42 protein-coding genes and 1 pseudogene (1 of these 43 running past the window's edge) are annotated in these 57,671 nt (G+C 57.0%); 19 read left to right on the forward strand and 24 right to left on the reverse strand.

Annotated elements, in window-relative coordinates; genetic code table 11:
- Positions 1-132 precede the first annotated feature (132 nt).
- On the forward strand, positions 133-723 hold the full coding sequence (locus tag EXE44_RS10760) for a hypothetical protein (RefSeq protein ID WP_137694984.1): 591 nt from the start codon (positions 133-135) through the stop codon (positions 721-723).
- The gene (locus EXE44_RS10765) at positions 720-1,217 is read left to right on the forward strand and encodes a hypothetical protein (RefSeq protein ID WP_137694983.1); all 498 of its coding nucleotides are present in this window, start codon (positions 720-722) and stop codon (positions 1,215-1,217) included. Before EXE44_RS10760 ends, EXE44_RS10765 begins: the two co-directional genes overlap by 4 nt.
- Here the strand turns inward: EXE44_RS10765 and EXE44_RS10770 are convergent.
- From EXE44_RS10770 to EXE44_RS10780, 3 genes are all read right to left on the reverse strand, one after another.
- Positions 1,191-1,829, reverse strand: a complete 639-nt coding sequence (locus EXE44_RS10770; protein ID WP_137706951.1) for a hypothetical protein — start codon at positions 1,827-1,829, stop codon at positions 1,191-1,193. The genes EXE44_RS10765 and EXE44_RS10770 overlap by 27 nt on opposite strands.
- 81 nt (positions 1,830-1,910) lie before the next feature.
- On the reverse strand, positions 1,911-2,246 hold the full coding sequence (locus EXE44_RS10775) for a repressor phrH2 (protein ID WP_137717144.1): 336 nt from the start codon (positions 2,244-2,246) through the stop codon (positions 1,911-1,913).
- Positions 2,247-2,576 carry a helix-turn-helix domain-containing protein gene (locus EXE44_RS10780; RefSeq protein WP_137707042.1) on the reverse strand — a complete coding sequence of 110 codons (330 nt, stop codon included), beginning with the start codon at positions 2,574-2,576 and terminating at the stop codon, positions 2,247-2,249.
- A gap of 376 nt (positions 2,577-2,952) precedes the next feature.
- Here EXE44_RS10780 and EXE44_RS10785 point away from each other — a divergent pair, with 376 nt between their 5' ends.
- The 4 genes from EXE44_RS10785 to EXE44_RS10805 all read left to right on the forward strand — a co-directional run bounded on the left by EXE44_RS10785 (position 2,953) and on the right by EXE44_RS10805 (position 9,858).
- Positions 2,953-3,261, forward strand: a complete 309-nt coding sequence (locus EXE44_RS10785) for a helix-turn-helix transcriptional regulator (protein WP_137717145.1) — start codon at positions 2,953-2,955, stop codon at positions 3,259-3,261.
- A gap of 1,063 nt (positions 3,262-4,324) precedes the next feature.
- Positions 4,325-7,213, forward strand: a complete 2,889-nt coding sequence (locus EXE44_RS10795) for a helix-turn-helix transcriptional regulator (RefSeq protein WP_137717147.1) — start codon at positions 4,325-4,327, stop codon at positions 7,211-7,213.
- The gene (locus EXE44_RS20775) at positions 7,210-7,614 is read left to right on the forward strand and encodes a hypothetical protein (protein ID WP_199241202.1); all 405 of its coding nucleotides are present in this window, start codon (positions 7,210-7,212) and stop codon (positions 7,612-7,614) included. Before EXE44_RS10795 ends, EXE44_RS20775 begins: the two co-directional genes overlap by 4 nt.
- Before the next feature lie 468 nt (positions 7,615-8,082).
- The gene (locus EXE44_RS10805) at positions 8,083-9,858 is read left to right on the forward strand and encodes a PAS domain S-box protein (protein ID WP_137717148.1); all 1,776 of its coding nucleotides are present in this window, start codon (positions 8,083-8,085) and stop codon (positions 9,856-9,858) included.
- 302 nt (positions 9,859-10,160) lie between these two features.
- Here EXE44_RS10805 and EXE44_RS22210 read toward each other — a convergent pair whose 3' ends face one another.
- Entirely contained in the window at positions 10,161-10,898 is a 738-nt protein-coding gene (locus tag EXE44_RS22210) for an HU family DNA-binding protein (RefSeq protein WP_274595375.1), read from the reverse strand.
- A gap of 492 nt (positions 10,899-11,390) precedes the next feature.
- On the opposite strand from EXE44_RS22210, the gene EXE44_RS21375 reads away from it, so the two are divergent.
- The 4 genes from EXE44_RS21375 to EXE44_RS10830 all read left to right on the forward strand — a co-directional run bounded on the left by EXE44_RS21375 (position 11,391) and on the right by EXE44_RS10830 (position 14,972).
- Complete coding sequence (locus EXE44_RS21375) at positions 11,391-12,101, forward strand: hypothetical protein (RefSeq protein ID WP_241988405.1); 711 nt, start codon at positions 11,391-11,393, stop codon at positions 12,099-12,101.
- A gap of 284 nt (positions 12,102-12,385) precedes the next feature.
- Positions 12,386-13,582 carry a hypothetical protein gene (locus EXE44_RS10820; RefSeq protein WP_137717149.1) on the forward strand — a complete coding sequence of 399 codons (1,197 nt, stop codon included), beginning with the start codon at positions 12,386-12,388 and terminating at the stop codon, positions 13,580-13,582.
- Between the two features lie 9 nt (positions 13,583-13,591).
- Positions 13,592-14,203, forward strand: a complete 612-nt coding sequence (locus EXE44_RS10825) for a hypothetical protein (RefSeq protein ID WP_137717150.1) — start codon at positions 13,592-13,594, stop codon at positions 14,201-14,203.
- A 217-nt stretch (positions 14,204-14,420) separates the two neighbouring features.
- Positions 14,421-14,972, forward strand: a complete 552-nt coding sequence (locus tag EXE44_RS10830; protein WP_137706937.1) for a response regulator transcription factor — start codon at positions 14,421-14,423, stop codon at positions 14,970-14,972.
- A 2,752-nt stretch (positions 14,973-17,724) separates the two neighbouring features.
- Here the strand turns inward: EXE44_RS10830 and EXE44_RS10835 are convergent.
- From EXE44_RS10835 to EXE44_RS20220, 3 genes are all read right to left on the reverse strand, one after another.
- Positions 17,725-27,732 carry a type IV secretion system DNA-binding domain-containing protein gene (locus EXE44_RS10835; RefSeq protein WP_158293447.1) on the reverse strand — a complete coding sequence of 3,336 codons (10,008 nt, stop codon included), beginning with the start codon at positions 27,730-27,732 and terminating at the stop codon, positions 17,725-17,727.
- 844 nt (positions 27,733-28,576) lie between these two features.
- Positions 28,577-29,416, reverse strand: coding sequence for a hypothetical protein (locus tag EXE44_RS10840; protein WP_137717152.1), 840 nt, complete (start codon positions 29,414-29,416; stop codon positions 28,577-28,579).
- Between the two features lie 563 nt (positions 29,417-29,979).
- Positions 29,980-30,138 (reverse strand): hypothetical protein, encoded by a 159-nt coding sequence (locus EXE44_RS20220; protein WP_158293448.1) that lies wholly within the window; start codon positions 30,136-30,138, stop codon positions 29,980-29,982.
- A gap of 388 nt (positions 30,139-30,526) precedes the next feature.
- On the opposite strand from EXE44_RS20220, the gene EXE44_RS10845 reads away from it, so the two are divergent.
- A complete protein-coding gene (locus EXE44_RS10845; RefSeq protein ID WP_137706877.1) occupies positions 30,527-31,408 on the forward strand; it encodes a ParA family protein in 882 nt (293 codons plus the stop codon).
- The gene (locus EXE44_RS10850; RefSeq protein ID WP_137717153.1) at positions 31,408-31,839 is read left to right on the forward strand and encodes a hypothetical protein; all 432 of its coding nucleotides are present in this window, start codon (positions 31,408-31,410) and stop codon (positions 31,837-31,839) included. The genes EXE44_RS10845 and EXE44_RS10850 overlap by 1 nt, the downstream gene beginning before the upstream one ends.
- A gap of 57 nt (positions 31,840-31,896) precedes the next feature.
- Here the strand turns inward: EXE44_RS10850 and EXE44_RS10855 are convergent, their stop codons facing one another.
- The 4 genes and pseudogenes from EXE44_RS10855 to EXE44_RS10870 form a co-directional block, all read right to left on the reverse strand.
- On the reverse strand, positions 31,897-33,126 hold the full coding sequence (locus EXE44_RS10855; protein WP_137717154.1) for a site-specific integrase: 1,230 nt from the start codon (positions 33,124-33,126) through the stop codon (positions 31,897-31,899).
- A 378-nt stretch (positions 33,127-33,504) separates the two neighbouring features.
- A pseudogene (locus tag EXE44_RS10860) lies at positions 33,505-34,494 on the reverse strand (transposase); the annotation flags it as partial.
- 148 nt (positions 34,495-34,642) lie between these two features.
- Entirely contained in the window at positions 34,643-35,272 is a 630-nt protein-coding gene (locus EXE44_RS10865; RefSeq protein ID WP_158293449.1) for a nitrous oxide reductase accessory protein NosL, read from the reverse strand.
- Positions 35,273-35,460: 188 nt separating this feature from the next.
- Positions 35,461-35,820 carry a hypothetical protein gene (locus tag EXE44_RS10870; RefSeq protein ID WP_094494806.1) on the reverse strand — a complete coding sequence of 120 codons (360 nt, stop codon included), beginning with the start codon at positions 35,818-35,820 and terminating at the stop codon, positions 35,461-35,463.
- A gap of 114 nt (positions 35,821-35,934) precedes the next feature.
- Between EXE44_RS10870 and EXE44_RS10875 the strand changes: the two genes are divergently transcribed.
- Together EXE44_RS10875 and EXE44_RS10880 are read left to right on the forward strand one after the other, a co-directional pair.
- Positions 35,935-36,438, forward strand: coding sequence for a helix-turn-helix domain-containing protein (locus EXE44_RS10875; RefSeq protein WP_137717190.1), 504 nt, complete (start codon positions 35,935-35,937; stop codon positions 36,436-36,438).
- 96 nt (positions 36,439-36,534) lie between these two features.
- Positions 36,535-37,221, forward strand: coding sequence for an SCO family protein (locus EXE44_RS10880; protein WP_137717155.1), 687 nt, complete (start codon positions 36,535-36,537; stop codon positions 37,219-37,221).
- Between the two features lie 101 nt (positions 37,222-37,322).
- Here the strand turns inward: EXE44_RS10880 and EXE44_RS10885 are convergent, their stop codons facing one another.
- Positions 37,323-38,123, reverse strand: a complete 801-nt coding sequence (locus EXE44_RS10885) for a sulfite exporter TauE/SafE family protein (RefSeq protein WP_137717156.1) — start codon at positions 38,121-38,123, stop codon at positions 37,323-37,325.
- Between the two features lie 653 nt (positions 38,124-38,776).
- Between EXE44_RS10885 and sufB the strand changes: the two genes are divergently transcribed.
- Together sufB and EXE44_RS10905 are read left to right on the forward strand one after the other, a co-directional pair.
- Positions 38,777-40,207 (forward strand): Fe-S cluster assembly protein SufB, encoded by a 1,431-nt coding sequence (gene sufB / locus EXE44_RS10895; RefSeq protein WP_137717158.1) that lies wholly within the window; start codon positions 38,777-38,779, stop codon positions 40,205-40,207.
- Between the two features lie 591 nt (positions 40,208-40,798).
- Positions 40,799-41,833 (forward strand): transcription initiation factor IIB family protein, encoded by a 1,035-nt coding sequence (locus EXE44_RS10905; RefSeq protein WP_137717159.1) that lies wholly within the window; start codon positions 40,799-40,801, stop codon positions 41,831-41,833.
- A gap of 558 nt (positions 41,834-42,391) precedes the next feature.
- On the opposite strand, the gene EXE44_RS21380 is transcribed toward EXE44_RS10905, so the two are convergent.
- The 12 genes from EXE44_RS21380 to EXE44_RS10965 all read right to left on the reverse strand — a co-directional run bounded on the left by EXE44_RS21380 (position 42,392) and on the right by EXE44_RS10965 (position 52,186).
- On the reverse strand, positions 42,392-42,952 hold the full coding sequence (locus tag EXE44_RS21380) for a hypothetical protein (RefSeq protein ID WP_241988401.1): 561 nt from the start codon (positions 42,950-42,952) through the stop codon (positions 42,392-42,394).
- Positions 42,949-43,575, reverse strand: a complete 627-nt coding sequence (locus EXE44_RS10915; protein WP_137694868.1) for a hypothetical protein — start codon at positions 43,573-43,575, stop codon at positions 42,949-42,951. Before EXE44_RS10915 ends, EXE44_RS21380 begins: the two co-directional genes overlap by 4 nt.
- Positions 43,576-43,817: 242 nt before the next feature.
- A complete protein-coding gene (locus EXE44_RS10920; RefSeq protein ID WP_008847013.1) occupies positions 43,818-44,039 on the reverse strand; it encodes a hypothetical protein in 222 nt (73 codons plus the stop codon).
- A 24-nt stretch (positions 44,040-44,063) separates the two neighbouring features.
- Positions 44,064-44,483: a hypothetical protein gene (locus EXE44_RS10925; protein ID WP_137717160.1), complete on the reverse strand. Its 420-nt coding sequence runs from the start codon at positions 44,481-44,483 to the stop codon at positions 44,064-44,066.
- A 17-nt stretch (positions 44,484-44,500) separates the two neighbouring features.
- Positions 44,501-44,896, reverse strand: coding sequence for a hypothetical protein (locus tag EXE44_RS10930; protein WP_137717161.1), 396 nt, complete (start codon positions 44,894-44,896; stop codon positions 44,501-44,503).
- 72 nt (positions 44,897-44,968) lie between these two features.
- Positions 44,969-45,265, reverse strand: a complete 297-nt coding sequence (locus tag EXE44_RS10935) for a DUF6516 family protein (RefSeq protein WP_137706844.1) — start codon at positions 45,263-45,265, stop codon at positions 44,969-44,971.
- 368 nt (positions 45,266-45,633) lie between these two features.
- Entirely contained in the window at positions 45,634-45,915 is a 282-nt protein-coding gene (locus EXE44_RS10940) for a helix-turn-helix transcriptional regulator (RefSeq protein ID WP_137717162.1), read from the reverse strand.
- A gap of 169 nt (positions 45,916-46,084) precedes the next feature.
- On the reverse strand, positions 46,085-46,864 hold the full coding sequence (locus EXE44_RS10945) for a DUF5821 family protein (protein ID WP_137717163.1): 780 nt from the start codon (positions 46,862-46,864) through the stop codon (positions 46,085-46,087).
- 469 nt (positions 46,865-47,333) lie between these two features.
- Entirely contained in the window at positions 47,334-48,353 is a 1,020-nt protein-coding gene (locus EXE44_RS10950) for a HAMP domain-containing sensor histidine kinase (RefSeq protein ID WP_137717164.1), read from the reverse strand.
- Positions 48,354-48,472: 119 nt separating this feature from the next.
- The gene (locus tag EXE44_RS10955; protein ID WP_137717165.1) at positions 48,473-48,991 is read right to left on the reverse strand and encodes a type IV pilin; all 519 of its coding nucleotides are present in this window, start codon (positions 48,989-48,991) and stop codon (positions 48,473-48,475) included.
- A gap of 279 nt (positions 48,992-49,270) precedes the next feature.
- Positions 49,271-51,028: a hypothetical protein gene (locus EXE44_RS21385; RefSeq protein WP_241991816.1), complete on the reverse strand. Its 1,758-nt coding sequence runs from the start codon at positions 51,026-51,028 to the stop codon at positions 49,271-49,273.
- Positions 51,029-51,700: 672 nt separating this feature from the next.
- Positions 51,701-52,186, reverse strand: coding sequence for a chemotaxis protein CheW (locus EXE44_RS10965; protein ID WP_137694925.1), 486 nt, complete (start codon positions 52,184-52,186; stop codon positions 51,701-51,703).
- Between the two features lie 297 nt (positions 52,187-52,483).
- Here EXE44_RS10965 and EXE44_RS10970 point away from each other — a divergent pair, with 297 nt between their 5' ends.
- From EXE44_RS10970 to EXE44_RS10980, 3 genes are all read left to right on the forward strand, one after another.
- The gene (locus tag EXE44_RS10970) at positions 52,484-55,477 is read left to right on the forward strand and encodes a PAS domain S-box protein (protein ID WP_137717166.1); all 2,994 of its coding nucleotides are present in this window, start codon (positions 52,484-52,486) and stop codon (positions 55,475-55,477) included.
- A gap of 123 nt (positions 55,478-55,600) precedes the next feature.
- Positions 55,601-57,079 carry an ATPase domain-containing protein gene (locus tag EXE44_RS10975; protein WP_137717167.1) on the forward strand — a complete coding sequence of 493 codons (1,479 nt, stop codon included), beginning with the start codon at positions 55,601-55,603 and terminating at the stop codon, positions 57,077-57,079.
- A gap of 46 nt (positions 57,080-57,125) precedes the next feature.
- Positions 57,126-57,671, forward strand: the 5' end (the start) of a protein-coding gene (locus EXE44_RS10980; protein ID WP_158293450.1) for a PAS domain S-box protein. It continues 996 nt past the right edge of the window; 546 of the gene's 1,542 nt are visible here — the first part of the coding sequence; it begins with the start codon at positions 57,126-57,128; its stop codon lies beyond the right edge, outside the window.

Raw genomic sequence — 57,671 nt, forward strand, 5'->3', positions numbered from 1 at the left:
CCGTCTGAGTGGAACGTCGGAATATGATGGTGAGGTAAAAAGACCCATATATCCCTGCTGTAATACGTAGATATGGTCAGTGTCCGTAAAGCTAGCTCGGATTTCTCTCAGTGGGAGTCATCCCTACCGAGCTTGTCGAACGGACAACTCGAAATTACCTCATTTGACGCAATCGACGTTGATCCACTAATCGAGGAATACCCATTTGATGATCAGCGGATTCTCAAAGCCCAGTTCAAGTATGTAAAAAAGAACCCATTTGATGAGTCTATAGAAAGAACCTATTCAGGAGAGATCACCTATCGTAGCGGGTCACAGATAGTACTCGTTAGTACGAAGTCAGATACACCGTCGGCCGGAGAGATAGTACGAAAATTAGAACAAATACTCCCGGGCGATCTCGAGATATTCCCTGGCCTCTTTCCTTCTCGACAAGCGATTTGGGATTTTATAAAGAGGGCAGATGACATCCTTGAGGTTGAGGTTTTCTATAAAAATGAGTTACAACCCTACGATGAGATTGAGGGATTAGATGTTTCGGAAGTTGTTGACGAGTATATTGTAGAACGCGCAGATCTCATATTCAGGAGAAACGGGCAAGAGATATTGGTCACATATACTGACGAATCTCTTAACATACAGGCTGAGGATACGAAAAGTGGTGATGTAAATGACGTTGAATATATCACTCAGTTATTTGAGCGCGAGGTTATTGCCAAATGAAGGCATCTTCGCAGCCCATCACATTAGGTAAGTTGCCAATTGGCGATGGGTGGGGGGAAGGTAACGATGGTGCTGGAAATACACAAACTGGAAGTAGGCCTGAGGTCGCTGTAATTCCCTTGACAGATAATAAAAATCCAGATACCTATGGATTAAGGAACAACATAATCCGGATATATCTCGTAGAGGACGAACTCAAAGCTTTTGCGAAAGTTGTATTCCGTGTCCCCAGTGGATGTGGTGAGTTATCAATATACTTCGAGGTTGATGGTCCCTTCTATCCAGGATGCGGCCAAACTGAACACGGAAATTTTGATCATGACTTAAGGAGATTAAACATACATACAGACGGTTTCGAGTCAGATGAGGGCATACTTACGGTCACTGCTGAGACAGATTACCTTCATCGCGATCGCTACACCCTCACAATGGCTAATGGAAGCGCTGAGGAACTTAATCAGGTAGATCTAGTTAAGAATACCACCATAGAATGATATTGCCTGTAATATCAGTTGATAGATCCACTCTATAACATCCACTATTGGGCCTCCAACAACCGATAGTACAGTAGCTGCGGCCGCAATTACAGCGATCTTCTTTAGAATCTCACTATTTTCTTCTTGCCAAGAATTCACATGAAATGACGCTTCTTTATAATCTTGATTGACATTTCCATTCGAATCTTGATAGGTAAACGTAATTGGGATAGTATAATTTCCGGGTCTGGCTTCTTGTTTTGTACTTAGCTTCACTAGCAATGGTGGATTACCTGAATGATCTCTTTCTCCCCCAATTCGACCGAACTCCTCTGGTGAATCAGATGATTCGTCATATTGAAAATGGGCTTCTTTCAATCCGATAGTATAACCGACGTTAGAGGCATTTTCTCTAATCTTGTCGGTGCCACCATTGTCGCTAATTGTTTGAACAAATTCGCTTCCACCGTCCTCAAAAACGTCAGCAAATGGGAACTGAATGTGTAGCTTGTTGTGATCTATGCTACCATTACCTGAAAAATAGATATCTAACCATAAATCGTCTCCACGGTCCAGCTGTGGATCTTCTATAATTGGGGTAACGCTGTATTGTGCCGATTGGTCGGTCATGATGATACGCGAACACGACCCGGTAAATTAATCTTAAGGATACAAACCAGCGCCTACGATATCGCTACCGTATAACAAATCTCAGAATCCTGCCCACCAATCGGGCCTTGTAGCATGCGGCGGCCGCGGACTCGGAACCGGCACATCGAGGCTCGGATCGACATCTTCGCTCAGAAATAGCTCGCCCCACGTCGTGATCGACCAGTAGACCTCATAGCGCCCGTCGATAATCTCGCGCTCGTACTGCTCGACGAGCTCAGCATCCGCCAGAATCTCGCACCGATCGCTCACCCGACTCTGACTAACCCGTCCACGAATATCGAACGCGATCTCCCACGCATCAGCGTCACCGTCGCCAGCGAGCCGCTCCAGAATCCGCTCGTCGAGACCGCCCATCCACGGGACGGAGTCGCGCATTCAGGTCGCGCCTCCGTTCGAGGTCTCGCTGTTCGTCGGGTCCTGCGCCTCGACAGCCTCACTGTCGTCATCAATGTAGGTCCAGTTCTCGGTATCGAGCCGACCGTCGAGGTATGCTTCACCGTCTTCAGTGATGATGTAGACTCCATTTCCTAGGTGTCGTACGAGATCTTCCTCAGCTAATCGCTTACATCGCCGGTTAATCTGCTGACGAGAGTACCGGATCGGTCCCTCTCTCTTCATTTTGGCTGGAGACCCAGTTTCGTTCTCAGATAGATACTCCAAGATACGGTCGTCTGCCGCAGTCATCCATCCGCCAGCATATCTCATATGGTGAATTCTCACTCCTTTGTCCATATTACGCTCGATAAGATTTTTTGGTAACCAAAAGAGCGCCAACAATCGTTCGGTACATTAATGTACCAACAGGCAGATAGTGTAGCTCACGGAGCCCGAGTGACGAACCCTCGGCTCGTGATGAAATGTAGGAATCCCGGCCGCGGTGCTCCAACACCCGGCCGGGTCGGGTTCTGTGCTGAGACCACAGAACCATGCTGACGATGGCAACTGCGGGGCTTAAGCCCTGCGCGACGACCGGAGAATCGAGCGAAACCGACGGCGGCTGCGCCTTCTGCCCAGCGCCGGCTGACGGCTTTGACGCCGAGCGCGGCGTTCCCGTCTGTTACTCCTGTGCGGAGGTCGACGCATGAGCGCGGAGTGCGCCACGGACCGCGACGCGCTCGCGGACCTCACCGCGTTCCAACGCGACCTCCTCTGGGCGCTCTCCCACGAGAACGCCCAGAAGGGGACGGCCCTGAAAGCGGACCTCGCCGACTACTACGGCGAAGAGATCAACCACAGCCGCCTATACCAGAACCTCGACATCCTTGTCGAGCATGACCTCGTTACCCAGAAGCCGCGCGACGGACGCACTAACGAATACAGTCTCACCGACGCGGCCCGCCACGCGATACAAGCGCGCCGCGTGTGGCAAGCACGGGGTGAGACGGCGTGAGCCCCTCTGGCCCGCCGCACATCCGGTTTGACGCTCGCGAACGCCTCACCGGCGACTACGACGACATCACCGTCCAGCAGGCAGTGGAGGGCCGCGCACAATGACGAAACTCTGGCGCTGCCGCGAGTGCGAGCGACTCGTCAACCGCTTCGTCAACGGGTGGGTCTGTCCACGGTGCGGCTGGTACTGTGGCCAGTCCCTGGCGCATGTGAACCGAGAGCCATGAGCCGGGAGCAACACTCTGACGCAGGATCAGCGCCGCCAGTCCACCCCGCACCCGCGCTCACCACAAGTCTCGATCAGCTGTCGCTCGCATCTACGTCGGGCGCCTGCCAACACTGCGGGCGTTCGTTCACTGAGGGCGACGACGTTGTCGCGTACGTCTCTAAGCCGGCAGACCAGCGAACCCACGAGGTCGGCCACTGCGTGTGCGCACACAACGAACATCGCCACCAAGAGGTGTTCACACTCGGCGTCCACGAACTGCTTGTCGCCGGGCGTATCGGAATCGCCTCAGACGCGGCGACCCAGTCAACGTGGCCGATTCTCGTCGAGCCGGTTCCACTCGGCGTGAGCGCGCCAGCAACGACGACGATCCGCTGGCTGCCACCGGAGACACCACTCGCGGAGCAGGTCACGCCGACGGCGACCCAACGACAGCGACGGCGCGAGGCCCAGACGCAAGTGACGGTCACGCGCCCACCGAAAGCAGAGGGGGATGACTGATGCGGTCACCACCTCACACCGACCTTCAACAACGAGGGCCCAAGCGCCACCCGACGCGTCTGTCCACACAGCCAACAGCAGACCCGGACGCCCCCCACGCGATAATCGCCCACCTTCAGCAGGCGCTCACTGCGAGCACTACCAATGACGCGGCCGGTGTGCGGGCGGCCTTGTTCCGGGCCACGCGGACTGTCGACGAGACACGCCATCCTGAACTCGCGGCCGCACTCCGAGTGGCGCAGGGTGTCGACCCAGTCTCGCGGACGGTCCGTCAGTACATCCGGGAGCTGCTTCGGCAGCTCGTCGCAGTCATCAACTGCTGGGAGCCACCCAAGTGATGCCTGTCAGCAATCAGGCCCGAAGCGGGCACTCACAGCCCGCCGGCCAGGACCACGAGCGTGGCGTCCACCTTGTGGGCCCAACCACGCAGTATGACACTGCCGGCATCCGCTGCCAGAACATCACACCTCGGCTGACCGACTGGGTTCCCACGGTCCTCGAACAGCTTCGTCCGGCAAGCATCGAAACAGTTCGCACAGAGGCAGCCCACGCCGACGCCTGGCGGGCGAGCACGTCAATTCTCGACGAGACACTCCCCGGGTGGAACGCCCAGGATGACACGTGGGGCGACGCGACCGCGGAGGCAGTCGCGTACACGCAAGCGATCACCGAGCTTGCGCTCTCGGAAGTCGACGAATCCACCGGTTCACCGTGTCATGTACGCCGTCATGAGTCATTGATCGAGACGGTCGAAGCAGTGGGTACGGGCCGCGGCGCGGTCAACGCCGGCCTCGGAGCGCTCGCGAAGGGCCCGGTTGCGCTCCACCAAGCGTTCGATCCCAGCCCACGGGCAATCACACTCGCGCTCGATGGCCCGGCGTGGACCGACCTCACTGACCGCCGGACCGGCGTCCGCGCACTCGCGGCGATCGCCGTCCTCGCGGACGGGTTCGATGTCCGTGTGGTCGCCTCGCCAGCAGTCCAGCGGGAGCTCGCTCGGCGGTACCCACGGTGGAGTGAGATCCATCTCGGTCTTACGCACAGCCGGGATCGGTCCCCCTCCCAAGGACACCACGGTTCCGATGAACGAGACGCCGTTGGTGACGCCACCCAATCAGTGTGGGGGAGCCTCGCTGAACTTGCGTCCGCACCCGGGAAACGCCGGCTCCTCGGAAATCTCATGCCAGACCAGGGGCGGAGCTACCGGGATCTCAAACAGGATCAGGCGATCGATATCGAGGCAGGGACTGTCAGCCGGTATGTCCTGGATCTCGAAGCACGCGGGCTCGTCTCTGTCGACCGTCGTGGCCAGCGCAATACCGTTCGGCTATCCGATCGCGGCGCCACGGCCGTCAACCAGTGTCTTGATGCCGAGTACGACCTCGTCCATCCGGACCAACGTCGACTTGACGAGGGTCTTACCGACACCCCTCACGACAGCACAAGTACAGTGTCTCCCCGCCGGGAGGCCACAGCAAGGAAGCCATCGACTGCTATCGACGACTGGCTCGCATCGACTGGCACCCCAGAGGGCGACGCCGCATTCGTCCAGTGGCTTGATAGCCCCGATGAAACACTTCAAAACGAGTCGCTTCACCGGCGATTCACCATCCCGGCTCGTGGATCCGGAATCACCCTCGTCGACGATCCGGTAACCGGCTTCGACGACAGCCGCGTCACCTACCTCAGCCACCACCATGACGAGACGCTTGTTATCATCGAATGGGGCGGAGCCTTGGCCACGTTGGGACGTCTCGCGGCAGTCTTACTCAGCGAGCAGGCGCTGAACAAGATCCTGACGCCCTCCCGTGTCGGCCACGGGTTCTCCGCCATCCACGACGGGGCGTTCGACACTGCCGCTGGGCGGACGCTCCGTCGTGGGCACCAAGTTGGCTGGTTCAGTGCCGACGAGGAACAGTACGCTCAGTGGCGGACCCGAATTGAACAGGTCCGGAACGAGCTGCTCGCTCGGCTCAGCGACCATCGCGGCAGCACCGACACAGCGGCCCGCGCGGCGTTGTTCGAAGACCTCCACGGGCTCATCGCGACGGCAACCCATCTGTATCACGCCGCTGGAGTCGATCTCACGATCACCCTTCGCGTCCCCGACACCGCCACTGTCGTTGGCACCGAGCGGTGCCGTAGCGAGTTGTGTGAATTCCTCCAGCATACCGTCCCGAAACAGAGCGTCTACGGGATTCATTCGGGCTACCGCCTGCTCTTTGAGTCTCGCCCAAAGAAGTTGAAGCGACGACTCCCGCCCGATGTCGACGACGGCGACACGCTCGAGTTGACTGCCTCGTGGGTGATTGCTGGCCCGACAATAACTGAGCTTCAGTCAGCAATCACGAAGGCACTCGAGCAAACAAACAAAAACCTCCGTGACACCGTCGCTGACGGCACAGAACAGGTACCGACCCTGACAATTCCAGTCCGAGATGGAACGACGTACGCCGCGATCCGTGACGTCGTGGAGACAGTCGCGGCCACCACGGACACGACCTGGACCGCACAGACGCGCCAGCGGCTCGTGCGACTGTTGCTTCGGTCCTGTGGCCCACGAGACGCACCGGGCCATGCGTCGCCATACGACGCCGCAGAGAGTCTGTTGCGAGCGTGCCACAGCGAGCCGTCGCCGACTGTGGAAGCCGTTGAGCGCGCCGCAGCGTCCCTCCCTGCCACGCGGTTCCGTCCGGATCTTCCCCCGACGGCGACCAAGATGTACGCCACCCTCTGTCGGGCATCCCAGCCACTTGGCCGCACGGAGATCATCGATCGGGCAGACATCTCCGAGAGCAGTTACGACCGCCGCCTCGACGTCGTCCAAGCGATCCCACGGGTCCGCCCCTGTTCCGTCTCCGGCTACCGGCGGTGGCGGGTGCTTCCGAATGCGACCGCAGTCCCAGGCGCGTCAACCACTGTCTCGCTTCCATGGTGGCTGTCCTGGCCGACCACGGTGTCGCGGTTACTGCCAGAAACCGGCCACCATCCACGCCGGTGGCGTCTGCTACTCGACTGTCGCCCACCAAATCCAATCATACCGCCACGCGACTGCCGGTCGACACGACTGAGCGCTCGCTCCGGGATATCTACCCCCGGACAGCGACAGCGAGGCCGGTCACGCACGCCGTGGCCCCGCAGTGTCACACGCACCACAGCCGACTGTCGCCTCGTCCCAACACCTCACCCCGCGCAGATCCCACGCCGCCAGGGAGGGCCGCGATGAGCCACAGCCCGCCGCTCGATGAGATGTGCGAGCTGTATGAGATGTTACGGCGGCAACGGCGCTGTTATGTCCTGCTGGTCGTTGGAGCGAACACCACGCCCCCGTATCCCGTCCGGCCGGTTGCGCGCCGTGTAACAGCCCTGCTTGATGCGGTCCCACTGTCGGCAGCGACCGGCGATCGATATCAGAACGTGTACGTCTCACTGATTCAGACACATCTGCCGCGACTCGCAGAGGCAGACCTCATCACCTACAATCCTGATCGGAAGCTCATCGCTCCAGGCCCCGAACTCCCAACAGCGCTCCTCGTCCTGCGGGCCGCCTGGGCAGCCTATGAGCCAAGTCACGCCGCGGAGTGGCCACTCGGTGAAATTGATGCGACGATCCGCTCAGAGCCGTAGTGGCTCAACCGACAGAAACGAAGATCCCAACCAGAGAGACTGGCCCGCGTATACGAAGAGGTGTCGTGTGTTAACCAACGCAGTCCGACAATTCATCGTGTTGTTGGTTAATACGATGGCGCAGATCTCGCGATTGCTGGCTAGAACGCTGCGTGAAACGCAGTCATCCGTGCGTGTCGTATGGTGTCCCACTGGACGCTGGCGCATAGAACACGAGGCCCCGCCACAGTCGAACGTGGCGACAGACGCTCCAAGCTCGTGACAAGGGTCGATCACAGCGAGAGCAGCCTCTCGTGGCGTCGCCGACATCGTCAAGAACAGACCGGTCGACACGGAACGCGAGGGCGGCAAAACAACGTCACCGTCGGATGCGCGCGCTGCCAAATCGGGTGAAACACGAGATATGAGATTCTAAGCCGTGGAGAACTGGACGGTATCTTCTTAGGGCCGGTTGTATTCCGACTCACTATGGAAGAGAGTACAGTCAATATTCTTCATGTTGATGACGACCGTGCTTTCGCTGACCTAGTGACGGAATTTCTGGAGCGTGAGGCTGATGACTTTGCTGTCCAGACAGCAACGAGTCCCAATGACGCATTCGACCAGTTTGCTCTCACTGAGTTCGATTGTATCATCACTGACTATGATATGCCGAACAAAGACGGGATCGACTTTCTAGAACGCATCCGTGAGATAGCGCCGAACCTCCCCGTGATTTTGTTTACTGGCAAGGGATCCGAAGAGATCGCCAGTGAGGCAATTTCGGCTGGCGTCACCGACTATATTCAAAAACAAGGTGGCAGGGATCAGTACACTGTATTGGCGAACCGTGTCCGCAACGTTGTCGACCAATATCATGCGGAAGCTGCGCAGGAGCGACAGCAAAAAGCGATTGAAACTGCGCAAGTAGGGATTAGTCTGCTCGATGAGACTGGCAGATTCGCCTACGCAAACGAAGCTTATACGGATATTTATGGCTATGAGCGTGACCAACTCATCGGCGAACACTGGCAAAAACTCTATCTCGACGAGGATGTCGAGCTCGTCCGAAACGAGATCCTGCCGTCAGTAGATGACGGCGGGTATTGGAGTGGTGAAACGACCGGGCTTCGAGCCGATGGGACGACGTTTCCAGAAGATCACCGTCTCACAAAGACAGCTTCTGGGGAGTTGATTTGTACAGTTCGGGATCTGTCTGCTGAACAAGCGCGCCAAACAGAACTGATTCGCTTCCGAACGCTCATGGAGACGATCGAAGACCCGGTCTACGTACTCAACGAAGCGGGCCAGTTCGAGTACGTCAACGACGCGTTTGTCAGAATGGTGGGCTACGACCGGGAAACGATCCTCGGGTCACCACCAACGCTCGTCAAATCTGCCGACGCTGTCGACCGGGCGGAAGCGGCTCTTGGGCGAATCCTGTCTTCGGATGGCCCAAGCAGTATCCAATTCGAGATTGAGATTCAATCCAAGGACGGAGAGGCGATTCCATGTGAAGACCACATGGGAGTCTTGCCCTATCGCGGCGAGGAGTTCGAGGGCTCAGTCGGGATTTTGCGAGATATAACAGAACGCAAAGAAAATGAGAAGAAATTAGAGCAGCAGAACCAACGGCTCACTGAATTTGCTGGTGTCGTGAGTCATGATCTTCAGAGTCCGCTCAACGTCGCGCAGGGACGGTTAGATCTCGTCCATGAGGACTGTGACAGTGAGCATCTTCCACCAATTGAGACCGCATTAGACCGTATTGAGCGACTGACGGAGGACATGCTCTGGTTAACGCGTGAAGGACGAGATATTGGGTCGAAAGATGCGATCGAGCTCCAAGAGACACTACGTACTGCCTGGCAGATGGTCGCGGATCAAACAGAGGACGCGACCTTACAGTACGCGGATGAAACGCCCGCAGCGGTTGCAATTGTCGCTGATGACGATCGGCTCTGCCAACTCCTTGAGAACCTGTTTAGCAACGCACTCATGCACGGAGGTCCAGAGGTAACCGTTACAGTCGGCGTTGATGCGGATGGTTTCTATATCGAAGATGATGGCCCCGGGATCCCCGAAGACAGACGTTCAGATGTATTTACTGCGGGCTACTCCACGAAAGACGACGGGATCGGATTTGGGTTGAAGATTGTCGAACAGATTGTTTCGGCTCACGGATGGGACATACGGGTGGCCGAAAGTCCCACGGGAGGGGCTCGATTTGAGATCACCGGAGTTGAGTTCATCAGGGAGTCGTAGCTGTGGCTTATATTCACCCTGTTCGGCAGATGTCGCGTCACAGGATCACCTGAGGCTACTACGGAGCTGTATCCGCAACGGATCAGCATCAGCACACGGACTGCTTGGGTTTCCCACTAAGATCCTGAATGAGCCGAGAGATGGCGCTTGCGAATTAAGGATAGGTAACTCTGGCAGTTCAGAAAAAATACCGACGCTCATGGGGAGTGAGTCTCGGAGACGCGAAATCAGTAGTTTTCCTAGACTCTCGTTGTAGCCAACGACAGAGAGGTCGGTCTCGAAGATAACACGCCGCCGACGGTTTAGTTGACGGCTTTCGAGAGTTCGGCACCCGTCTTGAACTTGACCACGTTCTTCGCCGCGATCTGGATCTCCTTTCCGGTCTGCGGGTTTCGCCCGGTCCGGGCTGACCGCTTCGAGATGCTAAACGTGCCGAACCCCTCATTCTCGTCTTCGCTCCCACCCACCGACAGCCGATCGCCCTTTTTTAGCGCCTTCGTCGTCACGTTGATGAAGGCTTCGAGCGCCCGCTTGGCGTCGTCCTCCGATATCCTCTCATCCGAGCGTCCCGCTGTGCCCGCGATGTACTCCGCGTCGATCACCACGTCAGCAAGCCGGCACGTGGCGCTAGCCTCGTCACCCTTGCCGGGGTTGAGATCGAGGGCGGCCGCGAACTCCGGGCAGGGATCGAACGTCACCGGCGAGTCGTCCTCGGGCCCGTTTCGAGAGCTCGGATTTCGCCCTGTCCGGGCAGAGCGCTTTGAGATACTGAACGACCCGAATCCGACCAGCACGGCGCTATCACCCTTCGCCAAGGCTCTCGTCGTCGCGTGGGTGAACGCGTCAAGCGTCCGCTTCGCGTCAGCCTTACTCAGTCCGGATTCGCTCGCCATCGCCTCGATCAGTTCCGCTTTGTTCATCGCCGCGGCCTGACCAGTCATCGTTACCGCACCCAGTCCGATGACCGTCGAGAGGATAGCACCCCTCCGCAGGACGGTTCGTCGCGAGAGATATTTTTGTGACATGATACCTTTACTCACACTCCTCTAACGCTCTGTGACTATATAATATTATTTAAATTTTCACATCTCTGTTATTATATCGCGTCCTGCGTTTGTCTGAAAGCAAACACGGACCAGGACGTTCGCTGTGGAACGGAGACACTTCGCGACAGCAGGCGTTGTATAGGCACTGATTCACCCGGTGTACAGGCGGTTCAAAGTGGTGAATTCAGACGAATGGAGCGTTTCTCTCCTAGATTTTAATACGCGTGGGGTGGTGGAGAGTTCCTCAAACAGACACACACGAGATGGTGTGTACTGAACGATCGGACCTGACGAAATCTGAGGAGAACGAGTGACACGACTCACGCGCTATATTCGGCTCTGTTGAAATCCTCAACAGGTGATACATTCTGATCCGCTTGCGGTCAATACAGGGGCCTCACGTATCACTCAGTACTGCGTGGGATGTTTCCCAGTCGGGAGTATCTGTCAATACAAATATCCCCCGTCTGAATACAAGGTATGGACATGGATCTTGAACAGTTTCGCTATTACACTGCGTGGCACCACCACGCAAATCAGCGTTCTTACGAGGCTCCGGCCTCCCCGTGGAGGCTTCTCTCGGTGAGTCCAGCAGCAGTGGAATGGTACCATCCGAATCTTCAACTTAACTGGGGACTCGGTCGAGTGGAAGGTGGAGAGTGGGACGACACGAGCAACTGCTCGCATCTCCGAGACACTGTTATTTATCGCGGGCTCAGCGAGAGATTTCAAGAAAGCTACGCATGGGAAGATACAACTCTTTTCAAGTACGTAGCGGAGCAATTTGAGCAGCGTGAGACAGTGCGAGGGTATGAAAACCCATCAGAGTATGTGAGGGTTCGGTGTGCGTATCTCGATAATCTCTTCGAATCGATACGTGATGACGGGTACCGCTCGAATGCAGCCGCTTACCACGAAATGGCGACCGAGGATAACGAATTCGAAGATGCGTATGCGAATCATTTAGATCCGCTTGTTGCTATCTCTCGAACCGGTGAGATATACTGGGTAGAAGGGTACCATCGATTCGCAATTGCGTCAATTCTCGAACTAGAGGAGATTCCTGTGTACGTCTTGTGCCGTCATGAAGAGTGGCAACGTACGCGGGACGCCCTCTCCACTGAACCGTCCTCCTCACTCTCCTGTGAGTTGGAGAAATATGTCAATCATCCAGACACACAGGACATCGATGTGTAGAGTAGTCGGTACCCAATTTGCGCTCTGTATCTCGCACGGTTATCGAAACATCCCTCTGAGCTGGTAGAATTCTGAGTGGTCAATACGCACTCTTCAGCGACCAGGTCTTTCAGGCGAGAACATGTCTGTAGAATAGGATTTCAACAGAGCCCTATATTCAAGAAACCAGCGAGCACAGCGCCACAACGGAGAGGGTCAGCGAGGCCGGCCTCGTACTCACCCCGCTTAATCGCCCATTAGTTACACTGCTGGACACGCTACCACCGAGACGGCACCCAGAGATCATGAGCGACTCCGTCCCCCCGGCACACGACTCGACGCCAGCAGCACGGACCACCTCGGTGACACCGTCCCCGACACATGAACAGCAACCGCAGTACGAGTGCCCCGTTTGTGAGGCACGCTACACCCAGGCGGTGTTTACGCGCGTCCATCTCACCCGGGCCGATGATGACGCCCACGACTCATGCGACGGGTTCGATTCGGACACGGTGATACGCGTCACGACAGCCGAGGGGACCACCGAACGGCAACCCGACAGTCCTGACACAGCTGCCCCCACCAGCGTCACCCGCGAGGATTTTCCAGACCAGCTCTCACACAAGGAGGTCAGCGCACTCCTCGTTGCGACACGGAACCCAACACTCAGCGACCGCACGGCGCTCACTGAGCGGGTCCACGACGCACTCGCAGACACCCCGTGGGAACCGCCTATCGAGCGGACAGTCAACCACGCGGTCACCAAGTTCTATCATCCGCATTTGTGCGGTGATGATGCGACGCCGACATTCACAACCCTCACGACGAAACAGCAGGCGATTTTGATCACGCGACTCGCACTCCCTGAGGCGTCGTCTGAGACGATCGCCACCTACACAGCGTGCTCGAAAAACTATCCCCGCAAAACGTGTCGGAACTACGCTGACGTCCTCGACGCACTACAGGCCCGACACGACGCCGGTGAGGATCTCTACTCCATCATCTCAACAGAACTGCCAACAGCAGCACGCGAAAAGCTACTCGCGACTGGGCAGGTAGCAGCGCTGGTTGCTGATGAAGCAAGCGGTGACGAGCCAGTCGAGTCGCCACCAGAAGCCAGCGCCCTGCCGTCAGACACTGCCCGCGAGACAGTCACCCCCGACGGCAGTGACGACGCAGCCCAGACCCGGCTGGCAGCCGAGACGCCCCCCGACGATTCAGCGAGCGACGAGGACGACGAACACACCCTGTCGCCATCGGCATTCGCAACCGCCGCAACACTGCTTGGCGAACAGCGGGCCGATGAGGCCGACGAGGCCGACGAGCCACCAGTCACCACCACTTGTGCGGATGAGCTCGAGGACCTCGCCAGGCAGGTCCAGTTTGTCAAAGAAGCCGTCTCCGTCACCGATCCGGATCGGGAAACGACACTGTTGATCAATCTGTTCGCGCAGATTGAAACCCGCTGTCGTGATCTTAGCACGCAACTCAGGGAGGCGTAACCCGTGTTCGTGGCCATTGACACGGAGGCCAGCCGCGTTGTGACGAACCCAACGTCACCTCTTGCCCCAGCAACCGGCCAGTATCGGTGTCTCTTCTGTGACGCGCCACTCACGGCAACGAGCGACCACCAGACGCCCGGGACGTTTGTCCACGCCACCACCGAGACCTGCCAGAGCCTCGGCAATGTCTCACAGTATCACCGTCTTGGACAAGAACTCGTCAGCAAACGACTTTGTAACTGGCTGCCGGTCGCCCCCCGGACGATTGCGATAGATCTCGAGAAACGCGTCGGGGGCGACACCGAGTACATCATCGCCGACGTCCGCATTACGGATCCGATCCAACTTGTCGTTGAGGTCGTGTATCAGGCCTCGACCAACCGACTCCGTGACCGCCTCCACCGGGCCTTTGCCAACGACTACGGCGCGATGGTGGTGGTCGTAACGAACGCCGACATCTCGGCGGCCCGGATCGAACGCGACCTCGCCACCGTCGGCGCCATCTCAGTCGGGCGCGTCAATCCCTTCGACAAGCGAGTCACGATCGGCTCCGTCATGGCCCCAGACCAGATTGAACTCGCCCCGACAGCGTGGGAGTCGGTCCCGGCGTACTTAGCGTAAGTCAACACGCCAGGCTAGCTGGTGTGCCGATCCCGTGAGAGACACTCCGCGATACAGTGGTCAGCCCACTCGCACCGGGTCAGGCTCTCAAAACGGATACTCAGTAGCGAAGGTTTTAGCACCGACCCCACTGAGAGGCGGTGATGAACCGATATCATGCGGACAGAGACACGCAGCCACGACGAGGCCCGCATGACTCAAAAAGGAGGCAGGCCCGATGACCGACACGGCAACCACGACCGTGCTAGTGGTCGACGACGACCCGGATCTCGCAGAACTATACCGCGTGTTCCTCGCCGGAGTATATGATGTTCGCGTCGCGACTAATGGACAAGCGGCACTCGACAGTATGGACGACACAATCGATATTGTGCTGTTGGACCGGCGCATGCCAGAGATGTCCGGCCACGAAGTCCTCGATGCCATCCGTGCCGAGGGGTACGATGTCCAGGTCGCGATGCTAACCGCGGTCGAACCCAAAGACGACATCACCGACATGGCGTTCGATGCCTACCGACGAAAGCCAATCAACCAAGACGAACTACGCTCACTCGTTGCGGTGCTGTGTCACCGAGCAACACTCGAAAAAGGCAGTCAAGAGTTCTTCAGACTTGCCGCAAAGAAGGCCGCGCTTGAAGCGGCCGGGAACACGGAGGCAGACGCGTATGAAACCATCCTGGACCAGTTGGACGCGCTCGATGCTGAACTGACTAACACACTTGAACACCTCACTGCGGAAGACGCCTTTGCGGCCATCGCTGAGGACTAACCCTTGCGCTGGCCCCGATGTGGCCCAGACGTAGACAATCCACTGTTCGGACACGGTAGCTGGAATCAGATCGGAGGAGAGGACATCACAGCGGACCGTCGCCAACGGATTGTCATAGCCGGTCACCCCGTCGGCGTCTAGGAGGCACACGATTCGACAGCCCACCAGCACGTCGTCCCCACCACAGCAGGCACCAACAACGAAGTGCCGAGACGGTCGTCAGCCACACGGGGGGACGGGGGGCGATCCATTGAGAACGAAAAATACCGAGGGGGAGGGAGCCACGCAGTGTTCGCTTACTCGTCACAACGGAACTTAGAAACGGCGAAAAATCGGAGTGTACGGGCGGTAGCCACCGATCTCTGCGATCAGACAGAGCGAACGCGCGCGACGCATCACTCACCACAACAAAGATACATCATATATTACTGTAACCATAATAATTATATTATTGATTGTGGGTCAATCCCGCGAGACGCTCATCTCCCACCGAATAAGACACAGTCTGCGTCTGGTTCACGTGCTACAAGAGGGACTAGAGGCGGTGTCTAACCGCGAGACGGAGTGGGATACGTGGCCACGCAGGCGTATCCAGCTGAGCAACAATTGCCGCGAGTTGATCCCCCCACCCTCTGTTTCTGCCGTGCTCAATCGATCACCCCCCGTCCCCCCCTTCCCCCAGAGGGGCAGTCGTGAGTCGCGCAACACGTCTCGTCGTCATGGCGTCGACTGGCGACGTGGCGCTTGCCACGTGCCGAACAGCCGGCCACCGAAGGTGGCCCGGCTGTGGACCGCTGACCGAACCACTCTCTTTCGAGTGGTGGCGACGGACTGGTCGCCACCACGGGCGGAACCTCTCACTGATCTGACCACGGTCTCTCACGACCAATCGCCACCATCCACGTCGCCGTTCATCTCACTATCCTGATACAGTCGCAACCGGAGCCAGCCAGCCATCGGCTGGCGTCTGAATGGCTGTTCAGACCGGGGCCGGCAGCCGCCGGCCCCACGGCTGCGACAGAGTGGCCTTCAGGTGTCACCCCGGGTGGCTGACCGTCCGATCACGGTCGGCAGCTGACCCAATCGAGACGGTGGGAGCCGAGGCCTCGCCTCGGCGACCGCCGTCGACGTCGCGTGAGACAGCCGGCGTCGACGCCGGCGACTGACGGTCGAGGTAAGGGGGGTGGAACTCCCCGTTTGTGGATGCCGAGGAAGATCCTCACGGTCCTGATAAGTTGGCCAGTCTCGACCCTCGATAGCCGTCGTCGGTCGGGGACCGATCTCGGGAGGTGAGACCGTCGCCGTACACGGTCCCGTTGCGGTCGAGTTGGTGGTGTCGCCACCGTGGGGCCGACCGGGTGTCGACCCGTCGCGACGAGTCGTCGAGGGTCTCGCCGAGACGACTCAGGCGGTCCCGACTCCCTGGGTGTCCAGCGGGTCTCCGCTGGTCACCGCGACGGCGGATCAGTACCTGGTCGCCGACGTCGATCACGTGGTGAAGCCGGGTCGGATGACCCGGCGTGTGAGGGGTCGAGTCAGTCCGGGTTCCATCCCGGACCTCTCAGGAACCTGAGACAGGGGTCGCAACGGTGACTCAGTGGGTGAGACCGTCACAGAAACACATCGATAGAGGGGTGTGGTAGACACCCCGACTGGTGAGTCGACAGGCGGCGACCCATGGTCGCCGCGTGGTGAGTCACCTGGTGGTGAGACGAGAGGAGACCCCGAGTCCCTTGCGACTACTGGGGTTCCATCGCGTGTCGATCGCGGTGGGATCGATGCTGGTCGTACTGGTGCCATCCCTGTCTCAGATTCGTGAGAGGTCGACCACTGGGAGACCTCGAGGGACGGGGTGTCTCCGACACCCCGCTTGTGGATCCAGAGTGGTGATGTCGCCACCAGCTGGTGCCGGTCTCCCTGTGGGCAGTCCCACCTTCACCCCCTCGGTTCCTCCTGGGAGGTCAGGTGGGATCTGTGCTGAAAGCCAGGGTGGCATCTGAGGCTGTATCAGGTTGGTTATACTTGGCCAAGTGGCCTGAACCCCCCACCCATAGGGGGCAAATAGGGGTCTATGTCTGACGGCAGGGGGTGAATCGGTGGTGTCCTCAAATCGTGAAATAAAATGATTGTCTATTTCCATCCCGAATATGTTAAATTAGCCATTTTCAGCACCCTAAGAGGTTCATTTCTAGTTCTATATGTAGCGGAAGGTCACTCCAGTAAGTACCCCCGTGATTACCCCCCGTGAGTGGTTACCCGTCTTGCGATTTTATACCTGCTCACGGGGGGTTGTTTTCGGAGGATTTGATCCCCCGTGATTACCCCCCGTGATCTCGACGCCTTCTGGTTATTTTCACATATTAGTATTTCCCATACGGCAGATGGCACTTAGAAAACGAAATAAAGTATTCATGGTTGTATGAGTACCCCCCGTGATCTTGCTTCCATCTTGCGATTTTTGAGACCACTCACGAGGGTGTATTCCCTAGAATTGATACCCCCGTGAAGCCGTTCCTTCTGCTTATTTTCATTATATTGTAGCCCCCGTGAATAGTACCATCACTTTGGATGAGTCGCTGCGGGCGAATTCACTTGTTGACCGTGAATCGTGATCCGGGTGATCTACGTGAGTCGAAGTTTACCGAGTTCAGTTTCGGTAGTCAGCCACTCTCTTAACTAGAGGATCTAGTCCGATCTACAACGGCACACTACTCTATCCAATTGCTTATGAAAGACGGAGGAACACAAGTCGTTACTCGTCGGTATCGAATGCCGGAGCGAAACTCAGGAGTCGCTTCCCAAGTTCGGTTAGCCTGTATCCCCACAGAACGCGAGGACGTGAACCGTCGTCAAGTTCTACTTGACTAGAGGTGGCTTCGTAATCAGTGTGGTAGCGGATCTTCGAGGCCAGTCCACCAGCTCCATCAACCGGCTGATGCCCAAGTTTCTCCAACCTCTTTGCCGGCATGTCACCCCTCTTACACAGGTCATACTCGATGATCTTCGCCCATGTGTTGTAGGCTTCGCGCAGGGTCTTCTGGGGGGTGAACTCATCTGTTTCCTTGTCTTTTGTTACACTATCTGTATCAACCTCAACAAACGTGTCGAGGAAAATTTGCGGAAGCGAATCTTCGGTGTCCAGCCGAAGATTGTTGCCCCTGATGAACTCGCCTCCGAGCTGATCAGCAGCTTTCTCTCGCAACGCTTCCGGGGTGGAGCCGGACTGCGTGCTATCCCCGTTCTGGGAGTTGTTGTTATGCCGGTCTTCATCTTGGTACTGCCCCGGCGTGTAACCTGTCTGCTCCTCGATAGCTTCGTAAATCTCGACGTACTCCGACCCTTGGATGAGCGACGGCTCATCCTCGTCGCTGTCCGCCTCCCGCTGAGCATCCAGTCGCTCCTTGACCGTCTCCTCTGCGAGGATGTCGTTGGTCAGTGCGAACCCGACGAGCCCGTCGTACGGGATCGGCGTGTGCTCTGAGACGAGGTTGTGCTTGCGGGCGTACTCCCACAGTTTGAACTTCTCGATGCCGGTCATCTCCTGGCCGGTCACTCCCTGTCGGTCGTCGCGCTCGCCCATGTCGCACAGGGCAAAGTGTCCGAAATTGTATGTTGCTTTGCGCTTGTGGTCGTAGGCGATCAGGTCGCCGCCTTTCCCACCGATGGTGACAAAGTAGTTCTCGCTGTCACCGAAGTGCCCGAGGGGGTTCTTCCCACGCTCTCCCGCGTGGAAACCAAGGTCGCTCATATCCAACTGCCACAGGGGGTTGTGGCTCCCAGTGAGGTCCGTCCAATCCGTCTCGCCGGACGCCACACGCTCCTCCCGCTCGGCCACTTCGTCGGGATCGACTTCGAGCTCGGTCCCACCGTTCCGCGTGGTGTTCCGCTCGGTGGCTGCGGGGTGGTTCCGAGCGTGGATCGTCGGGAGGGTGCCGAACAGACCCAGGGGTGGGTAGACGTGCGCGTCGTCGGCAGCGAGAAGGTCGTCGTACTCGGCGTCCAACGCCTCCTGCGTTCGGACCGGGAGGCGGTGGTGCGCGGCGACATCGGTTATCTCGGCTTCGTCGTCGACGGCGACGAATGGGCGCCGGTAGGGTGGCCGCGTGTCGTTCCACCCGGCGTCCGGCATCGCGCCGACAGTCGCCTCGAGGTCGTTCGCTGGCGGCGCGAACAGACTCGCGGGGTAGAGTCCGTTGGTAGCGGCGGCACCATCGTCCGTGTCGGCAGCTGGGCTTTCCGAGGACGCGAGTGCGTCAGTCCATGCCGGATGGGTAGCCGGTGTCTCACCACTCGTGGGCGTCGGCGCCGCGACTGACTGGCCCCAGACCGCTGGCGGCATCAGCCCAAGCCACCCTTCCGTGAGGTAGTCGTCGAGGTCCCGCTTCTCGTCGCCGAACTGTGGAAGCTCAACGATGTAGACGCTCGTCGGGGAGATGTTTTTTTCCTCGCCGGCGTCGACGTTGTCTTCATCGCCGTCATCCAGACGCTCGTGTAGCCGCGCTGAGAGCGTTTCCCCATCTGGGAGTGGGTCAGACGGATCATCGGTGGCTTCGGGATACACGTCCGCCGCTGCGGCGAGATGACCAGTCTCTGTCTCGGAGTGGTCCGGCGTGGACGCATCAAGCCCGAGTGCGGTTTGGGCCGCGCCCTTCACACCGCTGCCGTGCGGGTCGAGTTCTAGCGCCTCGTTGATGGGGCCACTCCCTGCGGAGTACCCGGCGGGATCAAGCCGTGGGTGGAAGCCGAACGGCACTTCCTCGACACTCAGGGACTCTTTCTCATCAGCCGGTTCGTCCGGGTCGGACGACGGCGCGACCGCAAGTTGGTCGGCCAGTGTTTCGAGCTTCTCTGTCTCGCCGTTCTCGGCGGCCGCAACGAACGCCTCGTGGGTGACTACGTCGTTGCCTGGGAGCGAGTTTTTGGTGAACAACTCCCGAATCGCCATCTGCCGTTCAACGGAGCGCTCCTGTTCGTCCGAGAGGTTCCGCTCGCTGATGGACGCTGGGTCGGCGTCCTGGAGGAAGTACACCGCGGGGATGTCGTACTGATCAACGATGCCCGTGAGCCGCGCTTCATGCTCTTGTTTGAACCGAGTCGTGATCGGGGAGATACAGGGAATCCCGTTCATGTGGGCGCTGATCGCGTCGGGCATCCCCTCAGTCACCACTAACGGCTCGCCCGGCTCGATCGTCCGGAGTCCGTAGATGGGCTCGGAGACGATCGTGTACGGCTTGGTGTGCGCGAGTTTCGCGTACTTGCCGGGCTTCTGGTAGAAGGGCGCATCCTCGGGGTCGTCGGTCCCGTTGACCCCGCTCCAATCTGGGCGGCGCCCGATGAAGTAGGCGACGCGACCCGCTTCGTCACGGTAGGGGAACATGAAGTGCCCCTTGAAGGAACACTCGAGGGGCTCGTACGCATCCTTCTCGCCGTCGTATCCGCGACTACTCTCGTCGGTAGGCTGGGTGTAGTCCACGAACGGACGGCCCTCTTGGTCTTCGCCGCCGACGTCGTCGGGCTCGTGGAAGAGCCCGGTCGCGATCATCGTGTGGTGTTTGAATCCTTCCTCCCAGAGATGCTCGAAGAGGGCAGTCCGGTCGATAGGCGCCCACCCGAGTCCGATGTCGTCGACGACCTCGTCAGTCCACCCACGGGTGTCGGTCGTCTCGAAACGGTAGGGCGTGTCGGCGCTCGGCTCATCACCCGCGAGTTCGTCTACCGTGTCGTGACGGTCAGCTGGGGCCACGCCAGTTTCGGTGTCCGCGGCGTCGGTCTCGACGCTGATCACGTCGGGAGCCGTGTCGGGACTGGTGTAGTATTCGCGTGCCGTCTCCGGTTTGCGGGTGAACCCGTCGCGACCGTCGTTGTACTGGACGAACGGCTCGATCTCGGAGTCGACGTGGGCCGTGAAGAACTCCATGGCTGCTTCGAGACAGGCCTGGATAGCCTTCGGGTCAGGCGTCGGGGAGAGCCGTAGCGAGTCAGGGTCTCGCCCGTGGATCTCGCTGTTGGGCGCAGTTCGGGATTCCTCGTAGTCAGTCTCGTACTTGGCGTAGTCGATCTGGTCCTCGTCGACGTTGACCTCACGGTCGCCAGGGAGCGTCTCGGGAACGTCGGTGTCCCCGGCGTCTTCGGTATCCTCACTCACCGCGTTGTCGGCGTCGTCAGAATCCTCGGTGTCGTTTTCAGAGGGGTCCGGCTCGGTAGCGGGTGTGTCCCCCTCCTCCTCGGGAACGACGGCCGTCATATCGACTTGATTCTCCGGCTGCTCGTCCGCCACAGGGTTCTCCGGGCGCTCGGAGGGGTTCTCAGACGGCTGGGTCGGGACAGCCCCTTGCTGGCGCTGTGCGTCCGCGTCAGCTGGTCCTGTTCCCGGCGGCGTCGTACCGGGATGGCCCGTTGCGGTCGCCTCTGCGGTCGCGTCTACCGTGTCGCGTTCAGGCTGCCCAGAGGTAGGCTGGGAGTCTGGCTGAGTGGTGGCCGGGTCACCACCTGAATCGTCATCGTCGGAATCGTCGTCGGAGTCGTCCGAGTCATGGATGATGGACTCGACGTTGCCGGGGTACGATGAGAGCTCGTACGCCTCGGGTTCTACTTCTGGACCGCGGTCGACTTGCGGATTGTTGAGTTCATACGTAATGATCCCATCAGTTGACGGGATGAGGGCGTTGTGCTCGACACCTAGGTCAGTCGCTTCTTCGACCTGTTCGTCAGTGTAATCGTATGTCTTCTTCAGGTAGCTGCGAAGGAGTGGTCCTTCGAACTCGGGCTGATCATCGTTGAGTGCCGTCTGTTCTTTGAGGTACCGCCAAAACAAGGGAGTTCGGGGGTCGCCAAGTTGGAGTTTTGTTCCAACTTCAGTCACCACACCGGTTTCTACTGCGACACCGATTGCGGCCCGCGCTTGAGGCTTGTCACGGTCTTCGAACGCATCCTGGAAGGTAAGCAGCCGAGCGATACCAAGCGAGCGGTCAAGATCGCCTGCGTTCTCCCAGAGCTCCCGCCAGTGAGAGTAGTTCCGCGCCGTCTCCTCTTCAGCCGGCGTGAGGTAGTTCTCGTAGTTGTCACGCGGGCCAGGGAGGCGGACAGCCTCGCCCGCCTCACCAGCGGGGATGAGCCCGCCAGCGATGATCCCGAGGAGGACGGCGATGTCGGCGTCGTTCCGGTCGAACACCATCTGCTCGACCGCGTAGGGGAGTTTCTCGCGGTGGATCGGCTCGAACCGTTCCACGTTGAACTTGTCCCACACGACGGGCCAGTAGTCGTGTTGCGTCGGCGGGACCGGCTCGAACCGGTCGTTGATCAGGTCCATGTCGAGTTCCACGTCGGAGAAACTCGGCGAGTCGCCGAGTGTGGAAGCGTTGGTGATGTACTCGTCAGGGAGTGCGTCGATGATCTCGCTTTCGTGCGTACTCATGGGTAAGGTAATGTCGTCGGGAGCTGGTTCGTCGGCGTCGTTGAGGAGGTCGATATCTTCGGGATCGATGTCCGCGTCCGGATTGCTGAACGCATCCGCGTCGGCTTCAACAGTGAACCCAGGCCCATCGTCAGACTCGTCGGAGGTCGTCTCGTCGGGAGAGGCTTCGGAGTCAGCCGACGGGCTCGTCTCCGCGGCGTCCGAGTTGTCTGGATCTGCCGGTGGAGTGTCGTCGTCGCCGGAGTCTCCATCGCCCCGGGTGACAGTGAACTCGTCAGAGGACTCTCCAGGGAGGAGCAGCGCGGAGACACCTTCGTATGCGGGCTGGTACTGCTCGTCGATTGCTGGCTCCACCATCTCGTCCGTCAGTTCAGTGATGGTGTCACTGGATGTCGACAAGGCACCCTCCCCCGACTGGCTCTTCGGGAGTTCACTATCCCGGACGCGGGTGAGAACCGGTGTGGCTTCACGGGTGAAACCGACCCGGTCGATCTTGTCTGAGTCGAGTGAGTCAACGTCGTTTTCAGACAACGCTCGTTTGAGTTGCCCAACGGTGTAGCCACCGTCTTCAGGGGTTTCTTGGTCGTGGGCAGCCGACTCTGCGCCCCCGTCGGCCTTGGCTGCTGTGCTGGGTTCCCCGGATGAGGAGTCGGTAAGCGTGTCATCTTTCACCGCGTCGGGGAGACTCGTCTGGAAGATCTCCCATGCGTCGTCAGTCGGACGGTCGACGAACTCTCGCTCGGGGACGAACGGTTCGTAGACCAGTTGCCACTCGTCTTTGAGATCGTCAAGCGTCTGGTAGCGCAGTGGCTCCTCGCCGGCGTAGACAACCCACTCTTGATTGTGCGGGTCGTGACGGGTCCACGCCTCGAAGACGTTCGTCGAACCGTACTTCTCGTCGACGCGGAGGCGCCCCCACTGCTTGCCGCTCGCGATCCCGTCGAAGAGCCGGAGTTCTGAGTCGTCGGTGCGAATCCAGACTGCTTGTTTCCCCTTCGGGATGAGTGCGTGCTTCCGGTCAGTGTCGGACGGGATCCCCAGGTTGAGTTGTTCGGTCGTGTTATAGTAGAGCGTCATCGGCGACCGCTCTTGGATGTCGCCGACGTCGTCCGCACCCTCGTTCGGGAGTATCCGCACCTCGCCGCGGGTAAACTCGGGTGCGGTGAGGATGCTGTGGATACGCGCCCCCGGAACTTGCTTTTTTTCTGGGTGCTCTTCCGGGGTGATGAAGAGGACCTTCTGATCTTGGTTGACCGCCCGAGCGAGGTTCTGGAGCGTCCGGGCGGGCTTCTTGTACGTCGACGTTTCGGCCTCGATCGCGACGACTTGCCCGTCAGAGATGTCGGCAGCAGTTGGGTACTCGTTTTCGAACTCCTCGATTACTTGCTGTGCTCTCGAGGTCTCCACCTGTGTCTTCACCGGGGGATACGCGACGGCGTCGGGGAGTTCTTCGGAGTGTTCCTGCCGGATGATGGAGACCTCCATCCCGACTGCTGAAAGCGACACGAAGGCCCGCCGAAGGGCCTCATTGTGCTTCTCTGTCTCGGGATTCCACTCCTCATCAGCCTGTTCGAGGACATTCCGGATCCCTTGGTCGGTGACGGCCACTTCTGCTTCGGGATCCGAGATACGGACCATTCCCTCCGGTGCGACGTCGGACCGCGTCGGAGACTTCCGACCGCGTTGTTCGTCTTCGTCTTCCTCGTCGTCGGGGCGGGTGACACAGACCGACTCACGGTCAACAAGAATCCCATCAGGGAGATCCTCAAGTGCCGTTCCAGTTCGCTTCTCGAACCCACGGGCGACTTCCTCGACCGTGACGGTGTACCTGTCTGGCGGGTCACTATCCGGCCCGTGGACACAACTCGGGGACGGGTCGATGTCGTCGTAGTCGGGCGACCGAACCGCAAGCGCATCCTGACGGATCTGCTCGGCCCACACCGCTTCCAGGAATGAGCTCTGGATGCCCGCCTCGGAGCCGATGTTCATCAGGGCGTTCTCTGACCCGGACAGATCCTCTTCGAGCGGGTCAACACCGTACTCGGAGAGTTGCTCGGCGATCTCCTCGTGGGCTTCCTCTTTCGTCCGGACCGATGGGTAGTCCGCGAACGTATCGACGGCCATTGGGTCGGACTGGACGGGGCCGTCCTCCTCCATCGTCGTGATGGAGGTGACAGCGGTGTACCGCGGCAACGAGAGGATTGTACTATCGTCGATCTCGTCGTCATCGAACCGCTTGGCGATGAGCCGAGCGTCCTCCGCCTCCTTGACCCCGAACGAGAACATGGTGTTGACGTTCCCGAACAACTGCTTGAGCGTCTGTGGCGCGAACTCCCTGAGCTGGGATGGATTCTGGAGACAGGTCGTGACGCTCATCTTCCCAGAGCGGGCCTTCGAGAGCATCTTGTCGAGGGACATGTTCTCCGACGCGATGTCGTCAAACTCGTCCATGATCGCGAAGAACGGCTCCCGGTCGGCCTCTTCCATCTTCTCGCGCTTACGGATGGTTGCCCACACGCGCCGCATGATACCCGTAGAGACGACTTTCCGGATCTCTTCGGAGCGGAGCGTGTTCCGCACGAGAATGATCTTGCCCTCCTCGACGGCGTCGGAGATGTTGATGGTCCCCTTCCGGTGGGCGACAATGCCCCGCGAGATGGGGTCTTCGACCCAGTCCTGAATCCGACGGAGTACGGGGTCGATCTCCTCTTCATCCATCTCTGCGATTTTCGTCGTGTACTCGTGGATGAAGTCCATCCCCTCCTGGGAGACGACGTTGGCGAACTTCATCCGGCTCTCGTTGTCAGCGAGTACGTAGTACATATCGACGAGCGTGAACTGGCGGCGAGAGCGGATCATCGCCCGGGCGATGTTCATGGTGATCCCCTCCATCTTCGGCCCCCAGTATTCGCCACCACGGAGGACGGCTCGCAGGTCGTCGATGATGGACTCCACCTCGCGGTCGAACTCTTTCTGTGTCTCCGTCGCCCCGGGATCGAGGAAGTTGATGCCAGCCACCTGCTCGAAGTCCTCACTCCCTGGTTCAATCCACACGATGTCGTCCATGCGGTGGTCGGGGAGCTGGGTGATCAAGTCGTCGACGGTGTCACCCTTCGGGTCGATGAACACGAACCCGTAGCCCTTCCGGGCAATCTGGTTCATGAAGATGTTGAGCATCGTTGACTTCCCCTTCCCGGTGGTTCCGAACACGGTCATGTGCTGGAACCACGAGAGATCCTCTAAGCCGACTTCGCGGAAGCCGTCGAGTGGGGTTGTGTCGTATCCCAGCCAGAGGGGCTCGCGCTGGTTCTTCGGCTTGGAGTGATAGTCGACGAGTCGGTCGCGAACGTCGAAGCCGGCGAAGACATCGCCCTCCTCGGCGCCGCCCTCGCCTGAAGCGTACGACCGAACCTCGAAGGGGAACTGGCGGTTGAGCCCCGGCTCGCGCCGGAGCATCACGTCAGTGTCGGCCTGCTCGAAGGTGTAGTTGGAGTGGTGCGAGGGGTTCTGTCGAGCTCGCGTCTGTCGCGACGGAAGATCACCGTCGTCGACGGCCGGCTCACGATCCGGGTGGTTCTCCGTCTTGTCCGGCAGGTTGGGGATGTCGCCCGACTTCGCACCCGCCTCGCTGTCCGAACCAGAGTCAGAGTCATCACTGCCGGGCGGGGGGTCGGTGTCGGCCGCAGTATCCCCGTCGGTCACCGAATCGTCAACGACGGGGTCGATTTCCTCGCCGGCGATCGTAGCGGAGTCGTACTCACCGTGGAGGGGATCAGTAGTGCCCTCGTCGGCTGGGTCGTCTGCCTGCCCGGTGACCGCGGAATCGTTCGGGTCTGTATCGGTAGCCGGTGTGTCCCCGGACACGGTATCGGCATCACCTGACGACTCACTAGACGTTCCCCAGGACTCTTCGGGCGCCGGACCAGTGTCTGCCCCCGGCGTGGTCTCAGAGGGATTCTCAGTCGGATCTGAATCGTCGTCGAGTTCATCAACGGTCTCCTCGGGAGCGAACAGTTCCTCGTGACTCTGTTCGAGGGTCTCGAGATCAACTCCCAACTCTTTCGCTCGGCGCTCTCGGAATTTCCGGATGAGGTTGTCGGCGACGTTCTCGTTGTACTGTTCGTGGATCTGGGTGCGAGTCAACTCGCCTTCGAGGAACTGGTTGTAGACCTCGTTGAACGCACTCTGTTTTTCCGGAGAGTCGACGTCGATCTGCTTTGCTCTGGCCGCGGCCGTGTCTGACTCGTCGGCATCCGCATCTTCATCAGTCTCTGTGGGTGCCGGTTTGGCAGATTCGGGTGCGTCAATCGTCTCCGTCTCGTTGTTTTTGCCGAATCGGTCGGCGAGTGCCCCGAGCCGTTTCGTGAGCGGGCCCGCATCGCCAGGACCGACGCCGGCGTAGTCGGTCTCGCCGCTGTTCGGAAGATAGTCCATCGCGGCGTCTTGGGCGTCGAGGTCGCTCAGGTCCCGTTGGACCTCCATCGAGGGTGGAGCATCTGTTCGCGGCGCCGTGGGCGGCGGTGAACTCCCGACGCCCCGCTGGGTCCAATCGACTTTTTGGAGGTCAATTTCCTCGCCGGGGAGGTGAGCTAACGCTGCTAGTTCCTCAACGGTGTAGGCACCATGGTTGTAGACGAACTCGCGATTGGCAAGATTCGTGAGTTTCCGCAACAGCGACTGGTCGTTATACGTCAATGGCCAGAGCCGCTGGTGGGCGTCGCCATTGTGATACTGGGTGTCGAGGGCCCGGGAGATGGACTTGATGTGGCCTTCCACAGCTTTGGGGCGGGGACCGAACACAGCAAACCGGATATTCACGTAGAACGCTGGATCGTCTTCGACCTGCTGGACCGCATTCGCTGCGGTGCGATCCTGTTCGGATGGGTCTTCGACCGTTGTATGGAAGATGCCGGTGTTCACACGGCCGAATGTGAGGCTCTCGTGAGCCTGATCGATGGAATACTCGTGTGGGAGAAGGCCATCGGTCCAGTTCTCACTGACGGGCGTGAATACGAACTGAACGACTGCGGTATGCGAGTCAGGACCGGCGATTGCCGACAGGAGTGAGCGGTAGGGGTCGTGATCGAGAACGCCCGGTTGGGAGAACGACCGGATTGGAATGTATTTGTAGTCCTTCTTTTCCATCCGGGCCATCGATGCCACATGTCCGGGCTCGACGTTGGTGAAGTAGTTGTCTCCTGGTTTGATCTCACTCGTGGGGTAGAGCCCAGAGAGTTGCTGGCGGAACTCGCGCTCTTCAACGGTGTCCGGGAGACCGACGTAGAAACGGAGTTCTCCATTGGTGAACACGACTTCGAAGCTGTACTTTTTGGGGCGAGTACCCATGCCAGCTTTCTTTTTCAACGGGTGTTGGGTGACGCCCTCTTCGTGGAGACTGGAAATCAGTTCGGTGGCGTACTCAAGCCCATCCTCATTTCGGTCGGGGCGAATTCGTGTGAGTGTTCCTGGGTATGATTCTGCGGCACTGTGAATCGCTTGTGTTGCGCTTTCTGGAAGGCGTTGGGGAGTGACATCGCGATTCTTTTTGTGATACCGATGCCGGACTTGTTTTAGCCAGTCTGGATAGAAGTCGTCCTCCCGATTACTTACTGGAAAGAGTTTGTCGGGCAATCCAGACTTGAAACTCTGTATCCGTCGTAGAATATGTTGAGTATTCATTTCGGTGGAGTGCTGATGGCTTTAGTTGTGAGATAGTTTATTGGATCATATACAGATACTGTCACTACTACTTTTATGTAGCGGAAGGGTCTGAGTTGCGAATATTTTTGAGGTGTATATCACCGTTAAGTAGCCTGTACCAATGGACAATATAACTTACGCCGATCCGAATTGAGGCGAAATCCAATGGACGTATTTAAACCCCAACATTGGAGTCTCTCGGAAAGTGAAATAATTCCGTAGTGGACGAGTTTGGCACAATTAAGTTGGAAATCAAATGACGAGTTTGAGAATTACACTCGCGAGCTAACCTGCCAAGCATCGCTCCCAACTGATCTGAGTCTGACAGGAAGCAAGTGGCGTGCGGTAACCGCGCCGTCAAACATATCCGTTGTCGATCCCCCTCAACCCGGAGCGTGCCCGGATACTCGATGTCGTTTGATTCGTCCCGATTCGCTCCCATATTCACGCGATATTACTGAGGCGTGAAAAGACTCCGTCACACAACTCCTCACACCAGATGGGAGCCAGCTGCTGCGACACTAACACCAGTCACGAAGCCGGTTCCGTGAGCGAGCACATTAGAAAACCGACCAGCTGAGACACCCTCAACAGTGAACATTCCAGCTACCAACGCGGTCAGAACGAATCCACAGGCGCCGACAGTTACAACCGCGTCGTAGTGGGTCGATAGCCATTGCTGAGGAGAGAATCGTCTACGGTTCCATCCAAGGAGGATACCAACGGCCGCTACAGCTAGAATACCGGCAGCCATCAACTCAGTACTCTCGAACGAAATGAAAGGCGACCTGACGGTAGCCCCGGCTAGTCCACTCAGTATGAATGCGAGCGTTGTCACGGTCGAAATCCGCCACGAGTACCACTCTGCCACGACTCCCGCGAGCCCAACAACAAGCAAGCCGCCGAAAGCGCTCACGACGCTCGAAAATCCGAACGCGATCGAATTGGGGCCGACAAGCTCCCATTGCTGATACAGGAACCAATAGTCGACAGCGACCGTGATGAGCGGGCTGATGACGAGGAGACTCCCGTACAACAGCCAGAATAACCGATGTCGGCTCCAGATGGTGTACAGCGCGTAGGCGAGCCCAATCACGACACCATACCAAGCCAAATTCGAGACGAGATGACCGGTACTATCGTGAATCGTCGCTGCCGTCCAAGCGGTGACCAGACTAGGATTGCCGTACGTGAACACAAATTCCGAAGCTAGTCTGCTTGGAAGCCAAAGGTGGACACTAATAAGCACGATAGCAACTCCGAAGAGGGCGACGACATCGCCGTGGTCGCGCTGGTTTTGTGAGAGTAGCTGAGTGTCCGACGCAGTCATCGGTACGTGGCTATCTGATTCGCAGTGGTTCCCTCAAGAGGCTATTGGCTCCAACTCTATCCCGAAAGAGAAGTCCGAAGTTTGTGACTCCTGCTATCGTGTTCCTAACTACAGCGCAAATCCTGAAGAGAGAGTTCCAATCAGGAGGCACCCGGCTCTATAGAGACTGATGGACAGAAATCATGATACTGGCACCCGGTATGCTGCTCTGAGTCCTCTGCGCCGTTGGCCTCCGCTATGCTGGCCATAAACATCGATCTGGAACGCCCGATCGCCATCGATATCAAAGAAAATCGATGTGGAACTGTCCTCAATAGTGTAGATTTCGAGTGTCGTGTTCGGGTTGTCGAGGTTGCTGATTGGACCCTGGGTCGTCGATACAATACCATGGTAGTTGCCAGCCTTGGTGACCTTACAAGCAACAGTGTTAGAATCTAGTAGGAGCTCATCAGCGAGGCGCTCTCGAAAAGCCACTTCATCCTGGTCACGACTGTCGCGGAATGCTTCTGCTAATACGGGGAGTACGACAGCAGCGAATTCATTCGAGTCGATCTCTTCTTCGGCTAGCGCTTATACACTTCGGCACGCCGTTGTTCGCCAAGCCCGTACTCGATAACATCCATCGTTGAGCGTGGCTCAACACGACTAGAGATGATTGACCGCCATGTGCGGTCGAGGGTTTCGAGATCCCCCGCCCACTCTGGATGGTCGTCGTTGCTCACTACCAGACACCATCTCTGGCATTGGTGTTAATTGTGTCCCGGCAAGATCAGAGTGTTCAGTAGGTCACAACGCGCCGCGGGCCAACTCCGTCTATTGGCGGAGTGGTATCCTGTCGCAACGCTGGAGAGGCACATGTACAATTAAGACTAGACCGGGAGGCTCGAAGTGACACTCAAGAGTGCTCAATATCGCGGCAGAAGACGACATCTACTGCCAGAGTGAGATGAGCCTCTTGGACCGGTGTGTTGTGAAACCACCTCAGGAATATTTCTTATACTTCAATCTTAGATCACTAACTTAGATAACTATCTTAGCAAACTAAGATGGACAACATACATAGACATGTGTCTGACGTACGTTTATGTGCTTAGTCTCTGATCTTAAGATATGCTCTCGTACACGGTCTACAGCGAGGCTGGCGGCGTTGGCAAAACGTCGTTGACAGCAAACATCGCGTGTGCGCATGCCCGGGCTGGACTAGATGTACTCGTGATCCCGCTTGACCCACAAGACGGGAATCTGAGTCGGCTATTTGATGTCGACGACGATCGGAGTGATTCGTCCGCCGACAGTCTTGTCCGGCATCTCGTCGATAATCCAGGTGGCGATTTTGATGATCTGATTCGAACAGCAGAGGGCATCGATATCATTCCAGAACACAACACGCTCTCAGACCTCTCGGACCACCTGGCACGCGAGAAGAGCCGCGCAGAGGACTTTGGCGATGCGTACAACATCTATGCGCAGCTCCGGCGTGTGCTCGCTGAAAACGATATCCCTGACCGATATGACGTTCTCATCTGTGACCCGCCAGCAACAGAGTCAGATCACCTCTATAACGCAATTTACGCGACGCGAAACCTCCTCATTCCCTTTGAGCCGTCGGCGAAGGGAGAAGCATCTGTTGAGGGCCTAGAAGAGCTGGCGACGAACTTCGCGAACGAATTGAATATTGACGTCGGCGTCCTTGGTGCGGTCCCGATTGAGTTCAAGGGGACGAAAGACCAGAACGAGATCGTCGAAGAGGTGCCGTTCGAGGTGCCTGAGGTTATCGGCGATCGGACATCGATGATGGAAGGCTGTTGGCGACACCAGTGTAGTGCGTTCGAATTCGTACGAACGCACCGGAGTCGGCGTCGAGATTACGAGGTTGAGACACTGGCCAAGTTCGACCAAATTGCTCGGTTCCTTGAGACGCAGGGCGGAATTACTGCGCCATCACCGCCTGAACCGGGCGCATTGGATGATCCTGAGGAGGTGACTGTCTGATGGGGGGATTCAAAGAAGGCACTGTCAACGGATGGGACGATGAGGAAGAAGAAAGTGATGACGGCGGGCCTGAGTTCGAGGAGGAGACCGTAGATAATGAGGCCGGCAGCCCGGAGGAGCGATCCACCGAAGTGGAGATCGAGACCGGAGCTGACGATACAGTTGAAAGCGGTACGAACAGCACTTCAGCGAGAGAGATCCCCTGGGTTCTCCGGCGAAATAGCATCACTGACGGCCGCGACCAGACGGTCCAGCTTCACCTCCAAGAAGAGACGATGAACGTCCAGCGGAAACAGAAATCCCTCATCGAGGCCCGGCTTGGAGAGAGCGTTCGAAAAGCCGATCTCCGGGAAGCAGCGTTATTGGTCGGACTTCAACACACAGACGATGTCGTTGACGTCCTCCAAGAGTGGGGGTACAATCTGGAATGATATCGCAGTAAGTGGTTTATCCATCCTCCCGCTGATCGCTAGACGGCAGGACGAACGCTACTCTTCTGATGAGAAGATCTCGCTGCCGACATCGGACAGTTCGCTGGCTTCCTTGTGGGCGTACATCTTCGACGTCGTCGATGGATCCTCGTGGCGGAGGACGCGTTGTGCGTCACTGAATCCTGCCTCGTCGTAGTATGCCTCCCCAACACCGCGGCGGGCGCCATGGAGCGTCAGATAATCTTTTGAATCGGCTGAACAATCCACAGCAGCTTCTTGAGAGAGCTTCTTGAGCGTGTACCGGCCGCCCTCAGTGGTTAGCGCCGGTGGCGTAAGGTCTCGCTCGCGGAAGACATCGACGAGATCAGCTGTGCTGAGGCCGGTGACTGTATCAATCGTCTCAGGATCGACTCCGCGGTCCTGAAGCTGGCTCCGTGCGGCCTCTCGCAATGAGGCGAGATGGAACGAAGGGAACACGGGCCACGTCTCAGCAGGCGGGTCTAAGAGCGTCTGCCAACGGTTGAGAGCCCCGACAGGACGGTCAGTCAATGGTGCCTTCTCGACTTTCTGGCTTTTTCCAAGCACTGTCAGGATTTCCTGGTCAGTATCGATGTCTGCCCACGTAATCCCTGTCCGCCGGTCATCGCGACTGGCAGCCAGAACCTCAGCGCCACGGACACCTGAAAATCCGAGTACGTAGACAAGCGCCCGATCACGGGCAGCTGTGAGTGCCTCTCGACTCCGGGGATCCGCATCAATGGCGTCGTGTGCTCGCTCGTCGACGTACGAGACAATGGTCTCACGCTGTTGCTGAGACCAGAACTGTTGTTGCCCAGAATCCGTCGTGGGACGGTCAGGCATTTCGTCTTTCGCCCGGTCGGTGTCTGCCGGATTCTCTGCGATGTACTCCCACTGCTGGCAATAATGGAGGTACGCAGAGACGAGCGAGTAGTAGTTCCACGCGGTAGCGGGTGTGATCCCCTCGGCATCACCGTTCGCCCGTCGAGCATTCACGCGCCGGGCAAGATGGCCAGCGTATCGGGCGAGATGTCGGCTATCGAGCGCCTCCAGAGTGGTAACCCCGCGACTGTCCATCCATTCAATCCAGTCCGGGACGACGCGTTCGAGCGCTTGAACGTAGTTCCCTGAGCGCTGGGCCTCCTCTCCAGCCGAATCAGTCTCGCCGATCGTCTTCGCCTTGGCGTCGAGAAAATCAGGCAATGGATCGTCGAGTGGTGTTTCACCGGTTATTTCCCCGGATTGAGGGCCGTCAGCTGGCGGTGCCATTGATTCAGCTTCACCGACGGCGGCGACCCTCAAAAATCTACTTGTGACTACTCGACTAATCCAAAGTGGATAGAAAAATTTCCAATATTGCCCCGATCACCCGTCTAGCGGCTGATTACGGACAAATGGGCTAGATCCCCCATGCTATAAATTACATATCGCTATACAAAATGTCGCAGTGTGGAAGTTCACAGTTTCGGAGGATAGGCTAGTTTTGGATCGAATCGCCATCAAGTCGTGGTGATTCTCAGCAGTCGGGGATCGATTTTGAATCCTTACTCTCGAACTACCGGACGAGCGTACGAAATTGTGTGGATTTTAGCGCTGCTGAATACGGTTGTCACTCTTGAGCGGCGGACCCAGCGAGAGCTCAGCCGATTAGTCGTGCGGGATCAACGCCGAGGCAACGAGCTCAACACACTCACCCGCAGCAATCACAGGCGCGTAGTCCATTTCCCCGTCGACACCTGCTTTCAGCAGGAAGTCGGTCAGCCGCCAGATATTGTACAAGAGGACCGCGAACACGAAGTAGAACAGGCGAACACGGTAGTCTTTCGAGGAGGTCTTCGCGAGAAAATCACCTTTGATCGATTTGTACCCACTCTCGATCTGCCACCGGCGGCTGTAGCGCTGACAGAATGTCTCGGCTTCCTCGGGACCGATTCGAAGATTCGTCGCGAAGACGGCCGTTCCCTCTCCACTCGTCGACGGCACGTACAGGAGCCGCATTGGATGCGATCCAGATTCCACATGGACAGAAGCCGACTCAACAGCCACCTCTTGGTCGTCTTCCTCCATTTGTTTGAGTATATCCCGTTCAGAGCTGGAGATCCGCTTGGGAATGAGGTAATTCACATCGAGGTTTGAGAGCGTCTGGAACACTTGTATCGAATCGAACTCTCGGTCACAGAGTACTGTCTCGATCGGAACGTGTCTTTTCGCTCGTCGAACGAGTCGCCGAACAGTACGATGGATCTGATTCGACGGGTTGTCGTCCCATCCAGAACTTTCTCGAACCGGTTCCACGGCAAGAACGAGCGGGATATTCTGTCCGATGATCGAGAGCGTTGCGAACTTGAAGGCCCGACTGTCTCTATCCTTCGTACCGCTGACCATCGACATCCCTTCGACATCCCCGTAATAGGGGATAGTCGTGATGTCGATCGCAGCTGTCACCGGCCGACGGAACGATGCTTCGGATTCGATAACCGAAAGCAGCCGATCGGCCACTCTATCGAATCCATCGATCAGTTCCCCTGGCGCAAACTGTTTGATCGTTCTAAGATGCGTATCGCCGTGTGGACTGCTGTCCGAGCCGTGTCGATACTGAAACCGAGCCGCTCCTTGCGGCGTCCCGCAGTTGACCATTCTTTCGATTCGTTTTCTGAGGTTGCCATCGCGTGTGTAATAGCTACGATTTTGCCGGACAAAAGGCTTCTAGCTCCTGATCAACCGTGTCAGATTCTTTGAGTAGAACCTGTGTGGTTCTCATTATCTCCACTATGAGAAAAGTCAATTAGTTTATCCCAGTCATCTGGATTCCATCAACGAGTGACCGATCGATGTCGTCGTACCCGATCGTCCGTCCGCCGTAATTATCAGCGAACGATTCAGCTTCGCTGGGTTCCGAGAACGGCATGAGATCTGGCCCCATTCCACCCATTACATCCGATTCGATGACGTATGTGAGGCCCGTGGCATCGGCGAATGTATCGGGGGCGGTCGGTGCTGGCATCTTCTTTCGCTCAGTGTCTTCAGGGATCTCCCAATCAACACGGGAGTAGTCCGTGACGTATACCGCGGTCGCCTCCGCGCCGTCAGCTACCAGGTTAAGATGGTACGGGAAGAGGCCATGTGCGAGCGTGTGAAACCAAGCAAGGTTCTCAGTTCCTTCGGAGCCTTGGACGGGGCCCTGTCTGGGCTCGGGTTCTGTATCGGCGTAGAACACCTGCCCATTAGGGCCTCCATGGTCTCCAATGACCATTCCACCTTGGTAATCAGTCTTTTGACCCGACAAATCCACCGGTTCAGAGCTTGATCCAGGGGATCCCCCAACGCAGCCAGCCGTCCCAATTACGGCTCCCAAGCCGACTGTATGAACGACCTGTCGACGCGATACCAAATGCGAGTCAGGTTCAGATTTCATAGCTATAGTTCTTCATATAGAGTCAATACGGTTCTGGTGTGACTGTCGAACGGCGTTTGCCAGAGGACATAAACCACTCACAGGAGGCGTTCGCTCCGGATCAACGAGCGTACAGATCGGTCTGGAGTGGACGATGTCTGGCGCTGATTGGTATGTACTGGGATCGAGCTGGCTAGGACTCAACCAAGCTAGTCGCTTGTGACATCCTCACCAAGCGAACCCGGGGCGTGAGCGTACACGGCGTAGAGGATCATCGCAGCGATCAGGAAGTCAAAGCTGTGTTCGACGAAGTGGTGAACCGGCATCGGAACAGCTCCCAGAACAGTCCCAGCGCCAATCAGTGACCGTAGAACAAGCACCCCAACCGCGGCGCTGATCAGTCGGTACTGGCCGGTCTGGCGGCGTCGATACGCGACGAGGCTCACGACGAAGAGCGCGCTGGTTCCGATTCCGGCACACGCGATGACGGTCAGCAGTACGGGCGACCCCTGAACGGTCAATGGCACGAAAGCCGAGAAGACGGCCCGAACGATGAGCGACGCGATCACGACACTGGCCAGTATGCGTTGGGAGTGATAAGAAGACACGGGGCAAAACGTTCTCATGGGAGGAAAGCCCCCGACAGGTTTTATCTCTCAGCCGATTACAGGCGAATACTCACGATGGCGACGACCAGAGGTCGGGTGCGACGACACGTCCGCGAGACGCCTGGTGTCCACTTCAACCAGGTGACACGCGATCTGGGCATCGCCACCGGACAGGCGCAGTATCATCTCCGACGACTAGTGAACGACGGGGAGTTGATGGTCGAGCGGATCGCTGGTCGGGCTCACTACTTCGATCCCACCTTCGGCCCGTGGGAACGACGCGCGCTCGCGTTCCTTCGACGTGAGACCGCCCGCGAGATCGTACTGCGGCTCCATGCGGACGGTCCTCTTCGCCCGGAAACACTAACCACAGAATTGGATCTCACGCGGAGCACGGTCTCGTGGCACGTCTCGACCCTCAGCGACGCTGGAATCGTCACGAAATCCGACGACCGCCCGATGACGATCACGCTGACCCGCCCGGACCGCACGGCTGAGTTGCTTGAGGTGGTGTCGCCCTCGCTGCCAGACCGGCTCGTCGACCGGTTCATTCGAAGCGTCGACAGCCTCTTTGAATAAGGAGCTGACTGGCTGGACCCGCCCGGATCGGACGCAAGTGGCGCGTTCGAAGGTCACACCAGATACCTCAAGACCGCGGGACCGATACGCGAACGTATGGACCGACGGAGTTTCTGTAAAACGGCCGGGGTCGCGGGAGTCACCGCCGGCACTGCCGGTTGTCTTGGTGTCCTTGGCAGTAGTGGCGCCGAAGGAACCGTTCTCGGACCGCCGGAGCGAGACCTCAGCGAGGCATCATTCCCGAGCTACGGTGACAACATGCCCGAGTTCACCGTCCCCGACCCGATCCACGGCGAGGAGATATCGACGGCCCAGTTCGAGGGCGAGCGCGCGGTGCTGTGGACGTCATTTTACACCAACTGTCCGGACGGGGTGTGTCCCGCACTCATTCTCCGGCTCCGTCGTGGACAGGAGGCCGCCACCGAGGAGGGATACGGCGACCAAGTCGCGTTTCTCCCCATCACGTTCGATCCCGAGCGCGACACCGCCGAGGCCCTCCGCGAGTACGCCGGCCAGCAGGGGGTCGACCTCGACGCGGGGAACTGGCACTTCCTCCGCCCAGAGACCTACGAGCGGGCCCAAGAGATACACGACGAGCACTTCGGTCTGAAGATCGAGAAGCAACCGGCAGATGACATCGAGAATTTAGAGTATCGCTTCCCGCACTACGGGCTTATCATCCTCGCCAATAAGCAAGGGATCATCGAGCGGGCGTACCCACGGGGCCCGCAAACCGACATCGAACGGCTCGTCGACGACCTCGGACGAGTTGCCACCGCGTGACAGTTCTTGCGTTCCGGGAGGCCAGCTACCGTCGTTTTCCGCATCGTAGTTGTTGATTGGGGCCCGTCGCCGATATCGAGCCAAAAAAGTCCAGTGCTCGGTCAGTGCCCCATCGCGCCCCCGAGGGGCTGGTAATGCGGGAACATCGGATGTGGGAGGTGAACTCCGAGTGCCATCAATCCGTGCGCGAACAGCACGTACCCCAGCACGACGAACACCACGCCGAGCAGCCGATGAACGCGTCGACGGTGGGCAACGTCGATCGACTGGATAATCGTCCCATAGAGGAAGACGGCTGGAATCGTCCCGATACCGAGGGCACCGAGAGCGATTCCCCCGGTAGTCGGAGAGCCACTCGCGAGGGCGAACAGATACGCGGGATACAGCATCGGGCAGGGAAGAAACGCATGAACGGCGCCGAGCCCAACAATACTCGGGCTGTTCACGTGCCGATGGACTCTCGTCGCGAGCCACGACGTAACGCGCTGGACGCCGGGGATTCGAATATCGCCTCCGCTTCCTCCAATCACATATCGAACGCCGGTCGCCACAATGAACCCTCCGACGGCAAGACCGACAACACCTCGCAGGAGGTCGGCGATCGGTGTCAGCTGGTCAGCGGTGACGAACACGACGCTTCCGAGCGCGCCGAAGAGAGTCCCGAGAATTGCGTATGTCGTCGCTCGGCCGACGTTGAACAGGAAGTGCTGGCGAACCTCGTAGGTCGTGAGATGACCGGGACGCCCGTCGTTGGCTGTCACCGCCCCGCCATCGGGCTGCGGCGTCATTTGTTTCGAGTACATCGTCACTAACGGCCCACACATCCCGATACAGTGTGCGCCGCCGAGCACGCCGATGAGAACGAAGAGGACGACGTCAATTCGGAGGAGTGACTCGACCATAGTCATCCTCGGTTGCGTACGGGTTTGTGTCGTCTGGTGTGTCTCTCGAACAAGTCCGGACAGATACCGAGGACGTGCTACTATACGCTAACAAGAGGTCGCACTCGGCTGGAGACGTCCGAAAGCATCTGGCGTGTGGCTTGGCGCAACAATTCTTCAGAGTGGGCGCTAACATACCAACAATGATGGACGAGATCGACATCCCAACCGAGCCGCGGGCTGCGGTCGACGCACTAGCGACTCACCTAACTGCGACCGCAGATCGCCCGGTACCGCCAGCGACAAACCGATGGCTCGGAGAAGCTGAAGCCGTCGCCCGCGATGCTACTAGTGACGATCTTGACACGCAAACCAGACGGAAACGGGTCCGCCAAGTTGCCACACTACTTGAGTCGGCTGACGAAACGGGCGACGTGGTCGCCGACCGCCACATCGAAGCAGCGATCGAGTGCTGTCAAGTCATTCTCGCTAACGAGTGACGGTGACCCTGTTTCTACCGAATGGTCCTCTCGCCACATATTAAATTCTACCGAGTAGAGAAACCGAATTAAACTACACAAAGTTATTCATTTTCGTTAAAGAAACCACTATAAGTTACTAACGAGTGTTCTAACGCACCACACTTATATTCGTAGTCTCTGAAGAATACTTTGATGAGTTCAAAACAAGACGATCTCAAAGAGACGAACACTGAGGCCCGATTCGAGTTCAAGAAGGAGGAGAAGTCCGCCTTCAAAAGCGAGAAGGGTCTCACCGAGGAGACGGTCCGCGTCATCTCGGAGGACAAAGACGAACCCGAGTGGATGCTGGAGCGGCGCCTGCGAGCACTCGAACAGTTTCAAGAGATGCCGATGCCCACCGACTGGCCCGGCCAGCCGGACCTGAGTGAGGTCGACGTCGACGAGATCGTTCCCTACATTCGGCCGGACGTCGACGTTCGTGCCGGCGTCGACGACTGGACGGAACTCCCGGACGACATCAAGGACACCTTCGACAAGCTGGGCATCCCGGAGGCCGAGAAGAACGCGCTCTCCGGTGTCGGCGCCCAGTACGAGTCGGAAGTCGTCTACCAGAACATGCAGGAGCGCTGGGAGGAGAAGGGCGTCATCTTCTGTAATATGGATGAGGCCGTCCAAGAACACGAGGAGCTCGTCCGCGAGCACTTCATGACGAAGTGCGTCCCCCCGAGCGACAACAAGTTTGCCGCTCTTCACGGCGCCATCTGGTCGGGCGGCTCGTTCGTCTACGTCCCCGAAAACACCACCGTCGACATGCCGGTCCAGGCGTACTTCCGGATGAACTCCGAGGGGATGGGTCAGTTCGAGCACACGCTCATCATCGCCGAGGAGGGCTCGGAAGTTCACTACATCGAGGGCTGTTCCGCCCCGAAGTACTCGAAGTTCAACCTCCACTGCGGCGGCGTCGAAGTGTTCGTCGACGAGGACGCACACGTTCAGTACTCGACCGTGCAGAACTGGTCGAAGAACACGTACAACCTGAACACCAAGCGCGCCATCGCCGACAAGGGCGGGCGCATGGAGTGGATCTCCGGCTCGATGGGGTCGAAGGCGACGATGCTGTACCCCTCGACGATCCTGAAGGGCCGCGGCGCCTCCGACAACCACATCACCATCGCCTTCGCGGGCGAGGGCCAGGACATCGACACCGGCGCGAAGGTGTACCACAACGCGCCGGACACCAAGTCCACGGTCGAGTCGAAGTCGATCGCGAAGGACGGCGGCCGCACCAACTACCGGGGCCTCGTCCACATCGCGGACGGCGCCGAGAACTCCTCAACCGCCGTGGAGTGTGACGCGCTGATGTTCGACAACGAGTCGACGTCGGACACGATGCCGTACATGGAGATCAACGAGTCGAAGGTTGACGTCGCCCACGAGGCCACCGTTGGGAAGATCGGCGACGAGGACATCTTCTACCTCCAGTCGCGCGGTCTCGACGACGACGACGCCAAACAGATGATCGTTTCGGGCTTCATCGAGCCCATCACGGAGGAGCTGCCGATCGAGTACGCCGTCGAGCTCAACCGGCTCGTCGAGCTCGAGATGGAGGGTTCGCTGGGGTGATCTGATGCCGGAGTGCGCCCACTGCGGAGCACACGTCTCACAACAGTTTGTGACCGTGTTCGGGTTAGACGGTGGTGACGTAGTTGCCTGTCCAGCATGTTCCGGTCGGGCACACATCGCAGAGACGATCGTGGATCGATACTAGTCTCAGACCATGGAACACTGCTTTGCGTGTGAGACCGATTACGGGTACCTCGGAACGGCCCCGCACGAAGGGTCCTGTCCAGCCTGCGGCTCGACCGCTGTCACTCCTGCAGGCGACCTCAGCGTCGTCGACACGACAACATGGGAGAGCGCGAACGGGCTCTCAACGGTCCACGTGACGGCGACTGACAACCGATCACGCCGGTTTGAATTTGTCATTGCGGCGCGGCGGGGACGAGGGAAACTCGTCTGTCTCGCGATCGACGGAGTGACAGTACCCACCGAGACAGTGTGGTCAGTTCCATCTGCCGTTGCTACGAGAGTCACCGCGCACGGTATCAGGATCAGCGACTCGACGCCGGCTCAGAGCCCACAATGAACGGTACTGGCCAGGCACACAGTCGAACGCGTCTGTTCTGCCCCGGTCACGAGAGGTGATTCGACTTGATGAACAAGCGCACTAACGAAGAGCGACCGGACACAGTTTCCCGCAAAAGCGGTACTGATGCGCCCTCGTCAAGCGCAGCCGGCGATTGTCAGTCTGTTACCGACTCCGTTTCGGAGGAGAATGAGGACGAACGGCACAGTCAGACTACGTGTCCGGAGTGTCACGGACGACTTCGTCGAGCCGATGATGACGTTGATGCGGTCTGTGACGACTGTGGACTCGTCGTTTCAGACGCGACGCTTGATACGAACATCAAACTGTACACGCCGGACGGCACCGGCGATCAGGACTCTCGCGTCGGGCCATCGAGCACGAACCTCTTACACGATAAGGGGTTATCGACGGTGATCGGGTGGCAAGACACCGACGCGAAGGGGAACGCGCTGTCGGGAGAACGGCGACAACAGATGCGTCGCCTTCGACGATGGGATGAGCGCTTCCGACGACGCTCATCGGCGGATAGGAATCTCATGCATGCGCTCGGTGAGATCGACCGCATGGCTTCCGCGCTCGGCGTGCCCGAAAGCACCCGAGAGACGGCAGGCGTCATCTACCGTCGCGCACTTGCGGACGGACTCCTTCCGGGTCGAGCCGTTGAAAGCGTCGCCACTGCGGTGCTGTACGCGGCGAGTCGCATGGATGACGTCCCGCGCTCTATCGACGAGGTTTCAACAGTGAGCCGCGTCGAACAAATTCGCGTTGAGCGGGCATATCGACACGTCTCACGTGAACTCGGGTTAGAAATTCCACCAACAGATCCTCGTTCGTTCATCGGGCGGATTGCGTCGGACGTGGAGTGTACGGACGCGACAGAGCGAGAGGCACGACGTCTCGCCGGAATAGCGGTTGAAAACGGTGTTCACAGCGGGAAACATCCGGTAGGCATCGCCGCAGGGGCACTGTACGCGGCTGCCAAACAGTGCGATGAGTCTCTCCGACAAGCAGATATCGCTCATGCTACGGACGTAAGCGAGATGACGATACGGAACCGGTATCCTGAGATTTTGGCCGCAACAGATACCGAGGATGAATAGGCACAGTGAGTAGTTGACTTTTGCTTGAGTAGGTTCGAATTGGACAGTATCGATCAAGGATTGTTTTGCTCTGTTGGATCGCATAACTGTGTCCGGACCAAGATATCACAAAAGGCGGAAAAATCATTTTTCGCCGTCGACAGCATAGATCAACCTCCTACGACATCTGCTGCCTTACTTCTCTTCCAAATGTGTGTTTCAGAAGCCCTCAACGGCGATACAGTTTCGATCTTGTTTTCACCTAGTCCTAACACATTCTGCGGATTTAATGAAAAACAGAAAGAGAAGCTAGAGTGAGTATATTATTCCAGATACTTAAGTAGAAAATAGAAGGCACGCATCAAATCTATCCTCCGAGATTATGCGGAGTGGTGGTATGGTGAGGTCGTTAACTTAACGGATCTCATCTCATAACCGCGCAAGGAGGGCAGCCCCAACGGGGAAGGGAACGTTATGATTCTCTGTCGAACTGTACCGAAAGGTCGACCGCGGGACGATCTCACGGTGGAAGATCCAACGGACTATCAGAAACGGAAGGGCAGCAGAGCAACAAGGGTGTTAATGTATCTCTTCTAATACCTCTGGCCCCCTCAGTATCCGGAAGAATTGCTCGTACTCCGTCTCACTGACTACTTGGGATAGTGCGCGCTCTGCGTTCCTGTCGTCGATGATCAGCCCCACGGAATTGTGACCCTCAGACACCCGGATTTGAACAAGATTACCGGCGAATTTGGCGTCCGTTTTCGGGAGTTCATCTTCTCGCTCCTGTTCGAGCTTGGCTAATTCTCCGTGTGCTTCGTCAACCATCTCGCTCACGGTCGGGCCGTCACGGATTCGCGCACCGTAATCCGGCTCTGGAAGGGCAACAATCCAGTCCTCGTTACGTATTGGATCAAGCCAATCGTTGACACCGTAGGGACCAGCCCATTCCTTGTCCAACTCCTTGACTACTCCAGTGGAGACGTACAACTGCTTATCATTCGACTGAATGTAGTTGATTAGCTGTCGCCGTTCTGGAGTAGATCGCCCGATTCCACCCAAGACGCTCGAGTCAACGAGGAGTGCATCCGGGAGCGGGTAGAGGGGTGAAGAGTCAACTAATTTCGGTCGATCGCTCATTCCTGCTCAAACACGTACGGAGTGTTTCGAATCTTCCGATCATGTACGTCGTGTTCGAAGGAATCATCGATGAGCCCTGCTTTGACAAATAGGGCAATAATCGGCTCCAGCGCCTGCGTGATGCTGATAGCCTCGATCTCATCAACATTGAGGCGGTCTGCTGCTCCACGACGAGTCACCTCGCCACTGAGGTATGCCCGTGTCTGCTCAACTGCCATCAGCAGCTTCGCCTTGCCGTGCCGATCAACGAAGAGTTCGATCTCACTGACCTCGCCGCTTGCACCGTAAGCGGCGATCGTAAGCGGGTCAAACAGTATCCGCGTCTCTCCCTCCCCAACGGGGAGAAATAGTGAATCAGTCCGGAGCTGGCTCTCTTTCCCGCTACTGACATCCTCGACAATGTCTAAGTTTTTGAGCTTTCCAACCCGCATTGAGGTTGTACTTCCGGCAAGATCGAGTCTACGCTCGATACTACTGTTCGTAGTAGGCTGATTCAGCAGGATGTCAGTATAGACTCTGGCGATGTCGGGATTCACCAGTATCTCTGAGGCTGCGATAAAGGAGCGTGCGGTGCCCTCTTTCGAGCCGTTCTCGTTCGCAGCCGGGGCGTTTGTTACCACCATCGTAATTCATGATACGTGAACCGAGAACTAATATCTTGTGGCAGTTGTGTCGGACTGTATGGAGGCTCCTAGAGATTGTTCTTAGATAACTGATTTGTAGATACTGGCATTTGTATTCACGCCTTAAGAGAGTATTTCAGTTAAACGAATTAATCTTAATCTTAATCTTAAGATTAGTCTGACAGCTTCTTCCGGACAAACGGCTGCTAGCCGGGTACTAGAGCGGTGTCGGTGTTTCGTGGTCACCACCCAGTGGCCATGTCCCAGAGGAGGGCGACGTCAACGATACCGAGAATAACTCCAGCTAGTAGCCACGCATCAAGCAACGATGTGAGGTCCAAGATCGGACCAGAAACTGCGAGTTCGAAGGCCGACGCCAAACTCGCCACCTCAAACAAGAGTACCCCCGAGATGACCCAGATCACAGTCGCACCAGCGGCGATGAGAAGCTTGTTCCCGCTCATCTTTGACGCTCTAGCGACACCAAGCTAATGTCCATCGTACCAAGGCGGCGCACCGAACGCGTCGGCGTAGCAGTCTGGGTGACACGGCCGCTTGCGGTTGTCCGGCCACGCCCGGTCGAGTGGAACCTGCTCGCCGCAGAGCCCACACTCGGCGGTGTGACCTGCCTGACGAGCGTCTGGTGAGAGATTCCGCGCCTCGAGGTAGAGCTCGTGGAGCGCCCACGGCGTGAGGCGAACGGCGACACGCTCGGCCGGATCGGGATCCTCGTCCGATGTCGCGGCCGAGAGCGTAAGCACCCAGTCGTCACCGGGCTCGCCGTCGGTCGCTGGCCCGAGGGCAATCGTCCCCGCGAGGTCGTCGTCGACGTAGTACCACTCTGCGTCGCGGTCGACGTGGTAGTGGGCATCGGGGCGCGGATCCTCGGGATCGACGTCATCGCCCATTGTGTGCCCTCGTTGGGTCAGGCGTTCGCCTTCGGGCCCTGTCCGGACTTAGTCGTGAGCGGGAGGTCCGCGTTGATCTCGTCGTACCACACAATTGGGCGCTTTGCTCGGCCATTTTTCTCGAATTCGACGAGGCCGTAGTCGGCGAGCTCGTTCACGTTCTCGAGGACCTCTGGCGGGTTCCGGTCAACGAGGCGTGCAAGCTCGCGGATGCTCTCCGGCTTGTGTTCGACGATCGCCTCCAAGAGCTCGAGGTTGGTCGAGCGGAAAACGCGGCCGAACGTTTCGAGGTTCTCGATCGACAGCGTCGGCTCACTGGGGTCAACGTCCTCGCCAGCGTCGATCGCTTCGAGACGCTCTTCGAGGTCACTACGGTCGGCGGACTTGATCTGAACGTGGAGTGTCTTGGTCATGGGTGGTGGGGCGTGAGATGGTCGGTTGTGATTGGTCGCGGGTCTGTACGTCAGTCACCGTAGTTGAACGGGCTACCAATCGTCGCGCTTCTCTTCTGGGAGCGCCGCCCGCCAGGCGCGGAAGATCTCCGCAAGGCCGGGGTAGTCGATCTCGAAGGTCTCACCGCCGAGGTGGAGTTCGTGGACGCCGTGGTGGTTGTCGAACCGGATGATCGGATCATCTGCGCCGGCTTCGCCGTAGTGGTAGGCGTACTTGATCCCGTCCTCGAACCGGTCTGAGATCGGGACCGAAAGCACGCGTACCCGCGCAACGGTGCCATCGGCGTAGGCTTCAGTTTCGTCTTCGAGTACGGTGACATCATCGCTCATCCACACACGTGTCGACGCACCCTGTTCCGATAAGTGTTAGGGAAAAACCTAACAAGAGCAAAGAAACAGATAGCATCCATGACGGCAACATCGAGCGTGGCTAATGCGGTACTACTCGTCGTCGGTGTCGTCATCGACGAGACCTAGAAAACTGTCCGTTACCTGTCTGAGCTACTGCCCGGCTGATGCCCTTCTCGAACAGATCCCAAGTATAGCTCGGCAATTGGAACGATATGGGTTAATCTTAACCTTAACCATAATATTAATCCAAAATACTCTTTCTACGATGTCTAGTGATGCTATGTGGAGCTCACGCGAGAAGAGGGCCAAATACTAGAGTCAAACAGTCCTCGAACGCAGCGGTTCGATCAATCGTCGTGGTCAATATACCCGGCTTCCCATTCAGTCCGAGCTTCGATTTCTCTAGTGCCCCGGCGAGTAGTGCTGTACTCGTTGGTCCGTCGGTCCCGCTGACTTTTTTCGATGAGTCCCTTCTCAACGAGCGTGTCGAGGTTGGGATAGAGCCGACCATGATGGATTTCCTTTTCGTAGTAGTCCTCGAGCTCGTTTTTGATCGCGAGTCCGTGGGGGTCGTCAAGTCCGGCAACTACGTATAGCAGATCGCGTTGAAAGCCAGTGAGATCGTACATGTCGCAATTTTCGTATTCGAGTTTTGAAATACTATTGATTTGGCGACTGCGTGTTATAGAATACGTTTCACACCCTCTATACAGTGATTTTGACTGCTTCATCTCACACTTGAGTCGGAGAAGTACCGTATATCCGTCTCGATAGTCGGTGGCTATCGTGGGGCGGATGCTACAGCGGAGACCGGATCTCGGTGGAGAGTGTTTTCAGGTCTGCTGTCGCGAGCTCGTCGGTTGCGATAAGCCGAAGTCGGGGACGACCGATGTCTAGTGGGACTTTTTCAGTCTCGATGAGGCCAGCATCTTCGAGTGCTGATTTGGCCCGTGAGAAGGTCGCTTTCGAAGCGATACCCGTATCCTCTCCCCATTTCGAGACGTCGTAGAGAAGGACCTCGTTGCGGGCTGCGAGGATGAGCATGATCTCGACGATACTGAGGTATTCGTTGCTGTTGGAAATCTCTTCAGCGTGTGCGAGGACTTCGTCGAGCTCGGCTGCGATATCGTCGCCGATCTCTTCTCGGAGCGTATGTTTCACTACTGAGAGGGCAGGTGTCCGGAGGTGATACTGCTCGGCAGCCTCGAATCTGGAGTCGAACTCACCGTAGACTGATGAGACCAGCTCGGGGTCCGAGCTCGAAATACTGTGCTTGTCCATCACAGGAACTACAGCCTCAGACTCGGTTGTGAAGATGGTATTCTGAACTGGCTCCGTGAGTGTTCGGAGGCTGAGTTGCTCCCGGTGGATGAGTTCGGCAATCTTTGAGGCCGTGAGGAAGCTGTAGAGGGCGTCTTTGATTTCATCTGAGTCTGCGAGCAGCCGGACCTTGGGCTGGTCCTCAACCGTTACTGCTTCCTCTGCGAAGGCTGCGATTTGTTCAGAGCGAGGATTGATATACAATGCTGGCTCGTCTCGTTCGGGAATCATCTGAGTGGAAATGTATTGTTTGGTCATATTTTGTAATTTTATCGATATGTACTTAATAGATATGATATCTGAGGATTGGACTAGTTTGCCGGTTACGGGATAGAGCTAACTATCCGTTTCGAGTACGCTCATAGGAAGCAGATTGTTGGTCGCAGTAGTGGCCCTCGATTTGGGGTAGTAGAATCCGGTATTCGACTACAATATTCGTTTGAGAAGCCGATTCTCAGTTACCAAATACGGAGTTCTTCATAATCTGTTGTAGCCGCGGCGAACATTGGCTACACCGTGCTAGATTTGATGAAATTGTCCAAATCTGATAGAAACGGCGTGCAAGATACAGAGGATGTAGTCAGCACGGAGACTGCGTTATTTCCTCTATCTAATTCCTGAATTAGCTGAGAGGATGCGCTTGCGAATTGATCGGACTGAACTCTGGCGATTCGGATCCCGTTCCGAACACCGTGAAAGAGACGAGTCGCGCATGTAGCACTACGTACTAATCCACCGTCTTGAGGCCGGTAATCACAAATCGTGCGCCCCCCGAGATACTCTCCGTAACCTGTATCTCCCAATCGTGGCCGGTAACAATCTGCTGGACGATATTCAACCCAAATCCCGTCCCGTCCGGATTCGTCGTGAACCCGGTCTCAAAAACTCGATCACGCTCTTCGGGTGGAATTCCAGGTCCATCATCGGCGACTGAGAAGCCGTCTGACTGTGCTTTGACGGTTACCTCTACATCTGCCCCGGCGTGTTCGATAGCATTTCGGAATAAGTTCTCGAACAATTCCCGTAATCGGGACTCATCCGCAAGTATCTGCGTATCGGAGCCTGCCAACCGCAGGTCGGCGTCGATCGTTGCGACTGAGTCCCAAGCTTTCGTGACGGTGTCGAACAACGACACTGAGTCTGTCTCCCCGACTGGTGTGTTCGTCCGTGCGAGTTGTAACAGCTCAGACACCAGCGAATCCATCCGCCCAAGAGCGTTGTCAACAAGAGTTAGCTCATTGCGATCGATGTCTGCCTGTAGCATATCGACATAGCCCTGCGCGACGTTGAGCGGATTCCGAAGGTCGTGTGAGACGAGCCCGGCAAAATTCTCCAGGCGTTCGTTCTGCTGTTGAATTTCACGCTCCTGCGCCTTGCGTTCAGTAATGTCTTTGATCGTCCCAAAGTGGTACGGCACCCCGTCAATCGTTCGCTGCGTCGTGACCGTCGCCACGGGCACGCGGTTCCCACTGTACTCATGGACAGTCTCCGCCTGCCGTGTGTCACCGTCAGCGAATGAGTCCCAGTACGCGTCGAACGTATCGGGGTCGACTTCGGGTGCGACCTCCCAAATCGCTACTCCGACCAGATCGGCCGGCGTGACTGAGAACAGCTCAGCGTAAGAGTCGTTCACGTAGATATACCGACCGTCTTGTCCGTATATCCCGACGCCGACGCCGACTGCCTCGACCATCTGCTGGAAAAACTCGGAGGAGAGATCATCCGGTTTCGAGTCGCCGTCGCTCATATGCCGTATTCTCTGTCGGCTGGTTACTTACTCTTTGGTAGGTCCGCACCGGCCGATGAGCCCTTCACCTGTATTGTGCGATTGGTCGTCGTCAGGATCCGCAGGTGCCAATAAGTCACCTATTCAACAGTGTGTTCCCAAATTACTGCAGCGTTTTCGCCGATTACTTCGCTTGGTTCTCTTCCACCTGCGCCATCTTTTTTCACCTCTGTTGGGTTCCAGACTATGCGAATTGTGATCCCAGACAGGTCCCCAACGCCACCGATTTTTATCGTCTCTCCTGCTGTCCAGTATTCGCCAACACCGGATTGATCATTCCCCTCTGTCAATTTCTCACCGACCGTTGCGTAACCACCATTTGGGTCCGTATCTGGGCCACCAATATCGACTGGCTCTGTTGCGACGATCAGCACCCGGTTTGCACGGATTCCACCTCCATGTGTGAGGGTAACCTCAAGACGCTCATTAGGACCACTTTCGTCAAGCAGTTGTTGCTCAAATGCGGCGTTTGGGGCTGGTTCTATAGTGTTGCTAAGATCGTAGAAGTATACAGAAATGGTTGTTGCTAAAACGACCACAACCGCGACCATGAGAATTGTTGCGATGACAGGAGTAACAGCGCGATCATCCTCACTCATTAGCTCAACTAATCTCTGCTTGATAAAATATCTATAGGGTTGACAAGCTATACATTCTCTACAAAATTCATTCGAGAAACCAATCCTCGATCACCAGATATCAAGTTCATCATAGTCTATTGTAGCTGCGGCAGATGTTGGTTACACTGCGATTGACTTGCTGAAATCATCTGAATCTGATAAAAACGGCGTGCGAGATACAGAGGATGTACACAGCACAGCGATACCGTCGGAAAAACTCGGGTCGCCACATGGGATGCCACGGTGCCGTACAGACAATCAGTTCACGCTCTTCGAGAGCTCAGCCCCCGCCTTGAATTTCACATCATCCGACGCACTCGCAGCGTCTACCAAGTGTAACACCGGCGCATCCCCCGCCACGTGCGTCAGGGCCACCCGACCACCACCGCCTCCTCCAGACCGAGACCGAAGAAAGTCACTCATCACAGGATCCTCAGGGTCAAACGAGTCCGCTGAGAACACTCTCGCTTTGACCAACTCATCGACCGTTCCTGAGTCCATTCGCGCCCCCCGACGAGCACGCTCACTCAGCCCTGCTCGTGTCACTAAGTCACTGAGCCCATCTCTATCAGCGTCAGCAGAGTAATCGAAGCAGCACTCAATACCAACCACCTGCGCCGCCCCAGCCATCGATAACACCGTCGTCGAATTCTCGTACAACGCAGCATCGTCGATAATCCACCCGCCTGAGTAGATGAGCTGCCCGTCGCTTAGCCCTCGACTCAAGTATATGAGGGCCGGAATCGACTCCGGACACCCTGGTGGCTGGACCATCACCTGCGCTACTGTCAGGTTGAGCAATCGACCCTGCTGAGCAAGTTCAACAGGCACATCATCCATTTTCTTTGCCCACGCATCCAACCCGTCCGGCTCGAACGGCTTATCCTCAACCGGGCACACCACGACAGACACACCAGCGTCAGCAGACGGTGGAGAGTTCGTCACAACAACGTGACCGTCAGTAGTGCGCTCAGCAACGAGTCCACCGCCCGTCGCCACAGGCCCCGTCATCTCCGCAACGAAGTGGGGTGTTTCCCCGCACACCGCACCCGGGGACACAGTGGAACTGACATCGTCACAATCACCGCTCTCATCCGGGCCAGCATACTCTGAATTCCCCCACGAGTACACCTTACCCTCACCATCGGACCGACCCGTCAGGTAGGCGAAGAGCCGCTCCGGCGTCACCGCGTCCTCGATACTGCCGTTTCCACCCGGAACCTCAGCATCAGGCAAACACACCGAGAACCGTTCCGCAACAACAGGCTTCTGCTCAAGATATCTGAAAAGCTCCGCCTGCTCTCCCGGACTGAACGACCCTGCTGGGTCAAACCCGACTGGTGGAAGCAAGTAATCTCCGACGAGGATATCGTTCCCGTCACCACCACTGTCAAGACCGAAAGCCTCCCACTCGTTGTCCTGAGCGTATTCTTGCGCTCGGACAACGTCTGTCTCCCTATCTGCGACGTTCGCCAGTGCCGCGACACAGGACTCGTCTGAACATCGCTCCAGCACTGCCCGCATCTCGGCCAGCACTGCTTCCATGTCACCTAACGCCTCAGTAATCTCTTTCTCCGTCTCCGGATTCCGCCCTGTCCGCGCACTCCGCTTCGAAATTGCTGTCGCAGCCGCAGTCGTCGCCTCTTCGAGCTGTGCGTCAAGCCGCGAGACGCGCCGGAACGTCTCATCGTCTTCGTCGATATCGTCGTCGATGATATCGCTGGGGCCTGCGATACTCCGATTACTTCGGGGCGAGTTGTAGTCCTCACCGCGAACGTCGTCGTCAACACCATCGGCATCCTCATCCCCGTCAGGAGCCCGGGTTTTTGATTTGTTACTCCGAGAGTTGTTGTAGTTCGCCGCGGTGAGCGCGGTCGAAGTTACCCACCCTTCCAACTCAACTCGCCCAGCAAGCGTCGGAGTCAACCGAGCGACGTGCGGTTCGCCAAAGATCTCGTCTTCGGACGTGAGTGTGACCTCCGTTTCATCGTCATTCCAATCCGCACCTGCGAACACTGCCGCAGGCGACGACCCTGTGTTCGTGACTGACGACGCGACTTGGCTCAGACAGCCACTTAGCGCGCCGATTGCGACGGCGCCGCTTGCTGTGAGTAACGCCCGTCTGCTTGTGGTAGCACGTCGCATGCTGTCTGCGTGACTATCACGTCGTCGTGAATTCATAATCGCGCAGTAGAGGTGATGTGTTAGTATAAATCTTCTTATACTTGCGGTATTCGTATGAATTAGCGTGCGGTGGATTCGCGCCCTGTATTCATTACAGAATATTCTATCAATTTGCGGACAGTAGTGTTTCATTGAGTTCGGGAAGAGCCTTGTAGATTTGATTTTACTGTTCAGAAAACCCCCGTTTCCTGAACACCTTGCCCGGTACACAATCCGCTTATCTGTAGAAGATCGTTGATGGCTTGCCTTCTTGCGGTGTGAAGAATTTCTCACGAGTTCACGGGCTACTTCGAGGGGAGAGGGAGCATCTGACACTGTTTGGGAGCTGATCCGGTTGTTGAAACCGGCCCAGCAGTGCTCCTTCGCTTCAAAATTAGAGACTCTGTGACTTATAGCTCAGGCGAGCGAGGCGAAAGTACTGTTCCGGGACAGCAGCGTGACCGTAGGTCCCGCAGGGGTTGAGGTCGGAGTCTCCAGCTTGTATTATGCTGATCCGCCGACCCACTATTCGTCGGCCTGCTCCTTCTCCCTCACGAGATTGGGAGCTTCGAAGTCCACGACCTCGTCGATATCTGTAGTGACCCAGATCAAGAAGCGGTTTTCGGATTTGACGATTCCATTAACCCCTTCGCCATTAACGGTTGTTGCTTGATCCACGTCTTCTGGAGCCACGTCGCGGACTTGGAACAGTTCATCAACCATCCAGCCGACGGCACCGCTCCCATCGGTCTCGTCGTCGTCGAACACCACAATCCGTTCGCGGGGTCCTTTCTCGTCGATCGAAAAGAGTGTCTTCGGATCAACAATCGTTGTCGTACGTCCTCGCAGGTCCATTACGCCTTCAACGTGGTCAGGGGAATTAGGGATCCGCGTGAGCTTGCCGGCGTCAACGATTTCGTCGATGATCCCGATATCCAGACAGTACGTCCCGTTGCCCAAGCCAAACTCCAGCACTTTGGTGGGTTCAGCTTCAGTTTTTGTGACTGACATAAAGAGTCTGTGGTGAAGATACAAATAACTGTACCCCTAAAATTATTAGCTTTGATTGCCAGACCCGTAAAATCGTCTTGACTCCCACTCTTCTTGTGGAGGTTGTTGGCACGGATTCCCTTTATAAACCTCACTCAGTAGGTAGTCGGCAGAGCTACTGTGGTACGAGATATCTCACAGAAGTGGTGTATCTCGAAATCGCAAGAACTCTCTCCATCAACAATGTGCTATACAAGAACAAATCAAACATGATAATCCTCAGAAAGTGTTATAGAACTGGTGGCAAAGTAACAGGTAATGACTCTCGTTTCGGAACAACAGATTCAGGTTCTCCACGTTGACGATGAGCCGTCTCTTACAGACCTGACTGCGACGTTTCTCGAACGTGAGGATGATAAATTCACTGTTGAGACAGCAAACAGCGGTAACGAGGTTCTAGAACGGGTTGATAGTCACCTACCCGACTGTATTGTCTCGGACTACAACATGCCCGGCATGGATGGCTTAGAACTCTTACAAGGTGTCCGTGAGAACAATCCAGACCTCCCGTTCATTCTCTTTACCGGCAAGGGCAGTGAAGAGGTAGCCAGTGAGGCGATCTCCGCCGATGTAACAGACTATCTTCAGAAGGGAACAGGTTCAGAGACGTACGAACTCTTGACCAACCGAATTCGGAACGCGGTCAACACCCGACGTGAGGCCGAGCGCGCTGACAGACAGGAAGAACTGATGCGCCTGACAGAGTTTGCGGGCAACACCGGCGGGTTCGAATTCGACAGAGAGAGTGGTAGGGTCTTGCTGACCGTTGGTGCCCGTCGAATTATCGAGCGTCCCAACCTGACTGAAATCCCTGTTGAAGAGGCGATAGAATTGTTCCACCCGGATGACCGCGAAGAAGTTCAGCAGGCACTCGAGAAGGGTTTCGAAGCAGGTGATAAACTACGAGACACGTGGCGACTCCATCCAGGCGGCAGCGACGAGCGTCTCTTGGACGTTACGATCACTCCAGTCGTGGAATCTGGAGAGCAGGTAACGAAGCTCCGTGGGGCAGTCAACGACATCACTGAGAAAAAAACACGTGAACGACAGTTAACCGAACTGAACCGGGCTACACAGGCACTCCTAGAGGCAGAAACCAGACAAGAGGTCGCTGATATTGGCGTTGAGGCTGCCAGTGATATCCTCAATTTCAAGGCAAATGCTATCCACATCTCCGAAGCTGACGACACTCAGCTGGTTCCCGTGGCACAGACGGATGATCTAAACTCGCTCATCGGAAATATACAACCACTTCCTGTGACGGACAGTATCGCGGGACGAGTCTACCGCGACGGCGAACCAGCAGTAATAGCAGATGTACAGCAAGATTCGGACAGCCACAACACCGGAACTGATCTCGCTGGTCACTTGTATCTGCCACTTGCTGACCATGGGGTACTGATCGCTGGCTCCGAGAAGCGAGCAGCCTTCGATCAACAGGACACCGCGCTCGGAGAACTACTGGCAGGGAGTCTCATAGCAGCGCTTAATCGCGTCGAACACGAGCAGACTACTCGCCAACGACAGCAGGAACTCGGGCTGTTATTCGAGGAATCCCCACTTGGGGCCGTCCAGTGGGACAACACATTCCGATTCGAACGGCTGAACGCACGGGCTGAAGAAATCCTTGGACATGGTGAGCAAGAGATACGCGGCGAACCATGGAAAACGATTGTCGCCGCCGATGACCATGACAAAATTGGCACTGTCGTCGAGAGCCTCCTCAATGCCAATGGCGGAGAACACGCACTCAATCGGAACGTCCGAAAGGACGGCGAAGTATTCACCGGTGAGTGGCACAACCGTGTTGTTACCAACGCAGAAGGGGACGTACAGTCGGTCTTTTCAAAGTTTCAGGACGTCACCGAGCGCGAGAACCGCAAGCGAGGATTAGAAGAGTACGAAACGATCATTGAAGCACTGACCGACGCAGTGTACGTGATTGACGAAGAGGGACGATTCACCTACGTCAACGACGAGTTCGTCAAGTTAGTCGGCTACGACCGGGAAACTATCTTTGGGAACACACCGTCGCTCATCAAAGACGAGGAGGCTGTCGAACAGGCAGAACACCAGTTGGGACGGTTGTTGTCAAGTGATGGCCCGGAAACGCTCACATTCGAAGTGACGGTGTACCCGCGGGAGGGTGACCCGATTGTCTGTGAAGATCAAATGGGCGTTCTCCCGTACGGAGGCGACCAATTCAACGGCTCAGTTGGAACACTCCGAGATGTGACCCAGCGGAAAAAACGTGAACAGGAGTTACAGGAGTTAAAAAACCAGTACGAGACACTAGCCAAGAATTTCCCGGACGGTGCGGTATTCCTCATCAACACGGATCTCGAATACGTACGCGCCGGTGGCAGAGAACTGGGCAACATTGGCCTACCTCCCGACGATATCGAGGGTCGGAAATCACACGATCTGTTCCCAGAAGACATCGCGAATGAACTCTGTCACTATTACGAGGAAACGCTGAATGGGAATGCCAGCACGTTCGGACAGGAGTACGGGGGCAGGCAATACCGAATTCAGACCGCCCCTGTTCGGACCAACAACAATGAGATCGAGTACGTGATGGCAGTCTCACAGAATGTCACCGAGGAAGTCGAGAACAAACGGGAACTCGAACGTCAGAACGAGCGACTTGAGGGGTTTGCCAGCATTGTCAGCCACGATTTAAGAAATCCGCTTCAAGTGGCTATCGGACGGTTAGAACTGATTCGTGAGGAGTGCGAGAGTGACCACATTGAGGGTGTTGCCCAGGCACTCGATCGGATCGGCGCGCTCATAGAAGACTTACTAACACTGGCACGAGAGGGTGAGAAGATTGATGAGCCCGAACCAGTTGGACTTGCCGACATAGCCAAGGACAGTTGGCAAACCGTTGGTACGGGACAGGCAGCACTCGAAACTAATGTCTCTCAGGTTGTCAAGGCCGATCAGAGCCGTCTTCAGCAACTATTTGAGAATCTCTATCGTAACGCAGTCGAACATAACGACGAAAACGTGACAGTATCCGTCGGTACAGTAGAGAACGGCTTCTACGTGGCGGATACCGGAACCGGTATCCCAGGGAGTGACCGCGAGGAAATCTTTGAGGCGGGCTACTCGACCAATGAGGAGGGGACCGGCTTCGGCCTGCGGATCGTCGAGCAAATTGCCAGCACTTACGAGTGGGAGATTACTGTGGCCGAGAGTGAACAGGGTGGTACACGGTTCGAATTTACTGGTCTCGAAGTTGTAGAGTGAGTTCTGGACTTTGGTGGAGAAAGTGAATCGCCTCGGGGTATTCGCTTTGTCCGCCTATAAAAGACAAGACTAGCGCACGGTCACAGCAACAAACTACTTGAATACTAAGTGTAATATGCTATTATGACAGGTCAGCGATTGTCTACGGGTATTAGTGGGTTAGACGATATATTAGATGGCGGTCTTATTCATCCGCGAAACGTGCTTATACGCGGGTCGCCTGGTTCAGGGAAGACAATTTTCGGCTTACACTTTCTTTCAGCGGGGATAGACGCCGGCGAGACGTCTCTATACGTCAACATGGGTGAGCCGCAGGCGTACGTTGAAGAAACCGCTGATGCATTCGATCTTCATACCGAGCAAATTCACTTCCATAATATTTCGCCGACAGAAGAACAGTTCTCAGAGCGTAACTCCTACAGCGTCTTTGAGTCAGCGGAAGTCGAACAGCCGGACTTCATCGCGGAACTCCGTGAGAAGATTGATGAGATTGAACCAGATCGCGTGTTACTGGACCCAATCACAGAATTCAGGCATCTTACAACTGACGAGCGGCAATTCCGGTCTGGAATCCTTGGTCTCCTTGATTATCTCAAAGAAATTGGCGCGATGGGCATGTTAACGTCTCAATCTGGGGGGCCAATCAAAGACTATGATATCCAATTTCTTGTTGATACTGTCATTTCTCTTGATGTAACTTCTGAGAGCCGGATGGTCACTGTCTCTAAGTTCCGAGGGTCATCGTTCCGACGTGGAGATCATTTCTACGATATTTCTACAGCGGGACTGGAAGTTTGGCCGGAGCTCGTACCCGATACGCAGAAACAAGCGATCGACGCGGAACCGCTGTCGTCTGGCGTGGACGAACTCGATGAGTTGCTCTATGGCGGCTTAGATCAGGGCACGATAACAATGCTTAGTGGGCCAACCGGTGTCGGTAAGACGACGACTGGGCTTCAGTTTCTCATTCAAGCAGCACTTGCGGGCAAACAGAGCGTATTATTCCAGTTCGAAGAAGCAGAATGGACCATTCGTGATCGCGCAAAAGCAATTGGGCTTCCACTTCAGGCTGCGCTGGAAAGCGGTGAACTCTCTATTGTCGAGGTCTCTCCCGATGAGTACACGGTTGGTGAATTTGAGCAACTCCTCCGGGAGGCCGTTACCGACGGGACTGAGGTTGTGATGATTGATGGGTCACAAGGCTTCCAAGAAAATCTCCGTGGACTTGCTGACACGACGAGTGCGTTGGTGCGGATCGGTCGATTCCTCCGGTCTGCCAGTATCACTACCCTGCTCATTAATGAAGTCCACAATATCACCGGGGACTTCCAAGCGTCTGAAGAGCGGACGAGCAACCTTGCCGATAATATTGTCTTCCTGCGTCACGTCGAGTACCGCGGCGAGATGCGGAAAGTGATTGGGACACTGAAAATGCGAACAAGCGACTTCGAACGCAGCCTCCGCGAACTTGAGATTACGGCCGACGGAATACGCGTCGGGGAGCCTCTCCCGCAACTTCGGGGCATTCTGACTGGGACGCCCGACTGGAACGAGGATGCTGGCGGTACCGATCGCGACGTGGCTGATACCGACCAAGTGTAGCCTTCGCGTGACACACGCACTCAATACAAGCCCACGATCAAATCTCATGTCCACGAACGAACAGCCGTCCTACCAAGAGACAGCCGACGAAGCAAAGCGCGTCTTGCTGCTGGTTAGTGACCAAGGGAACCGACGTGTCCTCACAGAGTGGCTAACCAAACATGACCAATATACGATTGTTGAGAGCGTAGATATCGCTGAGGCGGCGTTCGACTGCTGTCTCGTCGACAAGACAGCCCTCAATGAGCACCGCTCGGAACTGCTCACACGAAAGCAACATGAGCAGGTTGTGCTGCCGTACCTGTTGTTGGTCCCTGAGGCAAAGCACCGCCAGATCTGTAATCGTCTCCGCGAGACACACCCGGAGCTGTGGGATGCTATCGATGGGCTGATCGATATGCCACTCGCAGAACACAGACTTGGCGAACAACTAGAGATGGCTCTCCGCCTGCGAGACCAGTCGACTGTCGCGTTCAACCGACGTGAGCAACTCCGCCAAATCCGCGACCGACACGCCGGTCACGGAGTATTGATCACCGACGTCGACGGAACAATTGAGTACGTCAATAGAGGTTTTGAGTCACAATCAGGG

It is taken from the genome of Halorubrum sp. SS7 (assembly GCF_005435055.1).
Lineage (GTDB): Archaea > Halobacteriota > Halobacteria > Halobacteriales > Haloferacaceae > Halorubrum > Halorubrum salinarum.

What these genes read in the sequence shown, in the direction of transcription:
- EXE44_RS10925 (WP_137717160.1), bottom strand. Translation starts at nt 44,483, where the DNA reads ATGGGCGATGACGTCGATCCCGAGGATCCGCGCCCCGATGCCCACTAC.
- EXE44_RS10865 (WP_158293449.1), bottom strand. Translation starts at nt 35,272, where the DNA reads ATGAAATCTGAACCTGACTCGCATTTGGTATCGCGTCGACAGGTCGTT.
- EXE44_RS10950 (WP_137717164.1), bottom strand. Translation starts at nt 48,353, where the DNA reads ATGAGCGACGGCGACTCGAAACCGGATGATCTCTCCTCCGAGTTTTTC.
- EXE44_RS10765 (WP_137694983.1), top strand. Translation starts at nt 720, where the DNA reads ATGAAGGCATCTTCGCAGCCCATCACATTAGGTAAGTTGCCAATTGGC.
- EXE44_RS10845 (WP_137706877.1), top strand. Translation starts at nt 30,527, where the DNA reads ATGCTCTCGTACACGGTCTACAGCGAGGCTGGCGGCGTTGGCAAAACG.
- EXE44_RS21380 (WP_241988401.1), bottom strand. Translation starts at nt 42,952, where the DNA reads ATGAGCGATCGACCGAAATTAGTTGACTCTTCACCCCTCTACCCGCTC.
- EXE44_RS10820 (WP_137717149.1), top strand. Translation starts at nt 12,386, where the DNA reads ATGAGCGACTCCGTCCCCCCGGCACACGACTCGACGCCAGCAGCACGG.
- EXE44_RS10915 (WP_137694868.1), bottom strand. Translation starts at nt 43,575, where the DNA reads ATGGTGGTAACAAACGCCCCGGCTGCGAACGAGAACGGCTCGAAAGAG.
- EXE44_RS10940 (WP_137717162.1), bottom strand. Translation starts at nt 45,915, where the DNA reads ATGTACGATCTCACTGGCTTTCAACGCGATCTGCTATACGTAGTTGCC.
- sufB (WP_137717158.1), top strand. Translation starts at nt 38,777, where the DNA reads ATGAGTTCAAAACAAGACGATCTCAAAGAGACGAACACTGAGGCCCGA.
- EXE44_RS10935 (WP_137706844.1), bottom strand. Translation starts at nt 45,265, where the DNA reads ATGAGCGATGATGTCACCGTACTCGAAGACGAAACTGAAGCCTACGCC.
- EXE44_RS10795 (WP_137717147.1), top strand. Translation starts at nt 4,325, where the DNA reads ATGCCTGTCAGCAATCAGGCCCGAAGCGGGCACTCACAGCCCGCCGGC.
- EXE44_RS10905 (WP_137717159.1), top strand. Translation starts at nt 40,799, where the DNA reads ATGAACAAGCGCACTAACGAAGAGCGACCGGACACAGTTTCCCGCAAA.
- EXE44_RS10770 (WP_137706951.1), bottom strand. Translation starts at nt 1,829, where the DNA reads ATGACCGACCAATCGGCACAATACAGCGTTACCCCAATTATAGAAGAT.
- EXE44_RS10855 (WP_137717154.1), bottom strand. Translation starts at nt 33,126, where the DNA reads ATGGCACCGCCAGCTGACGGCCCTCAATCCGGGGAAATAACCGGTGAA.
- EXE44_RS10975 (WP_137717167.1), top strand. Translation starts at nt 55,601, where the DNA reads ATGACAGGTCAGCGATTGTCTACGGGTATTAGTGGGTTAGACGATATA.
- EXE44_RS10885 (WP_137717156.1), bottom strand. Translation starts at nt 38,123, where the DNA reads ATGGTCGAGTCACTCCTCCGAATTGACGTCGTCCTCTTCGTTCTCATC.
- EXE44_RS10970 (WP_137717166.1), top strand. Translation starts at nt 52,484, where the DNA reads ATGACTCTCGTTTCGGAACAACAGATTCAGGTTCTCCACGTTGACGAT.
- EXE44_RS21375 (WP_241988405.1), top strand. Translation starts at nt 11,391, where the DNA reads ATGGATCTTGAACAGTTTCGCTATTACACTGCGTGGCACCACCACGCA.
- EXE44_RS10965 (WP_137694925.1), bottom strand. Translation starts at nt 52,186, where the DNA reads ATGTCAGTCACAAAAACTGAAGCTGAACCCACCAAAGTGCTGGAGTTT.
- EXE44_RS10955 (WP_137717165.1), bottom strand. Translation starts at nt 48,991, where the DNA reads ATGAGTGAGGATGATCGCGCTGTTACTCCTGTCATCGCAACAATTCTC.
- EXE44_RS10850 (WP_137717153.1), top strand. Translation starts at nt 31,408, where the DNA reads ATGGGGGGATTCAAAGAAGGCACTGTCAACGGATGGGACGATGAGGAA.
- EXE44_RS10920 (WP_008847013.1), bottom strand. Translation starts at nt 44,039, where the DNA reads ATGAGCGGGAACAAGCTTCTCATCGCCGCTGGTGCGACTGTGATCTGG.
- EXE44_RS10785 (WP_137717145.1), top strand. Translation starts at nt 2,953, where the DNA reads ATGAGCGCGGAGTGCGCCACGGACCGCGACGCGCTCGCGGACCTCACC.
- EXE44_RS10780 (WP_137707042.1), bottom strand. Translation starts at nt 2,576, where the DNA reads ATGAGATATGCTGGCGGATGGATGACTGCGGCAGACGACCGTATCTTG.
- EXE44_RS10880 (WP_137717155.1), top strand. Translation starts at nt 36,535, where the DNA reads ATGGACCGACGGAGTTTCTGTAAAACGGCCGGGGTCGCGGGAGTCACC.
- EXE44_RS10835 (WP_158293447.1), bottom strand. Translation starts at nt 27,732, where the DNA reads ATGGGTACTCGCCCCAAAAAGTACAGCTTCGAAGTCGTGTTCACCAAT.
- EXE44_RS10805 (WP_137717148.1), top strand. Translation starts at nt 8,083, where the DNA reads ATGGAAGAGAGTACAGTCAATATTCTTCATGTTGATGACGACCGTGCT.
- EXE44_RS10830 (WP_137706937.1), top strand. Translation starts at nt 14,421, where the DNA reads ATGACCGACACGGCAACCACGACCGTGCTAGTGGTCGACGACGACCCG.
- EXE44_RS10775 (WP_137717144.1), bottom strand. Translation starts at nt 2,246, where the DNA reads ATGCGCGACTCCGTCCCGTGGATGGGCGGTCTCGACGAGCGGATTCTG.
- EXE44_RS20775 (WP_199241202.1), top strand. Translation starts at nt 7,210, where the DNA reads ATGAGCCACAGCCCGCCGCTCGATGAGATGTGCGAGCTGTATGAGATG.
- EXE44_RS10840 (WP_137717152.1), bottom strand. Translation starts at nt 29,416, where the DNA reads ATGACTGCGTCGGACACTCAGCTACTCTCACAAAACCAGCGCGACCAC.
- EXE44_RS10930 (WP_137717161.1), bottom strand. Translation starts at nt 44,896, where the DNA reads ATGACCAAGACACTCCACGTTCAGATCAAGTCCGCCGACCGTAGTGAC.
- EXE44_RS10945 (WP_137717163.1), bottom strand. Translation starts at nt 46,864, where the DNA reads ATGACCAAACAATACATTTCCACTCAGATGATTCCCGAACGAGACGAG.
- EXE44_RS10875 (WP_137717190.1), top strand. Translation starts at nt 35,935, where the DNA reads ATGGCGACGACCAGAGGTCGGGTGCGACGACACGTCCGCGAGACGCCT.